This is a genomic window from Streptomyces sp. NPDC005722 (genome assembly GCF_040630935.1).
GTDB lineage: Bacteria > Actinomycetota > Actinomycetes > Streptomycetales > Streptomycetaceae > Actinacidiphila.
On record NZ_JBEXYN010000052.1, the window covers coordinates 1 to 55,250 of the forward strand.

At 73.7% G+C, this 55,250-nt stretch carries 50 protein-coding genes, 1 tRNA gene, 1 other RNA gene, 5 pseudogenes and 1 riboswitch (1 of these 58 running past the window's edge); of the genes and pseudogenes, 27 read left to right on the top strand and 30 right to left on the bottom strand.

What is annotated here, in order from left to right; translation table 11 throughout:
• Positions 1–484: 484 nt before the first annotated feature.
• The 4 genes and pseudogenes from ABZ479_RS35975 (at position 485) to ABZ479_RS35990 (ending at position 2,630) form a co-directional block, all read left to right on the top strand.
• A complete protein-coding gene (locus ABZ479_RS35975) occupies positions 485–712 on the top strand; it encodes a hypothetical protein (RefSeq protein WP_500465527.1) in 228 nt (75 codons plus the stop codon).
• Positions 713–770: 58 nt separating this feature from the next.
• Positions 771–1,288, top strand: a pseudogene (locus ABZ479_RS35980) (replication initiator); the annotation flags it as partial.
• A pseudogene (locus ABZ479_RS35985) lies at positions 1,285–1,495 on the top strand (helix-turn-helix domain-containing protein). The pseudogenes ABZ479_RS35980 and ABZ479_RS35985, both read left to right, overlap by 4 nt.
• Positions 1,495–2,630: pseudogene (locus tag ABZ479_RS35990) on the top strand (tyrosine-type recombinase/integrase). Before ABZ479_RS35985 ends, ABZ479_RS35990 begins: the two co-directional pseudogenes overlap by 1 nt.
• A gap of 1,180 nt (positions 2,631–3,810) precedes the next feature.
• Here ABZ479_RS35990 and ABZ479_RS35995 read toward each other — a convergent pair.
• The 3 genes from ABZ479_RS35995 to ABZ479_RS36005 form a co-directional block, all read right to left on the bottom strand.
• The gene (locus ABZ479_RS35995; RefSeq protein WP_500465479.1) at positions 3,811–4,161 is read right to left on the bottom strand and encodes a hypothetical protein; all 351 of its coding nucleotides are present in this window, start codon (positions 4,159–4,161) and stop codon (positions 3,811–3,813) included.
• A 401-nt stretch (positions 4,162–4,562) separates the two neighbouring features.
• Positions 4,563–4,934, bottom strand: a complete 372-nt coding sequence (locus tag ABZ479_RS36000) for a hypothetical protein (RefSeq protein ID WP_500465480.1) — start codon at positions 4,932–4,934, stop codon at positions 4,563–4,565.
• Positions 4,931–5,401 carry an NUDIX domain-containing protein gene (locus ABZ479_RS36005; protein ID WP_500465481.1) on the bottom strand — a complete coding sequence of 157 codons (471 nt, stop codon included), beginning with the start codon at positions 5,399–5,401 and terminating at the stop codon, positions 4,931–4,933. Before ABZ479_RS36005 ends, ABZ479_RS36000 begins: the two co-directional genes overlap by 4 nt.
• 87 nt (positions 5,402–5,488) lie before the next feature.
• On the opposite strand from ABZ479_RS36005, the gene ABZ479_RS36010 reads away from it, so the two are divergent.
• Complete coding sequence (locus tag ABZ479_RS36010) at positions 5,489–6,049, top strand: HD domain-containing protein (RefSeq protein WP_500465482.1); 561 nt, start codon at positions 5,489–5,491, stop codon at positions 6,047–6,049.
• Here ABZ479_RS36010 and ABZ479_RS36015 read toward each other — a convergent pair.
• From ABZ479_RS36015 to ABZ479_RS36040, 6 genes and pseudogenes are all read right to left on the bottom strand, one after another.
• Positions 6,037–6,506: pseudogene (locus tag ABZ479_RS36015) on the bottom strand (NUDIX hydrolase). The gene ABZ479_RS36010 and the pseudogene ABZ479_RS36015 overlap by 13 nt on opposite strands.
• 32 nt (positions 6,507–6,538) lie before the next feature.
• Complete coding sequence (locus ABZ479_RS36020; protein WP_500465483.1) at positions 6,539–7,012, bottom strand: YxiG-like protein; 474 nt, start codon at positions 7,010–7,012, stop codon at positions 6,539–6,541.
• Between the two features lie 36 nt (positions 7,013–7,048).
• Positions 7,049–7,375: a hypothetical protein gene (locus tag ABZ479_RS36025; RefSeq protein ID WP_500465484.1), complete on the bottom strand. Its 327-nt coding sequence runs from the start codon at positions 7,373–7,375 to the stop codon at positions 7,049–7,051.
• Positions 7,305–7,529: pseudogene (locus ABZ479_RS36030) on the bottom strand (hypothetical protein); the annotation flags it as partial. The gene ABZ479_RS36025 and the pseudogene ABZ479_RS36030, both read right to left, overlap by 71 nt.
• A gap of 188 nt (positions 7,530–7,717) precedes the next feature.
• Positions 7,718–7,792: transfer RNA gene (locus ABZ479_RS36035), tRNA-Val, on the bottom strand.
• A gap of 64 nt (positions 7,793–7,856) precedes the next feature.
• Positions 7,857–9,110: a cytochrome P450 gene (locus ABZ479_RS36040; protein WP_500465485.1), complete on the bottom strand. Its 1,254-nt coding sequence runs from the start codon at positions 9,108–9,110 to the stop codon at positions 7,857–7,859.
• A 383-nt stretch (positions 9,111–9,493) separates the two neighbouring features.
• Here ABZ479_RS36040 and ABZ479_RS36045 point away from each other — a divergent pair, with 383 nt between their 5' ends.
• Entirely contained in the window at positions 9,494–10,663 is a 1,170-nt protein-coding gene (locus ABZ479_RS36045) for a steroid 3-ketoacyl-CoA thiolase (RefSeq protein WP_500465486.1), read from the top strand.
• A 361-nt stretch (positions 10,664–11,024) separates the two neighbouring features.
• On the opposite strand, the gene ABZ479_RS36050 is transcribed toward ABZ479_RS36045, so the two are convergent.
• The 6 genes from ABZ479_RS36050 to ABZ479_RS36075 all read right to left on the bottom strand — a co-directional run bounded on the left by ABZ479_RS36050 (position 11,025) and on the right by ABZ479_RS36075 (position 18,185).
• The gene (locus ABZ479_RS36050) at positions 11,025–11,924 is read right to left on the bottom strand and encodes an ECF transporter S component (RefSeq protein WP_500465523.1); all 900 of its coding nucleotides are present in this window, start codon (positions 11,922–11,924) and stop codon (positions 11,025–11,027) included.
• Complete coding sequence (locus ABZ479_RS36055) at positions 11,876–13,489, bottom strand: ABC transporter ATP-binding protein (protein ID WP_500465487.1); 1,614 nt, start codon at positions 13,487–13,489, stop codon at positions 11,876–11,878. Before ABZ479_RS36055 ends, ABZ479_RS36050 begins: the two co-directional genes overlap by 49 nt.
• Positions 13,486–14,601, bottom strand: a complete 1,116-nt coding sequence (locus ABZ479_RS36060; RefSeq protein WP_500465524.1) for a CbiQ family ECF transporter T component — start codon at positions 14,599–14,601, stop codon at positions 13,486–13,488. Before ABZ479_RS36060 ends, ABZ479_RS36055 begins: the two co-directional genes overlap by 4 nt.
• A 521-nt stretch (positions 14,602–15,122) precedes the next feature.
• Positions 15,123–15,746 (bottom strand): SCO2322 family protein, encoded by a 624-nt coding sequence (locus ABZ479_RS36065; RefSeq protein ID WP_500465488.1) that lies wholly within the window; start codon positions 15,744–15,746, stop codon positions 15,123–15,125.
• A complete protein-coding gene (locus ABZ479_RS36070) occupies positions 15,743–16,879 on the bottom strand; it encodes an SCO2321 family membrane protein (protein WP_500465489.1) in 1,137 nt (378 codons plus the stop codon). The genes ABZ479_RS36065 and ABZ479_RS36070 overlap by 4 nt, the downstream gene beginning before the upstream one ends.
• A 108-nt stretch (positions 16,880–16,987) precedes the next feature.
• Positions 16,988–17,065, bottom strand: a riboswitch (cobalamin riboswitch).
• A 115-nt stretch (positions 17,066–17,180) separates the two neighbouring features.
• Positions 17,181–18,185: a Strvi_7410 family MBL fold metallo-hydrolase gene (locus ABZ479_RS36075; protein ID WP_500465525.1), complete on the bottom strand. Its 1,005-nt coding sequence runs from the start codon at positions 18,183–18,185 to the stop codon at positions 17,181–17,183.
• Between the two features lie 115 nt (positions 18,186–18,300).
• On the opposite strand from ABZ479_RS36075, the gene ABZ479_RS36080 reads away from it, so the two are divergent.
• Together ABZ479_RS36080 and ABZ479_RS36085 are read left to right on the top strand one after the other, a co-directional pair.
• Positions 18,301–19,764, top strand: a complete 1,464-nt coding sequence (locus tag ABZ479_RS36080; RefSeq protein WP_500465490.1) for an aldehyde dehydrogenase — start codon at positions 18,301–18,303, stop codon at positions 19,762–19,764.
• A 4-nt stretch (positions 19,765–19,768) separates the two neighbouring features.
• Complete coding sequence (locus tag ABZ479_RS36085; RefSeq protein WP_500465491.1) at positions 19,769–20,002, top strand: ferredoxin; 234 nt, start codon at positions 19,769–19,771, stop codon at positions 20,000–20,002.
• Between the two features lie 14 nt (positions 20,003–20,016).
• Here the strand turns inward: ABZ479_RS36085 and ABZ479_RS36090 are convergent, their stop codons facing one another.
• On the bottom strand, positions 20,017–20,634 hold the full coding sequence (locus ABZ479_RS36090) for a TetR family transcriptional regulator (protein WP_500465492.1): 618 nt from the start codon (positions 20,632–20,634) through the stop codon (positions 20,017–20,019).
• A gap of 1,238 nt (positions 20,635–21,872) precedes the next feature.
• Between ABZ479_RS36090 and ABZ479_RS36095 the strand changes: the two genes are divergently transcribed.
• The 3 genes from ABZ479_RS36095 to ABZ479_RS36105 are packed head-to-tail and all read left to right on the top strand — an operon-like array spanning position 21,873 to position 25,029.
• Positions 21,873–23,198 carry a glycosyltransferase family 4 protein gene (locus tag ABZ479_RS36095; protein ID WP_500465493.1) on the top strand — a complete coding sequence of 442 codons (1,326 nt, stop codon included), beginning with the start codon at positions 21,873–21,875 and terminating at the stop codon, positions 23,196–23,198.
• Positions 23,192–23,929 carry a class I SAM-dependent methyltransferase gene (locus ABZ479_RS36100; protein WP_500465494.1) on the top strand — a complete coding sequence of 246 codons (738 nt, stop codon included), beginning with the start codon at positions 23,192–23,194 and terminating at the stop codon, positions 23,927–23,929. Before ABZ479_RS36095 ends, ABZ479_RS36100 begins: the two co-directional genes overlap by 7 nt.
• Positions 23,926–25,029: a prenyltransferase/squalene oxidase repeat-containing protein gene (locus ABZ479_RS36105; RefSeq protein ID WP_500465495.1), complete on the top strand. Its 1,104-nt coding sequence runs from the start codon at positions 23,926–23,928 to the stop codon at positions 25,027–25,029. The genes ABZ479_RS36100 and ABZ479_RS36105 overlap by 4 nt, the downstream gene beginning before the upstream one ends.
• A gap of 7 nt (positions 25,030–25,036) precedes the next feature.
• Here ABZ479_RS36105 and ABZ479_RS36110 read toward each other — a convergent pair whose 3' ends face one another.
• On the bottom strand, positions 25,037–25,324 hold the full coding sequence (locus tag ABZ479_RS36110) for a hypothetical protein (RefSeq protein ID WP_499598499.1): 288 nt from the start codon (positions 25,322–25,324) through the stop codon (positions 25,037–25,039).
• A 144-nt stretch (positions 25,325–25,468) separates the two neighbouring features.
• Between ABZ479_RS36110 and ABZ479_RS36115 the strand changes: the two genes are divergently transcribed.
• A complete protein-coding gene (locus ABZ479_RS36115) occupies positions 25,469–26,005 on the top strand; it encodes a hypothetical protein (RefSeq protein WP_500465496.1) in 537 nt (178 codons plus the stop codon).
• Here the strand turns inward: ABZ479_RS36115 and ABZ479_RS36120 are convergent.
• The 4 genes from ABZ479_RS36120 to ABZ479_RS36135 all read right to left on the bottom strand — a co-directional run bounded on the left by ABZ479_RS36120 (position 25,992) and on the right by ABZ479_RS36135 (position 29,683).
• Positions 25,992–27,005: an LLM class F420-dependent oxidoreductase gene (locus tag ABZ479_RS36120; RefSeq protein WP_500465497.1), complete on the bottom strand. Its 1,014-nt coding sequence runs from the start codon at positions 27,003–27,005 to the stop codon at positions 25,992–25,994. The genes ABZ479_RS36115 and ABZ479_RS36120 overlap by 14 nt on opposite strands.
• 147 nt (positions 27,006–27,152) lie before the next feature.
• On the bottom strand, positions 27,153–27,983 hold the full coding sequence (locus ABZ479_RS36125; RefSeq protein WP_500465498.1) for a DUF5336 domain-containing protein: 831 nt from the start codon (positions 27,981–27,983) through the stop codon (positions 27,153–27,155).
• A 130-nt stretch (positions 27,984–28,113) separates the two neighbouring features.
• Positions 28,114–28,998: an N-acetylmuramoyl-L-alanine amidase gene (locus tag ABZ479_RS36130; protein ID WP_500465499.1), complete on the bottom strand. Its 885-nt coding sequence runs from the start codon at positions 28,996–28,998 to the stop codon at positions 28,114–28,116.
• A 10-nt stretch (positions 28,999–29,008) separates the two neighbouring features.
• On the bottom strand, positions 29,009–29,683 hold the full coding sequence (locus tag ABZ479_RS36135) for a class I SAM-dependent methyltransferase (RefSeq protein WP_500465500.1): 675 nt from the start codon (positions 29,681–29,683) through the stop codon (positions 29,009–29,011).
• Positions 29,684–29,796: 113 nt separating this feature from the next.
• Here ABZ479_RS36135 and ABZ479_RS36140 point away from each other — a divergent pair, with 113 nt between their 5' ends.
• Genes ABZ479_RS36140 through ABZ479_RS36150 form a run of 3 tightly spaced genes read left to right on the top strand, consistent with a single transcriptional unit; the run spans position 29,797 to position 32,560 of the window.
• Entirely contained in the window at positions 29,797–30,777 is a 981-nt protein-coding gene (locus ABZ479_RS36140; protein WP_500465501.1) for an RNA polymerase sigma factor, read from the top strand.
• 35 nt (positions 30,778–30,812) lie between these two features.
• Positions 30,813–31,727, top strand: a complete 915-nt coding sequence (locus tag ABZ479_RS36145; RefSeq protein ID WP_500465502.1) for an alpha/beta fold hydrolase — start codon at positions 30,813–30,815, stop codon at positions 31,725–31,727.
• Positions 31,724–32,560, top strand: coding sequence for a GNAT family N-acetyltransferase (locus ABZ479_RS36150; protein ID WP_500465503.1), 837 nt, complete (start codon positions 31,724–31,726; stop codon positions 32,558–32,560). The genes ABZ479_RS36145 and ABZ479_RS36150 overlap by 4 nt, the downstream gene beginning before the upstream one ends.
• Before the next feature lie 277 nt (positions 32,561–32,837).
• Here ABZ479_RS36150 and ABZ479_RS36155 read toward each other — a convergent pair whose 3' ends face one another.
• Genes ABZ479_RS36155 through ABZ479_RS36170 form a run of 4 tightly spaced genes read right to left on the bottom strand, consistent with a single transcriptional unit; the run spans position 32,838 to position 36,383 of the window.
• The gene (locus tag ABZ479_RS36155; RefSeq protein WP_500465504.1) at positions 32,838–33,452 is read right to left on the bottom strand and encodes a response regulator; all 615 of its coding nucleotides are present in this window, start codon (positions 33,450–33,452) and stop codon (positions 32,838–32,840) included.
• Positions 33,449–34,669: an ATP-binding protein gene (locus ABZ479_RS36160; RefSeq protein ID WP_500465505.1), complete on the bottom strand. Its 1,221-nt coding sequence runs from the start codon at positions 34,667–34,669 to the stop codon at positions 33,449–33,451. Before ABZ479_RS36160 ends, ABZ479_RS36155 begins: the two co-directional genes overlap by 4 nt.
• Before the next feature lie 38 nt (positions 34,670–34,707).
• On the bottom strand, positions 34,708–35,439 hold the full coding sequence (locus tag ABZ479_RS36165) for an ABC transporter permease (protein WP_499598471.1): 732 nt from the start codon (positions 35,437–35,439) through the stop codon (positions 34,708–34,710).
• A complete protein-coding gene (locus ABZ479_RS36170) occupies positions 35,439–36,383 on the bottom strand; it encodes an ABC transporter ATP-binding protein (RefSeq protein WP_500465506.1) in 945 nt (314 codons plus the stop codon). The genes ABZ479_RS36165 and ABZ479_RS36170 overlap by 1 nt, the downstream gene beginning before the upstream one ends.
• Before the next feature lie 232 nt (positions 36,384–36,615).
• On the opposite strand from ABZ479_RS36170, the gene ABZ479_RS36175 reads away from it, so the two are divergent.
• From ABZ479_RS36175 to ABZ479_RS36185, 3 genes are read left to right on the top strand one after another with little or no spacing between them, the layout of a single operon-like run.
• Positions 36,616–37,461 carry a MaoC/PaaZ C-terminal domain-containing protein gene (locus ABZ479_RS36175; RefSeq protein ID WP_500465507.1) on the top strand — a complete coding sequence of 282 codons (846 nt, stop codon included), beginning with the start codon at positions 36,616–36,618 and terminating at the stop codon, positions 37,459–37,461.
• 26 nt (positions 37,462–37,487) lie between these two features.
• A complete protein-coding gene (locus ABZ479_RS36180; RefSeq protein ID WP_500465508.1) occupies positions 37,488–38,564 on the top strand; it encodes a Zn-dependent alcohol dehydrogenase in 1,077 nt (358 codons plus the stop codon).
• Positions 38,565–38,583: 19 nt separating this feature from the next.
• Positions 38,584–39,522: a 3-oxoacyl-ACP reductase gene (locus tag ABZ479_RS36185; protein WP_500465509.1), complete on the top strand. Its 939-nt coding sequence runs from the start codon at positions 38,584–38,586 to the stop codon at positions 39,520–39,522.
• Positions 39,523–39,538: 16 nt separating this feature from the next.
• On the opposite strand, the gene ABZ479_RS36190 is transcribed toward ABZ479_RS36185, so the two are convergent.
• Positions 39,539–39,718, bottom strand: a complete 180-nt coding sequence (locus ABZ479_RS36190) for a hypothetical protein (protein WP_500465510.1) — start codon at positions 39,716–39,718, stop codon at positions 39,539–39,541.
• Positions 39,719–39,778: 60 nt separating this feature from the next.
• Positions 39,779–40,909 carry a hypothetical protein gene (locus tag ABZ479_RS36195; RefSeq protein ID WP_500465511.1) on the bottom strand — a complete coding sequence of 377 codons (1,131 nt, stop codon included), beginning with the start codon at positions 40,907–40,909 and terminating at the stop codon, positions 39,779–39,781.
• 180 nt (positions 40,910–41,089) lie between these two features.
• On the opposite strand from ABZ479_RS36195, the gene ABZ479_RS36200 reads away from it, so the two are divergent.
• The 3 genes from ABZ479_RS36200 to ABZ479_RS36210 are packed head-to-tail and all read left to right on the top strand — an operon-like array spanning position 41,090 to position 43,871.
• Complete coding sequence (locus ABZ479_RS36200; RefSeq protein WP_500465512.1) at positions 41,090–41,953, top strand: Nif3-like dinuclear metal center hexameric protein; 864 nt, start codon at positions 41,090–41,092, stop codon at positions 41,951–41,953.
• Positions 41,950–42,693 carry a zinc ribbon domain-containing protein gene (locus tag ABZ479_RS36205; protein WP_500465526.1) on the top strand — a complete coding sequence of 248 codons (744 nt, stop codon included), beginning with the start codon at positions 41,950–41,952 and terminating at the stop codon, positions 42,691–42,693. The genes ABZ479_RS36200 and ABZ479_RS36205 overlap by 4 nt, the downstream gene beginning before the upstream one ends.
• Positions 42,693–43,871, top strand: a complete 1,179-nt coding sequence (locus ABZ479_RS36210) for a bifunctional RNase H/acid phosphatase (RefSeq protein ID WP_500465513.1) — start codon at positions 42,693–42,695, stop codon at positions 43,869–43,871. The genes ABZ479_RS36205 and ABZ479_RS36210 overlap by 1 nt, the downstream gene beginning before the upstream one ends.
• Here the strand turns inward: ABZ479_RS36210 and eda are convergent.
• Positions 43,857–44,492 carry a bifunctional 4-hydroxy-2-oxoglutarate aldolase/2-dehydro-3-deoxy-phosphogluconate aldolase gene (eda, locus tag ABZ479_RS36215; protein ID WP_500465514.1) on the bottom strand — a complete coding sequence of 212 codons (636 nt, stop codon included), beginning with the start codon at positions 44,490–44,492 and terminating at the stop codon, positions 43,857–43,859. The genes ABZ479_RS36210 and eda overlap by 15 nt on opposite strands.
• A gap of 750 nt (positions 44,493–45,242) precedes the next feature.
• Positions 45,243–46,025 (bottom strand): peroxide stress protein YaaA, encoded by a 783-nt coding sequence (gene yaaA, locus ABZ479_RS36220; RefSeq protein ID WP_500465515.1) that lies wholly within the window; start codon positions 46,023–46,025, stop codon positions 45,243–45,245.
• 65 nt (positions 46,026–46,090) lie between these two features.
• Here yaaA and ABZ479_RS36225 point away from each other — a divergent pair, with 65 nt between their 5' ends.
• Positions 46,091–47,536, top strand: a complete 1,446-nt coding sequence (locus tag ABZ479_RS36225) for an RNB domain-containing ribonuclease (RefSeq protein WP_500465516.1) — start codon at positions 46,091–46,093, stop codon at positions 47,534–47,536.
• Positions 47,537–47,565: 29 nt separating this feature from the next.
• Positions 47,566–47,966, top strand: an RNA gene (rnpB, locus tag ABZ479_RS36230) — RNase P RNA component class A.
• A gap of 2 nt (positions 47,967–47,968) precedes the next feature.
• Here the strand turns inward: rnpB and ABZ479_RS36235 are convergent.
• Positions 47,969–49,798, bottom strand: coding sequence for a helix-turn-helix domain-containing protein (locus ABZ479_RS36235; protein WP_500465517.1), 1,830 nt, complete (start codon positions 49,796–49,798; stop codon positions 47,969–47,971).
• A 155-nt stretch (positions 49,799–49,953) separates the two neighbouring features.
• Here ABZ479_RS36235 and ABZ479_RS36240 point away from each other — a divergent pair, with 155 nt between their 5' ends.
• The 4 genes in view from ABZ479_RS36240 to ABZ479_RS36255 are tightly spaced (at most 12 nt apart) and all read left to right on the top strand, a layout consistent with a single transcriptional unit that may run on beyond the window.
• Entirely contained in the window at positions 49,954–51,783 is a 1,830-nt protein-coding gene (locus ABZ479_RS36240; RefSeq protein WP_500465518.1) for an Hsp70 family protein, read from the top strand.
• A gap of 12 nt (positions 51,784–51,795) precedes the next feature.
• Entirely contained in the window at positions 51,796–53,013 is a 1,218-nt protein-coding gene (locus tag ABZ479_RS36245) for a hypothetical protein (RefSeq protein ID WP_500465519.1), read from the top strand.
• A 6-nt stretch (positions 53,014–53,019) separates the two neighbouring features.
• Positions 53,020–54,282, top strand: coding sequence for a hypothetical protein (locus tag ABZ479_RS36250; RefSeq protein WP_499598434.1), 1,263 nt, complete (start codon positions 53,020–53,022; stop codon positions 54,280–54,282).
• Positions 54,275–55,250 carry the 5' portion of a patatin-like phospholipase family protein gene (locus tag ABZ479_RS36255; RefSeq protein ID WP_500465520.1) on the top strand. The gene runs 254 nt beyond the window's last position, so only the first 976 of its 1,230 coding nucleotides appear in the window; the start codon lies at positions 54,275–54,277; the stop codon falls past the right edge of the window. Before ABZ479_RS36250 ends, ABZ479_RS36255 begins: the two co-directional genes overlap by 8 nt.

The window sequence follows — 55,250 nt, forward strand, 5'->3', positions numbered from 1 at the left end:
GCGGGGCGAAGACTGGAGCGTCGGCCCGAGGCGCCGGGCCGCGCGCCGCCGCGCTCTGCGCGGCGGGAGCGCCTTGATGAGGTAGAGAAAGTCTTACCGCGCAGGGATCGTTTCATGATCGTTTAGGGCAGCGGCCAAGCATGCTTCCAGGCCGAAACACCAAGCCTCACGTGAGGCTCGGCAACGACTCGGACAGACCGTGCTGGACATGTGGATCACCTCGTGACAGGCGAGGACCAACGGCCTTAAGGTGAGGCGCGGTTGCTGCAGGTTGCGAAGGTCATTGCCGCTTGGCGGCCCCTGTGGCTGTCTCTGGGGGGATGCGGTGTTCGGTCCGGCGATTCCGGTGGCCGTTGTGTCGATTCCTGTCCTGTGGCTCTCGTGGCGCATTCGCCAGGGAAGCAATGCGTTGCGTAAGCGCGGGGTCCGGACTCGGGCGACGTGTGTGAACATTGGAGGGGGGCCGAACGGAAGCGTCATGCTCATGGTCCAGTTCACGACGGACAGCGGCGAGGGCGTACGTACGACGATCGGGCCGTTCAACTTCCCGCCTGCGCGCGTAGGCGGCGTAGTTGAGGTGGTCTACGATCCGCGGGAACCCGGCAACGTGCTGACCCCCGACAATGTGGGGAGCGGCAGAGTGGCCCTCTGTTTCGTGGTCGGCTCGGCAGCGACGCTTCTGCTCTCGCTCGCCCTGCTCGTCCTCGGCTAGCTGTACCGGCGGCACAGGCGCAGGCCTGTCGGCGGGGTCAGCGCTGGCGAGACCCGGGGCGTTCGGTGACGGCTCGGACATCACCGAGCAGGCTGTCGCCTCCTACGTCGCCAAGTACGCCACCAAAGCCGCCGAGAACACCGGCACCCTCGACCGCTGCATCGGCGAACTCGCTGAGCTTGACCGCCACCAGGTGCCCGACCACGCACGCCGCCTCCTCCAAGCCTGCCGCGACCTGGACGACCTCTACCCCGACCGGCGGCTCTGGGCGTGGGCACACATGCTCGGCTTCCGCGGCCACTTCGCCACCAAATCCCGCCGCTACTCCATCACCCTCGGCACGCTGCGCCAGGAACGCGCCGACTACCGCGCCGCCCAAGAGCACGCGGACCTCGGGCTGGAGGACATCGAGCCGGACACCGTTCTGGTCCTGGCCGACTGGCAGTACGCCGGCCACGGCCACACCCCGGCGAATCCGCGCTTGCCGCGTCGATCGCACGGGACCTCCAGCTCAACCGCGAAACCGCACGTGAAGCCCTGCACGACCAACTGGCCCTGGAAGGAGCCGCAGCATGAAGGACCGATACCTCAGCGTCGACCAGGTGGCCGAGATGCTCGGCACCTCAGTGCGCTTTCCGGCGCCTGATCGCCGAGCCCCGCATCACGTTCGTCAAGGTCGGCCGCCACGTCCGCATCCCTGAGAGCGCGGTCGAAGCCTTCATCGCGGACCACACGGTCCGGCCGGTTATGAGCGGCACTGCGCGGCTGAAGGCGGTGGCCTGATGGCGAATTCCAAGGGGCGACGTCGTCGCTTTGGGTCGGTGCGGAAGCTGCCTTCGGGACGTGTCCAGGCGCGCTACCGGGGCCCAGATGGGCTGATGCGGACCGCGGACAAGACCTTCGCCAGTCAGACGGACGCGGACCGCTGGCTGGTGAAACAAGAGGCCAAGATCCTCGACGGCGACTGGCAGAACCGCGACGTCAAGATCCCGTTCGGTGAGTACGCCGAGACCTGGTTCAAGGACCGCGACTATGCGGCCACCACCCGCGAACGGAACGAGAGCGCGCTGAACTTGCACATCTCTTGCCGACCTTCCGCGCGGTGCCGCTGAGGGACATCACCACCCCTCAGGTGCGGCGTTGGCGGACTACCCTCCTTGACCAGGGCGTCGGCGGGGCGACCGTCGCCAAGGCGTATCAGATCCTCCGCGCCATCATGAACACCGCCGTGGACGACGGCCTGGTCCAGCGCAATCCGTACCGGATCAAGGGCGGGGCCACCGCCCCGAGTGCCGAGCGACCGTTCCTGTCGGTGGTGGAGGTCTTCCGGCTCGCGGACGCCGTACCCGCGCGCTACCGCATGATGATCCTGCTGGCGTCCTTCACGGCGCTGCGCTTCGGGGAGCTGGCCGGTCTCCAGCGGTGGGACGTCGACCTGGAACGCCGCACGATCTCGGTCCGCCGGGCGGTCGCCGAGACCCGGTCGGACGGACTGACGGTCAAGGCTCCCAAGTCCGCGGCCGGCGTGCGCACCGTGGCGTTCCCCGCATCCCTCACGGTCGAGCTGGCGGGCCACCTGGCCGACTACGCCGAGCCCGGCCGCACGGGTCGGATCTTCGTCGGGCCGCGCGGGGGAGTGCTGCGGCGGAACAACTTCCGGCGGATCTGGCTGCGCGCCATCGCTACGGCCGGCCTCGGTGATGTTCACTTCCACGATCTGCGGCACACCGGCAACACCCTCGCCGCGACGGGCGGGGCCTCCACGCGAGAGCTGATGCATCGCATGGGGCACTCGTCGGTGCGGGCCGCGCTGATCTATCAGCACCTCGTCAACGGCCGCGACCACGAGATCGCCGGGCACGTGGACGACCAGATCCGGCGGGTCAAGGGGACCGACGCCGATCCATCTGGCACGTGAGTGGCACGGCGGCCCTCATAGGCGGCAAAAGATCAAGGCCCCAGGCTTCCGGACTCATGCCGGATGACCTGGGCCTTTGCCATGTGCTGGGGCTGGTGGGCGTGGACGGTTTCGAACCGCCGACATCTGCCTTGTAAGTTCGGGCCGGGGCGCGCGATAACGCCGGAAGACCTAGCCCTGAGGCTGTCCGGGAATGCTGGGGGTTACCGCTGTCCGTCGTCGTTGATGTCACGTGTAGACGTCAGAATCGGCGGTTCGGTGCCCTCTGAGATCTGCCTAGCGAACAGGTCGACGAGTTGTGGCTCCATCCGTCCGGCGTCTTCGTTCTCCAAGGCCTCCACGAGCGCCGGGCGGACCTGCCCATACGGTTGCCCGGCATGGGCGGTCCAGGTTTGACTCACGGCTCGCCGCACCCTGGCCAGATGGGCCCTGATGTGAGGCACTGCCGTCCGTGGTTGTGCGCCCGTGTTCGGGGTCGTTGTAGCGCAGTAAGACACTCAGTCGATGCTTGCGCCGTGCCTAACCCGTATTGCTGACTGGGTCGGGCTGAGCCCTGTCGTGGCAACATGCCAGCATGCCAAGTTTCGCAAGCAGTGGCGATCTTACTGAGGCGATCGAGGACGGTCTGTCGCCTTCGAGGTCCGTGCGGGCCGCTGCTGGCCCGCGACTCGCCCCGCACGCGGGAGCGGCGTCTGCTGCGGCCGTTCTGGAACGCCTTTTGCTGGATCCAGAGAACACGTTCGTGGCCAGGGTTACGGCAGAAGCCCTGCTGAGGCAGGGGTCGTTGGCTGTGGTGCGGCTTGTGGCCCGTGCTGTCGCTCGCGCTGATGACAACCATGGCGATTGGTTGCAGACTGCCGCGCACGATGTGGCCTGGCCGCCAGGTGAGGCGGGTCGTGGCGTTTCGGCTGCGTGTGCTGCTCTTGCCGGCGATCCGGATTGGGCCGTCCGCCGTGGTGCCGCGGAAGTCGCGGAATGGGTCCGCACGTAGCCGACAGTGCTCGCTCGCAGAAAGATCCCCAGTTTGGGGAAGACTGAGGCTGCGGACCACGCCTCAACTGGGCTGACGCTGACCTGCGGCAACGTGGCCTTATCGCCGCTGTTCCCCGCCCGGCACCGCCTCACCTGGCGCGGCTGTGGCACGCCCGTGCTCCCAGCAGTGCTGCTCCGGCCGCACCGTTTAGCCCGACGGCCTCACGACGGCGAATTTGGCACTCATGGGCGGACCGAGATGGCTCACGAGGCCGTATCCAGGCTGATCTGGCCACGGCAGGTAGTAGAGGAACCAGCCGATTGTCTCGGTTACTTCGGGGATGTCCCGTTGTAGCTGATCCTCCAAGAACCGCAGTGTGGCGCGCCAATCAGACTCGGTATCTCCTCCGAGGAACGACGTGACGGTTTCCTGAGCGACGTCCCAGAAGAACGCGATCGGAAGGACGCCGTCCTCATTGAACACGTGCGAGTCATATAGGTCTTCGAAGCCGGGTACGCCGGCCGCAAAGTCCTGCACCAACTGAACGTCTTGGTCCACGTCGTCCCGTCTCCTGGGTGCACAGCATCGGGCGGAACGGCTTGCACGCTGCCACACGGCCGGGGCGTAGAGGCTTTGGGCGGGAGCTGCCATGGGGCGAGAGATCGGAAGCCCGTAAGCTTCCCGCGACTCGGGCAGTCTCTGGAGCTGCCCGCAATAGCCCGATGTGGGCCCCGATCTTCGAGGCTCGCCCCATGGTGGCTGCCTAAAGCATCGGAGCGCCGGCCGCCCCAGCCACCGCGGCTTTGACCTCATGCCCTTCCGGCCTACCTTGTGGGCGCGCGGCGGCGGGCGGCTGCGCCGAGCGGGACGGAGGCCGGAGCGTGGGCGCGGCCGGACGCGGGCCGCGCGCCCGGCGGAGCGTGAGCGACGCCGGGTGCCTTGATGAAGTAGAGAAAGTCTTACCGCGCCGCGTCGCCGCGTTCGAGGCGGAACTCGTCCAAGAGGCTGAAGAACAGGTCCAGGGGCGGAGTGCCCGTGGCTTCTGCTGCCAGTTCGATCTCCCTCGACCAGCCCAGGGAGCTCTCGTAGCCCAAGCCGAGCCGCAGCCCGAGCCACTTGTTGAACGGTCCGCCGGGGTCGAAGTCTGTCGTCGACGGAATCCCGTTGATCTCGCATGCCACGCGGTACCCGTACAGGATCGAGGCGAGGTGATGGATGGAACTGCCTCGCACGTACATGTCTGGCCGTAGGCGCACGTCATCGAGGTAGTCGTGTACGTCCTTCAGCTCGTGCAAGGGTCTCGGCTTGGGGAGCTTGGGACTGCTGGTCATGCTGATGCCTCCAGGAGTTGCCGGCGGTCGTAACTCCGGACGTGTGGCCCTGCTCCGTCCAGTGCATCGAGCAGGCGGACCGCGTAGGACTCGCTCATCCGCTCGGAGGCTTCTTCTGGTGTGAGCCAGTCGACGGCTGTGGACTCTTCGGAGGTGCGCTCGATGCCACCGGAGGGCTTGCAGCGGAAGACCAGGGCGACGATGCCGCGGGTGGTGTTCTTGTAGACGTCGGTGAGTTGGTCGACCTCGACGTGGATGCCGGTCTCTTCCCAGACTTCGCGCTTGAGGCCGTCTTCGGGTGCCTCGTCCAGTTCCGTGACGCCTCCGGGGAGTTCCCAAGTGCCGTTGTCGGCACGGCGGATCGCCAGGAGCCGGCCGTCTTCGCGCACCACGGCTCCGGCCACGGATACCGAGTGCAGTGGTGTCGTTGACGCCGATGCCTGCGATGTACTCACCTGCTGAAGCATAGAGGGGCGAGGCTCTACTGCACCTTGATCAACTCATGAAGTGCCAGGACTGTCGGGTGTCCAAGGTCCTCGGCTACCGTGCGGTCCATGCCTTCTGCGCTGGACACGCCCCATGGAGCGGCCGAAGTGGCCGAGTCGGCGTTGCCGCCGCTTGGGAACCGATGGCTGCATACGCAGGCCGTTGCAGCGCGTGCCCGCGAGGTGTCCGCGGCCGTGCCGGCGGGTGAGCGTGATCTCCTCGTGGCTGCCGCGTGGCTGCACGACATTGGTTACGCCCCGGAGCTGAGGGACACCGGCTTTCATCCGGTCGACGGTGCTCGGCACCTGGAATCTCTCGGTGCACCCGACCGGCTCGTGCGCCTGGTCGCCCATCACTCGGGTGCCGTCTATGAAGCGGAGCAGCGGGGACTGTCGGTGGAGCTGGCCGTGTATGAGCGGGAGGACTCCCCGTTGCTCGATGCGCTCATCTGTGCCGACATGACGACGGGGCCCGCCGGCCAGGCCTTCGACTTCGAACAGCGCATGGACGAGATCCTGGTCCGGCACGAGCCGGGCAGCGAAGTGCACACGGCGATCAGCAACGCGCGCCCGTACCCGCGGGCAGCCGTAGAGAGAACGCAGGCCCGCCTCGTCGATCAGCCGATGTAGGGCTCGGCGCGAGTGGCCAATCCGTGGTCGATCCGCATCCGCATGGACGGGTGGATGCTCAGTCCATCCAGCTTGCTCGGGTGGACGAATACCACTTCCATGCTCTCGCTGCTGGCGCGGAGCTTGCCGCCGGTGATGCGGGCGTGGAAGCAGATGGAGAACTGCTGCCGTACCTCGCCGTCGTCGTAGGCCATGACGTGCGCCGGGTTGGTGTAGATGCCGATCAATCCGGTCACCTCTATATCGAACCCGGTCTCTTCCCTCGTCTCGCGTACGGCTGCGGCCGGCGCGGACTCCCCGACGTCGACGCCTCCGCCTGGCAGGGCCCACAGGTTGTTGCGGTCTTGTGGATGAGCAGGATCTCCCCGGACTCGTTGAGGGCCACCGCCGTGACTGAGGGGACGATGCTGTTTGCCTTCGGGGCGTTCGGGTCGTTGAAGTAGTCGACGCGGGCCATGCGTCCAGCCTTGCACACACGACCTGTCTCCTTCAGTCCGTCGTGAAGGGGGCGTATCCGGTCGGAACCTCGCTGACGCGCAGGTCAGAGAAGAGCAAGGTCAGCCGGTGCGCGTTCGTCTCGATGCAGACCTCATGAAAGTCGAGCCCGGTGGCACGGGACCAACGGCGAGCCGCTTCTGACTCAGGGAGAATCGACGCGCCCGGGTACATGCAATGCGACTTGACGCCCCAGACATAACCATCGAGGTCAGCACCCGTCTCGTGGTCGATGAGCCGGTCGTCCAAAGAGGCACGCCAAGTCTCGGGCGGCACAGAAGACTCGCACCGGGCCTCGACGCAGTACCTGAAGAGGTACCTCCGATGGGCCGGCTCGATGCCGGTTCGAGGATCCGCAGTCATGTAGACGATGACTTCGTAGTCGCGCATGTAGTCGGTGTATCCGTGGTACACGACAGCGTGATCGAAGGCCTCAGCCAGCAGTCGGTCCAGTTCAGCGACGTCCATGTCGCCGTTCTATCTCACGTGATCAGCTCTCCGCAGTCAGGTATCCGCCGGTGCTGGCTGGTAATGCGGCTCCAGCGATCTCCCGTCCAGGACCTCGATGTCGACGATGGCGGTTCCAGTCGGGTCGAGGTTGAGCCAGATCACCGCCTCGCCGTCCTCCTCCAGTTGGCAGATGTAGGGCTCGGGTGAACCTTGCGGTGACGTCCGAAGGTTGTGACACGTGGCCGAGCAGGTGCATACGCCGTAGTACCTCAGCGTCGGGACCTGCTCGCTGAGGACCCCACCGTCCGGCTCAAGCAGGCGCAAGATGTCGGCGGCCAGCTCCGGGAAAGCCTCGGCGAACAAGTGCAGGTCGGCGGTCATCGGACGGCGGGAGTCCCGCGCTCCCATGCGTAGTCGAAGCTGCGATCAGCGCGGCCCGCACCGACGAGTGCCCCATGCGGTGCATCAGCTCTCGCGTGGAGGCCCCGCCCGTCGCGGCGAGGGTATTGCCGGTGTGCCGAAGGTCGTGGAAGTGGGCGACGAGGAGGGTATCGGCGGGGACCTGGCCGGGCACGTGGACGACCAGATCCGGCGGGTGAAGGCGACCGACGCCGATCCATCTGGCACGTGAGTGGCACGGCGGCCTTCATAGGCGGCAAAAGATCAAGGCCCAGGCTTCCGGACTCATGCCGGATGACCTGGGCCTTTGCCATGTGCTGGGGCTGGTGGGCGTGGACGGTTTCGAACCGCCGACATCTGCCTTGTAAGGGCAGCGCTCTACCGCTGAGCTACACGCCCGCTGGACATGCGAAAGCACACCCTACCCTGCCATACCCGGTGGCCAGCAAACGCACGCCCGGGGTCAGGTGTAGGTCACGCGGAGTTCCTTCACGCCGTTGAGCCAGGGGGAGCGGAGGCGGCGGGGTTCGCCGGCGAGGCGGATGGCGGGGAGGGTGTCGGCGATGGCGTTGAAGATGAGGTCGATCTCGAGGCGGGCGAGGCTGGCGCCGAGGCAGAAGTGGGGGCCGCCGCCGCCGAAGCCGAGGTGGGGGTTGGGGTCGCGGGTGATGTCGAAGGCCTCGGGGGCGGTGAAGACCTCGGGGTCGTGGTTGGCGGAGGCGTAGAAGATGCCGACCCGGTCGCCCTCGCGGATCTTGGTGCCGCTCAGCTCCGTGTCGTGGGTGGCGGTGCGCTGGAAGGAGGTCACGGGGGTCGCCCAGCGGACGATCTCGTCGGCGGCGGTGCGCGGGCGCTCGGCGCGGAAGAGTTCCCACTGGTCGGGGTGGGTGAGGAGGGCGTGCATGCCGTGGGTGATGGCGTTGCGCGTGGTCTCGTTCCCCGCGACGGCCAGGACCAGGACGAAGAAGCCGAACTCGTCCGTCGTGAGGTTGCCCTCGTCCTCGGCGGCGACCAGCTTGGTGACGATGTCGTGGGCGGGGCAGGCCTTGCGCTCGGTGGCCATGTTCATCGCGTAGGAGATGAGCTCGATGGAGGACTCCGTGCCGACCTCCTCGGTGATGGCCAACTCGGGGTCGTCGTAGCCGATCATCTTGTTGGACCATTCGAAGATCTTGCTGCGGTCCTCCTGCGGGACGCCGATGAGTTCGGCGATGGCCTGGAGGGGCAGTTCGCACGCGATGTCGGTGACGAAGTCGCCGGTGCCGTGGGCGGCGGCCCCCGCGACGATGTGCTCGGCGCGGCGGCGGAGGGCGTCCTCGAGGGCGCGGATGGCGCGGGGGGTGAAGCCGCGCTGGACGATCTGCCGCAGGCGGGTGTGCTCGGGCGGGTCCATGTTGAGGATGATCAGCTGCTGGGCGTCGATCCGGTCCCGCTGCATGTGCTCGTTGAAGCGGATGATCGCCGTGTTGGTGCGCGAGGAGAAGGTCTCCGGCGTGGTGGAGACCGTCCTGACGTCGCTGTGCCGCGTCACCGCCCAGTAGCCGTCGTCCCCGAAGCCGGCGAGGCCATGGGGCTGGGGGATCCAGGAGACGGGTGCCGTGCGCCGGAGGGCGGCGAACTCCGGGAGCGGTATGCGCTCCTGGTTGACGTCCGGGTCGGTGAAGTCGAAGCCGTCGGGGAGGGCGGGGCAGGAGGGGGGCGGCGGCGAGGCGGACATCGGCGGCTCCTGGTCCGGTTGGCTCCTGGTCCGGTGTTGGTGTTGGTGCTGGTTCTGGTGCTGTGCTGGTTCCGGTCCGGTGGTGGTTCCGTTCTGGTGCCGGTCGGTGGTGGTCGCGTTCTGGTGCCGGTTCGGTGGTCTTCCGGTTCGTGGTCCGGTGCGTCCCCGCGTACCGTCTTCTGACGGGGCATCAGATGTGCCTGTGGACGGTAGCCCCGCCCCCTTCAAGTCGCAAGGCCCGTGGCGGTGCGGATCGGCCGGCTTGGTGCACGCCCCTTGCGCCCGCGTACCGCCGGTAATCAGACTGCTGGGCAGAACTAGAACGCGTACTAGTTCTGCCGTGGGCGCCGGGACGCCCCGCGGCCGAGGAGAGGACGAGGTACATGGCCGCTGAACCCGTCATCGTCGAAGCTGTACGCACCCCCATCGGCAAGCGCGGCGGCGCGCTCGCCAATCTGCACCCCGCCTACCTGCTGGGCGAGACGTACCGCGAACTGCTCGGCCGCACCGGCATCCAGCCCGACGCGGTGGAGCAGATCGTCGGCGGTACGGTCACCCACGCCGGGGAGCAGTCCATGAACCCGGCGCGCACCGCCTGGCTGGCCTGCGGGCTGCCGTACGAGACGGCGGCGACCACCGTGGACTGCCAGTGCGGCTCCTCGCAGCAGGCCAACCACATGGTCGCCAACATGATCGCGGCCGGGGTGATCGACATCGGCATCGGCTGCGGCGTCGAGGCCATGTCGCGGGTGCCGCTCGGCAGCGGTTCCAAGCACGGCCCCGGCAAGCCCTTCCCGGACGAGTGGAACGTGGACCTGCCCAACCAGTTCGAGGCCGCCGAGCGCATCGCCCGGCGCCGCGGGCTGACCCGCGAGGACGTCGACCGGTTCGGGCTGCTGTCCCAGGAGCGGGCGGCGCGGGCCTGGGCCGAGGAGCGCTTCAAGCGGGAGACCTTCGCCGTGCAGGTGCCCACGACCGAGGAGGAGCAGCTCGCCGGCCAGGGCATGTGGCGGCTGGTCGACCGTGACGAGGGGCTGCGCGACACTAGCATGGAGGCGCTGTCCGGGCTGAAGGCGATCATGCCGACGGCCGTGCACACCGCGGGCAACTCCTCGCAGATCTCGGACGGCGCGGCGGCCGTGATGTGGGCGTCCAAGCGGATGGCGCGGGCGCTGAAGCTGCGGCCGCGGGCCCGGATCGTCGCGCAGGCCCTGGTCGGCGCGGACACGCACTACCACCTGGACGGGCCGGTCGACGCGACCCGCACGGTGCTGGGCAAGGCCGGCATGACGCTGGACGACATCGACCTCGTCGAGGTCAACGAGGCCTTCGCCTCCGTGGTGCTGTCCTGGGCCCGGGTCTTCGACCAGGACCTGGAGAAGGTCAACGTCAACGGCGGCGCGATCGCCCTCGGCCACCCCGTGGGCGCCACCGGGGCCCGGCTGATCACCACGGCGCTGCACGAACTGGAGCGCGCGGACAAGGAGTTCGCGCTGATCGTGATGTGCGCCGGCGGAGCCCTCGCCACCGGCACGATCATCCAGCGGATCTGACCCGGAGGGTGCGGCCGGCCCCCGGGTACGCCCGGGGGACCACCGCATTCCGGGCGGAGGCCGTCGCGGCGGGCGGCGGCGCCGGGCACGGGCGCATGCCTTCCCACCCCACGGACCGGCGTCCTCCGCGAGCGCGGCGGAGGGCGCTCACGAGCGCCGCCACCGGCCTCGCGACGGCTATGCGATCGGCGCGGTCGCGGGGCCGGTGGCGGCCGTGACCGCCCCGCGTCCACCCGCCGCGACGGCCCCCGCCGGCCGCGGCCGGCTGCTCTCTGTGACCCGCCGGCGACGTACGACCGCGCCGCGTTGGTGCGCCTGCCCGGCGACACCGGCCGTTTCGGCGCGTTCCCGCGCCGGCCCGTCAGCGCGGCTGAGCCGGCCCGTCCGGTGCGCGCGGTCCCCCGTCCCCGAAGGCCACCGGGGCGCCGAAGGCGGCGCGCCGGGTGGCCCGGCGCAGCGCGCGCAGCACGAACGGGCCCAGGGTGAGGGCCAGCACGGCGGTCAGCACGGCACGCGGGAGGTCCCAGCCGAGGGAGGTGGCCAGGCAGTACGCGACGAAGCGGGCGAGGTTGTCCGGGAGCGGGTCGCCCGGCACGAAGGAGACCCCGGAGGACAGGCCACCCAGGTACGGCCAGCCCTGCAGGTTCATGACCGTCCCGTACGCGATCGAGGACACCGCCCCGTACCCGGCGAGCAGGACGAGCTCGCCCCGGCCGCGCAGCCGCGCGGCGCCCGGGAGCAGGCCCGCGCCGAGCGCCACCCAGCCCATCGAGAGCATCTGGAACGGCATCCACGGCCCGACCCCGCCGGTGAGCAGGGCCGAGGCGAACATCGTCAACGCGCCCAGCGAGAAGCCGAAGCCGGGGCCGAGCACCCGGCCGGACAGCACGACGAGGAAGAACATCGGCTCGATGCCCGCCGTGCCGCCGCCGAGTGGCCGCAGGGCCGCGCCCGCCGCGGCCAGCACACCCAGCATGGCGACGGACTTGGCGCTCAGGCCCTCCTCGTCGTCCGCGATCGTCGCCATGACGACGGCGAGCAGCAGCGGCAGCAGCAGCGCGAACAGCCAGGGGGCGTCCGCGCTGTGGGCGAGCCCGGAGCCCGGGTCGGCGAGCAGCGGCCAGCCGAACGCGGCGACGCCGATCACCGAGACGAGGGTCAGCGCGACGACGGCCCGGCGGCCCAGCCGGACCGCGCGCGGCCGACGCGCGCTCACGTCGTCCCCGTCAGGGCCGCCTCGACCTGGCCGACGGTCAGCCAGGGCAGGGGACCGAGCACCTTGGCGACCTGCGGCGCGAAGGCCGGGGAGGAGACGACGACGTCGGCGGTGGGCCCGTCCGCGACGAGGTCGCCGTCGGCGAGGACGACCACGCGGTGGGCGAGTTCGGCGGCCAGTTCGACGTCGTGGGTGGCGAGGACGACGGCGTGGCCGTCCGCGCCGAGCGCGCGCAGGTGCGCGGCGAGACGGGCCTTGGCGGCGTAGTCCAGGCCTCGGGTCGGCTCGTCGAGCAGGATCAGCGGGGGCCGGGCGGTCAGCACGACGGCGAGGGCGAGCGCCAGGCGCTGGCCCTCGGACAGGTCGCGCGGGTGGGCGCCGTCGGCGACGCCCGGCAGCAGTTCGCCGACCAGGGCGCGGCAGGTGCCGGGCGTCGCGCGGGCGTCGGCGTCGGCGGCGGCGCACTCGGCGGCGACGGTGTCGGCGTACAGCAGGTCCCGGGGGTCCTGCGGGACGAGGCCCACGTGGCGGATCAGCTCGGCCGGCCTGGTGCGCGACGGCTCCAGGCCGCCGACGCGCACGCCGCCCGAGGTGGGCGCCCGCATCCCGGCGAGCGCGGACAGCAGCGTGGACTTGCCCGCGCCGTTGCGGCCCATGAGGGCCACGGTCTCGCCCGGCCGTACGGTCAGGTCCACCGAGCGCAGCGCCTCCACGCGGCCGCGGCGCACGGTCAGTCCCGTCACGACCGCGACGGGCTCGCCCGTGGCGGGCGCGGGCGGCGCGGGCGGGGTGCGGCCGGCGAGGCGCTCGCGCAGCGGGGCGGCGGCACGGCGGGCGTCGCGCACCGACAGCGGCAGCGGGGACCAGCCCGCGAGGCGCCCGAGCGCGACCACCGGCGGACGGACCGGCGAGACCGCCATGACCTCGGCGGGCGGCCCGTGGACCGGGGCGGCGCCCCCGCCGGGGAGGAGGACGACCTGGTCGGCGTAGTGCACGACCCGCTCCAGGCGGTGCTCGGCCAGCAGCACCGTCGTCCCCAGGTCGTGGACGAGCCGCTGCAGCACGGCGAGCACCTCCTCGGCGGCGGCGGGGTCGAGCGCGGACGTCGGCTCGTCCAGCACCAGCACCCGCGGGTGGACGGTGAGGACGGAGCCGATGGCCACGCGCTGCTGCTGCCCGCCGGAGAGGGTGCCGATCGGGCGGTCGCGCAGCTCGGCGAGGCCCAGGAGGTCGAGGGTCTCCTCGACGCGGCGGCGCATCACGTCGGGGGGCAGGCCGATCGACTCCATGCCGTAGGCGAGTTCGTCCTCGACGGTGTCGGTGACGAAGTGCGCGAGCGGGTCCTGGCCCACGGTGCCGACGACATGGGCCAGTTCGCGCGGCCGGTGGGTGCGCGTGTCGTGCCCGGCGACGGTGACCCGGCCGGTGAGGACGCCGCCGGTGAAGTGCGGCACGAGACCGGAGACGGCGCCCAGGAGCGTGGACTTGCCGGTGCCGGAGGGCCCGACGACCAGGCAGAGTTCGCCCTCGGGGACGGTCAGGTCGACACCGGCGACGGCGGGTTCCGCGGCGCCGTCGTACGTGACGGAGACCTGCTCGAAGCGGATCACGGGCGGGCTCCCTTCAGATGGGCGGGCAGCAGGCCCAGCAGGACGGCGGCCGCGGGCCACAGCGGCAGCGTCGGCGCGGTCAGCGGCACCACGGGCGGGTCCAGGTCGGCGGGCGAGGCGCCGGCGGCCCAGATCGTCAGCGCGGCGACGGCCACGCCCGATGCGGTGATCAGCCACGCGGTCGCGTCCCAGCGGTCGGGGCGGTAGCGGGTGCGTACGGAGCGGCGCCCGCCGAGCCGCAGCCCCGCGACGGCGGCCGCCGCACCGGCCAGCAGCAGGGGCAGGCCGTACGCGGCGCCCTCGGCGGACAGCAGCGCGTAGGTGCCCGCGCACAGCCCGAGCAGCCCGCCGAGGGTGAGCGCGACGGTCGCCCGGCGCACGGCCGGCGGCACCGCGGCGGTGCGGCCGTAACCGCGGGCGTCCATCGCGGCCGCGAGGGCCACCGAACGCTCCAGGGCGCCCTCGAGCACGGGCAGGCCGACCTGGAGCAGCGCCCGTACGCCCTTGTCCGCGCGGCCCCGCAGCCTGCGGGCCGTCCGCAGCCGGCGGACGTCGGCGACCAGGTGCGGCGCGAACGTCATCGCGACGACCACGGCGACGCCCGCCTCGTACAGGGCACCGGGCAGCGACTTCAGCAGCCGGGCCGGGTTGGCCAGGGCGTTCGCGGCGCCCAGGCAGGCCAGGAGGGTGGCCAGCCGCAGGCCCTCCCGGAACGCGAACCACAGCCCCTCGGCGGTCACCCGCCCGCCGAGGCGGACCCCCTGAGCCCAGTCGGGCAGGGGCACTTCGGGGAGGGTCAGCACGGTGTGCGTGCCGGGCACCGGGGAGCCCAGCACGACGGCGAACGCGAGCCGGATGGCGACGACCACCAGGCCCAGGCGGAGGAAGGCGGCGTACGACCGTGACCAGGGCGCGTCCGGCACCCGGCACACGGCGACGACGTAACCGGCGACGGCCGCGAGCAGCGCGAGCAGTGCGGGGTTCGACGTCCGCGACGCGGCCGTGGCGAGCCCCAGCGCCCACAGCCACCACGCCCCGGCGTGCGGTCCCCGCGCCCGCCCCCCGGGTGCGCCTTCCGCGCCCCCGTCCTCCGCACGGTCCGGCCGCCGCATCAGCGCCCGCAGGCGGCCGGGGTGACCGTCGCCGCCCGCGGTGGCCGAGCCGCCCCGGGTGCGCGGCCGCGGCCGGCCGGGTAGGGCGCGGGCCGTCGAATCGTCCGGGCCCTCGGCGACGGCCGGGCTCCAGCGGGGGCCGGGGGCGGCTGCCCGGTGGTCGCGCGGGCGCGGCCGGGCGGGCCCGGACGAGGGGGGTGATGCCGTGGCCCGTGTGGGGGTTGCGCCGAAGGTGCCGGGTCCGGTGGGGGAGTCGCCGAGGGGGATGCCCGTGCGCCGGGGCCGGGTGGCCGGGGTGGTCGAGCCGCCCCCGGCGGGCGTGCCCGGCGGTTCGGGCCGGGCGGCGGTCGTGCTGCCCGGTGTCGCCCGCGCGGTCGGGCCCGCCAGGCTGTCGCCATCGCCATCGCCGTCACCGTCGCGTGGGCGCAGAAGCCGCAGCAGCCGAAGCAGGCCGAGGCCCCGCAGGGCCCGCGGGCCGGGGAGCGGAGTGCCGCCGGTCCACGGCAGGGGTGTGCCGGCGGTCACGGGCGGTCGTTCCGGCGGCGGCGGATCTGCCAGGCGGCGGCCGCGGCGACGAGGAGGACGACGCCGGCGGCGCTGTACGTGCCGAGCGCGGGGCCGGGGGAGGAGGTGGGCGCGGGGGGTGCGGCGTCGTCGGTGACCTGCTCGCCGCAGCCCTTGGCGGGGTAGCCGGTGATGGCGCACACCAGGCCCGCGGAGTTGTAGCGGAGCGGGGGCGCGACCGCGGCGAGGGCTTCGGCGGAGGTGGCGTCGACGGGGACGCGGGCGCAGGCGGCGCGGGCGGCCGGGGCGTCGGCGGCGGTGCCGAAGTCGAGCAGCAGGGCGACGCGCTTGGTGCCGGGGCGGGCCGGGGTGCCGTCGCAGACGGCGGCGAACCGGGCCGTGCCGCGGGGGCGGGCGGCCGAGTCGGCGTCGGGGCTGACGCCGAAGCGCCAGCCCTCGACGGCACCGTCGTCGGGGCGGCTGAGGGCGGGCCCGGTCGTGGCGAACGTCCAGGCCTGGCCGGCCGCGTCACGCTGCCAGAAGGACCAGTAGCGGTAGGCGGCCGCGTGCGCGGGCGTCGCGACGAGGGCGGCCACCAGGGCCAGGAGGAGTGCCGCCGCCGTGAGGGGCGGCCGCCTCACAGCCGGTGCTTCCGGCCGGCGAGCAGCACACCGATGCCGATGCCGGCGACCAGGCAGGCGCCGACGAACCACCACACCGAACTGCCGCCCGAGGAGTCGGGCTTCTGCTCCGCGACCGGGCCGAGGGCGCTGAGCCGCGTGATGTGGTCGCGCATCGGGTTGCCGGTGGCGTACGCGGCGAGGGCGAGCTGCGCGAGGGCGGTGGGGTTGTCCTTCGCCCAGGCGCCGGAGTTGGCGGCGAGCCAGTTGTACGCGCCCTTGGCGGCGTCGAGGTGGCCGCCCGAGGCGAGGGCGACGACGGCGTCGGCGGTCGTGCCGAAGTCCGGGGTCTTCTGGTCGGAGCCCGGGGTGACGGCCTCGAAGTGGCTGCCGCCGGCGGTGAGCCGGGCCGCGAGCCAGGCGGCGCCCGCGTCGGAGGCGCTGCCGCCGCACTCGGTGCGCACGGCGAGGTCGCGGTCGGGGGCCTCGACGACGAAGCCCGCGCCCTCGGCGCCGCGCACGGCGTCGGCGGTGGCCTTGGCGTTGGCCGCGAGCGCCCCGGACTTCGCGTCGGGCTGGTAGGCGAACGCGCCGCCGTCCTCCTTGCCGCAGGCCAGCTGGAGGGAGCGCAGCGCGTCGTAGGGCGACCGGCCGTCGGTGGTCACGGACTTGACGTCGGTTCCGGCGGCCTTGAGGCCGCCGATGACGACGCCGGTGGAGTCGGCGTCGGAGGCGCCGCCGGGGTTGTAGGACCAGCCGCCGTCGCGGTTCTGCACCTTGGCCAGCCACTCGGCGGCGCGCTTGACGGCGAAGTCCTGGCCGTGGACGGCGAGCGCCTGCACGGCTATGGCGGTGGCGTTGGTGTCCTCGGTCCTCGGGTCGCAGGGCGCCGTCGGGTCGGGACGGTACGAGGCGAAGCCGCCGTCCGCGCACTGCTGCTTGGCGAGCCACTCCACCGCGTTCCCGGCCGGCTCCGTGTCGGCCGCGTGCAGCGCCAGGAGCGCGTACGACTGGCGCCACACGCCGTCGTACGTCGGGTCGGCCTCCCCGTACAGCGCGGCGGGCGCGGTCGCCGACGACGGTGAGGGCGACGCGGCTATGAGGAGCGTGCTGACGGCGGCCAGGGCGGCCGCGGCGGTGCGGCGCAGGTGCATCGGGTGGTGCCTTTCGGTGAGCGGTCGCGCAGACGGATGCGGGCGCGCGGTCACGGCACCGGGCTCCGGCTCCGTGTACCTCGACGGAAGAGCCGCTCCCGTCCGCGCGGGTGCTCCGGCTGGGCCCTCCCCGGACGGGGACGGCTCACGGTTGCGGGTCAGCGCCGGATTCGCACCGGCTTCCCCCGCTCGGACGTGATGGGACTTGGTTGTGTCGTGCACACCTTAGCCGGGACCGCGTGCCGTGCCGCCCCCGGCCGTGTGCGGTCTGCCTCACACCGGCGCCTTCACACCGGCGCCCTCACACCGCGGTGTACGCGACCGGGTCGGACCCGGGCACCGGCTCGGCGTGGCCGAGCTTGACCAGGCGGCGCAGGTGCGCCTCGGCCTCGGCGACGGCGATGTTCCGGGAGGGGAAGGGGATCTGCTCCCAGGGCCGGTTCCACTGCATGGCCACGGCGAGCTGCCACGGGGTGCGGGGGGCCTCGGCGATCAGGGCGCGCAGCGAGGAGAGGCGGGCGGTGTGGTGGTCCAGCAGTTCGCGCACGCGAGTGGCGGCGCCGGTGAAGGCGTGCTCGTGGGCGGGCAGTACCTCGGCGGGGGCGAGCCGGGCGACGCGTTCGAGGGAGTCGAGGTAGTCGCCCAGGGGGTCGCCGGCGGTCGCGTCGTCGGGGTCCTCGTACAGGCCGATGTGCGGGGAGATGCCGGGCAGCAGGTGGTCGCCGGAGAACAGGCGGCGGCCGTCCTCCTCGAAGAGGCAGACGTGGCCGGGGGTGTGGCCGGGGGTCCACACGGCGCGGACGGCGCGGCCGGCCAGCGGTACCCGCTCGCCGGGGACGATCTCGCGGTCGGGGAGGGCGGGCCGCAGTCCGGGGACGTCGGCGGCGCGGCGCTCGGCGCGCACCGCCCGCAGCGGGGCGAGGTGTTCCTCGGGGGCGCCGGCGGCGGCGAGCTTGACGGCGAGGTAGTCCAGCCACACGCCGGGCCGGGCGCCGCGGGCGCGGCGGACGACGGCGGTGTCGGCGGGGTGCATGGCGATCCAGGCGCCGGAGGCCTCGCGGACCTGGCCGGACAGGCCGTGGTGGTCGGGGTGGTGGTGGGTGACGAGGACGCCGTGGACGTCGGCGACCCGGGTGCCGAGCGCGCCGAGGCCGTCCGCGAGGGCGTCGTAGGAGGCGGGGTCGTCCCAGCCGGTGTCGACCAGGACGGGGCCGCGGTCGGTGTCGACGACGTAGACGAGCGTGTGGCCCAGGGGGTTGTCGGGGATCGGGACCGGGATGCTCCAGATGCCGTCACCGTGCTCCATGAGGTCCCCTCTCCGATCCGTCACGCGCATTGCCCACCATAACTAGAACTGGTATCAGTTCTGAAGCAGGGTCACCTTCTGGCGAGGCATCAGCCGTGGGCGGGACGGGACAGGCATGGACGGGAACGGGATCGTCGAACACGGACAGCTCTACATCGGCGGGCAGTTGGCGGACCCGCTCGGCACCGGCACCATCGAGGTCGTCTCGCCCCACACCGAGCAGGTCTTCGCGCGGGTGCCGCACGCCTCCCGCGAGGACGTCGACCGGGCCGTCGCCGCGGCCCGCCGGGCCTTCGACGAGGGCCCGTGGCCGCGGGCGAGCCTCGACGAACGCATCGAGGTCGTCACCCGGATCAAGGACGCGATCGCCGTACGCCACGAGGAGTTCGCCCGCGTCATCAGCGCGCAGAACGGCTCGCCCTACTCCTGGAGCGTGCTCGCCCAGGCGCTCGGCGCGATGATGGTCTGGGACGCCGCGATCACCGTCGCGCGCGGCTTCACCTGGGAGGAACGACGGGCCGGTGCGCTCGGCCCGATCCTGGTGCGCCGCGAGCCGGCCGGCGTCGTCGCCGCCGTCGTGCCCTGGAACGTCCCGCAGTTCACCGCCGCCGCCAAGCTCGCCCCCGCGCTGCTCGCCGGGTGCACGGTGGTCCTCAAGCCGTCGCCGGAGTCACCGCTCGACGCGTACCTGCTCGGCGAGATCGCCGCCGAGGCGGGGCTGCCCGAGGGCGTGCTGTCGATCCTGCCCGCCGACCGCGAGGTCAGCGAGTACCTGGTGGGCCACCCCGGCGTCGACAAGGTCTCCTTCACCGGCTCGGTCGCGGCCGGCAAGCGCGTCATGGAGGTCGCCTCCCGCAACCTCACCCGCGTGACGCTGGAACTCGGCGGCAAGTCCGCCGCGCTGGTCCTGCCCGACGCCGACCTGGACACCGCCGTCCCCGGCATCGTCTCGGCCGCCTGGATGAACAACGGCCAGGCCTGCGTCGCCCAGACCCGCATCCTCGCGCCCCGCTCCCGCTACGACGAGACCGCCGAGCGCCTGGCCGCGGCCGCCTCCGCCCTCGTCGTCGGCGACCCCCTCGACCCCGCGACCCAGGTCGGCCCGCTGGTCGCCCGCCGCCAGCAGCGGCGTTCCCTGGACTACATCGCCCTCGGCCAGCAGGAGGGCGCCAAGGTCCTCACCGGCGGCGGCCGCCCGCAGGCCCAGCCCACCGGCTGGTACGTCGAGCCCACCCTCTTCGGCGACGTCTCCAACTCCATGCGGATCGCCCGCGAGGAGATCTTCGGCCCGGTCGTCTGCCTGCTGCCGTACGAGGACGAGGCCGAGGCCGTCCGCATCGCCAACGACTCCGAGTACGGCCTGTCCGGCAGCGTGTGGACGGCGGACGTCGAGCACGGCATCGACGTCGCCCGCCGGGTGCGCACGGGCACGTTCAACGTCAACACCTTCAGCCTCGACATGCTCGGGCCCTTCGGCGGCTACAAGAACTCCGGGCTCGGGCGCGAGTTCGGCCCCGAGGGGCTGGGCGAGTACCTGGAGCACAAGATGGTCCACCTGCCCGCCGGCTGGGAGGGCTGACCCCGTGGGGGACCGCTGGCACATCGAGGTCGACCGGGGGGTGTGCATCGGCTCGGGCATGTGCGTGAACTCCGCCCCGGACGGCTTCACCCTCGACTCCGCCCGGCAGTCCCACGCGGCGGCCCCGGACGCCGACGCGGCCGAGGCGCTGCTCGCGGCGGCGGAGGGCTGCCCGGTGGAGGCGATCAGCATCACGCTGGCCGCCTCCGGCGAGGCGGTCTTCCCGCCCGAGGAGTGAACGGTCCGCAGGGGTCAGGGCTGCGCGCGGCGCGGATCGGTGAGGTCGATCAGCCGGCACACCGTCTCGATGTCGATCTTCACCTGGGCGATCGAGGCGCGCCCGGACAGCCAGGTCACCAGGGCGGAGTGCCAGGTGTGCTCGATGACGCGCACCGCCGACAGCAGCTCGGGCCCGGGCGGCTCGTCCAGCCGCATCGCGTCCAGGACGATCGAGGTCGTCAGCCGCGACACGGCGTCCACCTCCGGGCTCACCGAACGGTCGGCGAACGTCAGCGCCCGCACCATGGCGTCCGCGAGGTGCGGCTCGCGCTGCATCGCGCGGAACGCGCGCATCAACGTCTCCGCCACGCGGTCCGCGGGCGCGGAGGCGGTGGGCGGGCGCTTGCGCAGGGCCTCGTGGAGGTGCTCCAGCTGGTCGCGCATCGTGGCGACGAGCAGATGGATCTTGGACGGGAAGTAGCGGTAGAGGGTGCCGAGCGCGACGTTCGACTGCTCGGCGACCTCGCGCATCTGGACGGCGTCGAAGCCACCCCGGACGGCGAGTTCGGCGCTGGTGCGCAGGATGCGGCGGCGGCGGGCTTCCTGACGCTCGGTCAGCGGCACCGGGGACGGCTGAGGAGCTGCGGTCATCTGTCCCTATCCGAATCTGTGCGCCGAGCGGAACCGTCCCCCAGGGTAAGGGCTGCGCCGCCGGCCGGTGCGGTGTGCGTGACCCTTCGTGCCTCGGCGCGGGTGCGTCGTGGTTTCTGTTGGGGGTTCGCCCACCCGCCCTCCCTCCCTCCCCCAGCCTTCGGCCAGGGGGACCCCCACCTCCCCCACCCCCTCCGTCTCGACAGCGACCGCCGTCTCGCGCCCTGCGGGCGCAAAGATGCTGGCTGCGGGTGGGAGGGTGGGGGGCCTGCTTTGCCTGCGGTGTGCGGGTCGGTGGGCGGCTGGGGTTCAGGCGCCGGAGCGGGGCTGGTTGTTCGTCTGGCTCGGGTCTCGTTGCCGTCCGCGGGTATAGATGGCCGGTGACCACGCCCACCCTCCGTGGGTGGCGCGCCCGCCGTAACCGGCGTCTGCGGGTGCTTCCCCGATCGGACATCGGGCCCTCTTCCGACGGCTATACCGCTGAAAGCGAGCCCGATCCCCCGCCGACCGCCCCCAGCAGCACCCCGAAGCACCCGCAGTCGTGGCGGCCGGGTGGTCAGAAGTCAGTCCGGGGTACCGCACGTGTCCGATGCATCCCTCACCGGCTGTCATCGCCCACGCGAGAACGGCGCCGCCCAACGGAATGGACGGCGCCCGACGCAGACGTGGGCGGCAACCCCGGACTGCCTACTTTCCCCCCACCGGCCGTAATGCGGCTACACCGGCCGGAGGGGGAACGGCGGTGGAATTCGGTGCCGAATGATGCGGGCTTGAACCGCGGGGCCGTGGGGGTCAGTGAGCGGTTCGGTGCGCCTCGGACTGCCTCCGCACCCCCCACCGGCCGTTGTGCGCCCATACCGGCCGGAGGGGGTGTGTCGGGGTGGGCCCATGGGGGTCCCCCCGGCCGAAGGCTGGGGGAGACGAGCGGTTAAGCGCGGTGCCCAAGGATGTTGACGTAAACCGCGAGCGTTCTGGGGGTTCCCCCGGCCGAAGGCTGGGGGAGGGCGGGAGGGTGGGGGAAACCCAACAGCAACCACAACGGCGCCGCACACGAACACCGGCCAGCCCGCCGCAGGCGCGGCGTGGCGGGAATCACCCGCACCAGCCAGGGCACCCCGCACGGGCCCAGGTATCTTCGTGCTCTCGGGCCAACTCCTGAGTAACCGATTCTGAAACTTGTTCTACCCGGGCACGGGCGGCTACGCTCCCGCTGAAGTGCAGTGAGAAGGGGGCCGTGAGTGACCGCAGAGGCCAGGCCGCTCCGGATCGCGCTGCTCACCTACAAGGGGAACCCGTTCTGCGGGGGCCAGGGCGTGTACGTGCGCCATCTGTCGAGGGAACTCGCCCGGCTCGGCCACAGCGTCGAAGTGATCGGTGCCCAGCCCTACCCCGTGCTCGACGCGGTCGGTGACGGGGTGCGCCTCACCGAGCTGCCGAGCCTGGACCTCTACCGCTCGCCGGACCCGTTCCGCACCCCGAAGCGCGGCGAGTACCGCGACTGGGTGGACGCGCTGGAGGTCGGCACGATGTGGACCGGCGGCTTCCCGGAGCCGCTGACGTTCAGTCTGCGGGCCCGCCGTCACCTGGCCGCCCGGCGGGGCGCCTTCGACGTCATCCACGACAACCAGACCCTCGGCTACGGCCTCCTCGGCGGCCCGGACGCCCTCGGCGCGCCGCTGGTGACGACCATCCACCACCCGATCACCGTGGACCGGCGGCTCGAACTCGACGCCGCGCAGGGGTGGAAGCGCCGGGCGTCGGTCCGCCGCTGGTACGGCTTCACGCGGATGCAGCGGCGGGTCTCGCGGCGGCTGCCGTCCGTGCTCACCGTCTCGGGCAGCTCCCGTCAGGAGATCGTCGACCACCTCGGGGTGCGTGAGGACCGGGTGCACGTGGTGCACATCGGCGCCGACACGCGGCTGTTCTCGCCGGACCCGTCCGTGCCCGAGGTGCCGGGCCGGATCGTGACGACGTCCAGCGCCGACGTGCCGCTCAAGGGCCTGGTCCACCTCGTGGAGGCCCTCGCGAAGCTGCGCACCGAGCACCCCGACGCGCACCTCGTCGTCGTCGGCAAGCGGGCCGACGACGGCCCGGTGGCCGCCGCCATCGAGCGGTACGGGCTCGGCGGCGCCGTCGACTTCGTCAAGGGCATCAGCGACGAGGAGCTGGTCGACCTGGTGCGCGGCGCCCAGGTGGCGTGCGTGCCGTCGCTGTACGAGGGGTTCTCGCTGCCGGCCGCCGAGGCCATGGCCACCGGGACGCCGCTGGTCGCCAGCACCGGCGGCGCCATCCCCGAGGTCGCCGGGCCCGACGGGGAGACGTGCCTGGCCGTGGCGCCGGGGGACCCGGGCGCGCTGGCCGCGGCGCTGGGCCGGCTGCTGCGCGACTCGGAGCTGCGCCGCCGTCTCGGCCGGGCCGGCCGGGAACGCGTACTGGCCCGCTTCACCTGGGAGCGGGCCGCCATCGGCACCGCCGAGCAGTACCGTGCGGCGATCGAGGCCGCCGCGGGGCCGCGGCCCACCATCCAGTCACCGTCCCGGACGAAAGCAGACTCCACGTGCTGACCGTCGACTTCTCCCGCTTCCCGCTCGCCCCGGGCGACCGCGTGCTCGACCTGGGCTGCGGCGCGGGCCGGCACGCCTTCGAGTGCTACCGGCGCGGCGCGGACGTGGTGGCCCTGGACCGGAACGGCGACGAGATCCGCGAGGTCGCCAAGTGGTTCGCCGCGATGAGGGAGGCCGGGGAGGCCCCGGCCGGGGCGACCGCCACGGCGATGGAGGGCGACGCGCTGAGCCTGCCGTTCCCCGACGACACCTTCGACCGCGTCATCATCTCCGAGGTCATGGAGCACATCCCGGACGACAAGGGCGTGCTCGCCGAGATGGTGCGCGTCCTCAAGCCGGGCGGGCTGATCGCCGTCACCGTGCCGCGCTACGGGCCGGAGAGGATCTGCTGGGCGCTGTCCGACGCCTACCACGAGGTCGAGGGCGGCCACATCCGCATCTACCGGGCCGACGAACTGCTCGGCAGGATCCGCGAGGCGGGGCTGCGCCCGTACGGCAGCCACCACGCGCACGCGCTGCACTCCCCGTACTGGTGGATCAAGTGCGCGGTCGGCGTGGACAACGACAAGGCCCTGCCGGTGAAGCTGTACCACAAGCTGCTGGTCTGGGACATCATGAAGAAGCCGCTGGCCACCCGGCTCGCCGAGAACGCGCTCAACCCGCTGATCGGCAAGAGCTTCGTCGCCTACGCCACCAAGCCGCACACCCCGAAGGCGGGCGTCGACGCGTGAGGCGGACCGAACACCTCGTCCTGCCCGGCGTCCTGACCTCGGAGCAGGCCGCGCAGACCGTCGCCGGGATCCTCGCCGTGCAGCGGCCGGACGGCGCCGTACCGTGGTTCGAGGGCGGCCACCTCGACCCGTGGGACCACGTCGAGGCCGCCATGGCGATGGACGCCGCGGGCGAGCACGAGCACGCCGAGGCCGCCTACACCTGGCTCGCCCGCCGGCAGAACCCGGACGGTTCCTGGTACGCCGCCTACGGCTTCGCCGACGGCGCCGAGGGCGAGCCCACCGACCTGGGCCGGGAGAGCAACTTCTGCGCCTACGTCGCCGTCGGGGTGTGGCACCACTACCTCTCCACCGGCGACGACGCGTTCCTGGAGCGCATGTGGCCGGTGCTGTACGCGGCCGTCGAGTACGTCCTGGAACTCCAGCTGCCCGGCGGCCAGATCGCCTGGAAGCGCGAGGACGACGGGACGTACCCGCAGGAGGCGCTGCTGACCGGCTGCTCGTCGATGTACCAGGCGCTGCGCTGCGCGCTGGCCGTCGCCGAGCACCGCGAGGACCCGCAGCCGGACTGGGAGCTGGCCGCCGGCGCCCTCGGGCACGCCGTCGCCCACCACCCCGAGCGGTTCCTGGACAAGGACCGCTACTCCATGGACTGGTACTACCCGATCCTCGGCGGGGTGCTGCGGGGGGAGGCCGCCCGGGAGCGCTTGCTGGCCCGCTGGGACGAGTTCGTCGTGCCCGGCCTCGGGGTCCGCTGCGTGGTGCCCAACCCGTGGGTGACCGGCGGGGAGAGCGCCGAACTCGCCCTCGCGCTGTGGGCGATGGGCGAGTCCGACCGCGCTGTGGACATCCTGGCCGAGATCCAGCACCTGCGTGCCGAGGACGGCATGTACTGGACCGGGTACGTCTTCGAGCCGGACGAGGAGGCCGGTACCGGCCCCGCCGTGTGGCCCCGGGAACGGACCACGTGGACGGCCGGGGCCCTGCTGCTCGCCGTCGCCGCCCTGGGAGGGGACGAGGCGACGACGGCGGTCTTCGGGGGTGAGAGGCTGCCGCTCGGGCTGGTGCCCGGGGCGGCGGGGTGCTGCGCGGGTCGGTGAGCGGGCGTCAGGCCCGGTTGACGCGACCCGCCACGGCGTGGCCGACGACCAGGTAGACCGCCGCCGGCAGGCCGTAGTTCAGCAGGGTGCGCGCCCACGCTGAGTCGGTGTCGAAGATGTCGTGGGCCCAGCCGCCGAGCCAGGACGCGACGTCGTGGATCCACTCCACGAGGTCGTTCGCCCGGTTGGCGTCGAGCATCCACAGCACGATCCACAGGACCAGGATGAAGGCCGCCACGTCCGCGGCCACCATGATGACCGTGGCGGCCAGATTGCCGCGATATCGTCTGGACATACCTGCCGTCTTGCCCCGATCGGCGGACTGAAACGTGGCGGGCCGGCCCTCGCCTGACGCCCCGTACGGCCCTGTGCGGTGGCCGGTGCCGGGGGCCCGGGCGAGGATGCGATCACGCACCGCATCCCCCCCGGGAGAACCGTCATGCCCTTGCGCCGTGCCCTGACCGCCCTCCTGCTCTCCGGCGTGCTGATGCTCGTCCCCGCCTGCGGTGGCGACTCGCCGCAGACCGCGAGCGTCGGCACCGCGAGCCCCACCTCCTCCGTGCAGAAGCAGAAGCTCGCCAAGACGCGCTTCGTCGCCAACGCCGGACTGGCCGCCGGCGCGACCTACCAGTGGATCGTCAAGCCCTACCGCGAGGGCAAGTTCAAGAAGGACGCCGAGGGCCGCAAGCTGGCCCTGGTGAAGGCGGGCCTGGCCGGGGCCTTCGCCTACAACCGGCTCAAGGCCGCCTCGGAGAACGCCAAGGGCGACCCGACCCTGGCCAAGCTGGTGGCCCCGCTGAACGCGGGCATCGAGTCGCTCAAGGACCTGCCGGCCAAGCTGCGCAGCGGCCAGGGCACGGACGACATCGTCGGGACCTTCCAGGACACCATCACCGGCGTCAAGTCGGCCGGCGAGGGCGCCGGCGCCAAGGTCACCGACAAGGTGCCCTCGCTGTCCGAGCTCAGCGGCGGATGAGCTCGGCCAGCACCCGCAGGGTGGCCGGGTCGGGCGCGGTGACCAGCAGGTCGGTCACCGGGCCCGACCGCCACACCGCCAGCCGTTCCGCGATCCGCTCCCGCGGGCCGACGAGCGAGATCTCGTCGGCGAAGGCGTCCGGCACCGCCGCGACCGCCTCCTCGCGCCGCCCGGCCAGGAACAGTTCCTGGATGCGCCGGGCCTCCTGCTCGTAGCCCATCCTGGCCATCAGGTCGGCGTGGAAGTTGCGGGTGGCCGCGCCCATCCCGCCGATGTAGAAGCCGAGCATCGCCTTGACCGGCAGCAGGCCCTCCGCCGGGTCGTCGCAGAGCTGGGCCCGCGCCATCGGGGCGATCATGAAGTCCTTCGGCGCGTCCGTCAGTGGCACCTCGTACACGTCCGTGCGGAACGGCGACCAGTACAGCGGCAGCCAGCCGTCGGCGATGCGGGTGGTCTGCGCGATGTTCTTCGGGCCCTCGGCGCCCAGCAGGACCGGCAGGGCGGCCCGCAGCGGATGGGTGATCGGCTTGAGCGGCCGGCCGAGGCCGGTCGCGTCGGGCCCCGCGTACGGCAGCGGGTGGAAGCGCCCGTCCAGCGCCACCGGGCCCTCGCGGCGCAGCACCTGGCGCACGACGTCCACGTACTCCCGGGTCGCGGTCAGCGGACTGCGCGGGAACGGCCTGCCGTACCAGCCCTCCACCACCTGCGGCCCCGACAGGCCGAGCCCCAGCATGACCCGGCCGCCGGAGAGGTGGTCCAGGGTCAGCGCGTGCATGGCGGTGGCGGTGGGGGAACGGGCGGCCATCTGGGCGATGCCGGTGCCGAGCCGGATCCGGCTGGTGTGCGCGGCGATCCAGGTGAGCGGGGTGAACGCGTCCGAGCCCCAGGCCTCCGCCGTCCACACGGAGTCGTAGCCGAGCCGTTCGGCCTCCTGCGCCAGGGCCAGGTGGCCGGGGGAGGGGCCGCGCCCCCAGTAGCCGAGGGCCAGTCCGAGCCGCATGCGCACGCCTCCCACCGGAGCTGACGGTACGTCAGCCGTACGGTACGGCAAGCGCCCCCGCCCCGGAAGAGCGGACAGCCGTGCCCCGGGCCGGACGGCCCGGGGCACGGCTGTCGCGTGTGTGCGCGGGTGGCGCTTCGGCGGGGATCAGCCGCGCTGGATGCCGCCGGCGTCCTGGAGGACGCCGCGGCGGCCGTCCTGGGTCTGCGCGACCAGGGCGGAACCCCGCTGCTCCACCGCCAGGTACCAGGTGCCGGGGGCCAGCTCGGCGATCTGCCGGCCCGAACCGTCCTCCGCGTACAGCGGACGCGCCACGGGCACCGCGAACCAGAAGGCCGCGAACTCCGCGGAGGGCTGCGCCTGCGGCTGCTGCTGGGCCTGCGGGTAGCCGTACTGGCCACCGCCGAAGGACGGGTCGGCCTGCGCGCCCTGACCGCCGGTCTGCCCCGGGTACCCGTAGCCGCCCTGCTGCACGCCCGGGTAGGGCTGGCCCTGCTGGCCGCCGTACGGCTGCGCCTGCTGGGGCTGCTGCGGCCGCGGAGCGGGCAGCAGCGGCGCCTTCAGCACGGGCAGGCCCTGCAGGGTGAGCAGCATGGCGGCCGCGAGGGCCGCGGCGGCGACGAAGGAGAGGTACGCGCCGGCGGCCAGCTCGAAGGCCTCGCTGCCGTGGAACAGCGACCACAGCGCGTCCCAGGCGGCGGCCACGGAGAGGACCGCGCCCCAGTGCGCCGGCCCGATGCCGAGCAGCTTGCGCCCCTCGGGCTGGAAGCGCGAGGCGACGAACAGGCCCGCGGCGATCAGGCCCAGGAGGTGCACCGAGGGCAGCAGCGGGAACAGCTCGCTCTTCCACGCGCTGGCTCCGCACTCGTCGGAGCTGCATCCCTTGAACGTGTAGAAGTTCAGGAACGAGGCGATCAGCAGCAGCAGCGCCGCGCCGATCACCGCGCCGTCTCCTCGGGTGAGGGAGCGGTTATTCACTAGGAGTCCTTGTCAGTCGTCTCGTTGTCGCTGTCGCCGGGCGGTTCCCCATCGTATGAGGGCCGTTGCCGCCGGGTGGGACCGGTCCGCCCCTCGGTGACACGATCGGGACCCAATGCTCACCGGCCGATCACCCGCGGTCCTCCAAGAACGCGGTGATGCCGTCCGCGATGCCCTCCGCGGCCCGCTGCCGCCAGGCCGGGCTGGTCATCAGCGCGGCGTCCCTGGGGTCGCGCATGTTGCCGCACTCGATCAACACCTTCGGCCGGCTGCTGAGGTTGAGTCCGCCGAGGTCGCTGCGGACGTCCAGGCCGGTGCCGCCGCCGATGTAGTTGGACGGCCGGGTGCCCGTCTCCTCGGCGAAGTGCCGCTTGAGGGCGGTGCCGAGCAGTTTCGACGGCCCGCTGATCTTCCGGGTGTCCGCGATGCCGCGGTGCACCGGGGCCGGCATGATCACGTGGAAGCCGCGGTTGCCGGCCGCCGAGCCGTCGCCGTGCACCGACACCACCGCGTCGGCCTTCGCCTTGTTGCCGGTACGGGCCCGCTCGTCGATGCAGGGGCCGTAGGCGCGGTCGCCGTCGTGCGTGAACGTCACCTTCGCCCCCCGCGCTTCGAGCAGCGCCCGGGCGCGCCGGGACACGTCCAGGGTGAACGCGGCCTCGGCGTACCCCGCGTTGGTCGCGGTGCCCGTGGTGTCGCACTCCTTGCGGGCGGTGCCGATGTCGACCAGGCGGTTGATCTCGGCCGTGTGACGGCTGTTGCGCGTGTTGTGGCCCGGGTCCAGCACCACGACCTTCCCCGCGAGCGGCCTCGCGGACCCGGCGGACGGTGCCGCCGAGGACGGTCCGGAGGACGCCGCCGCCGAGCGGTGCGGACGCACGCTCTGCGGGAGGTCCCCGTTGCGTCCGGGGTCGTCCGGTCCGCCCGTGGCGTCCCACACCAGCCACGCGGCCGCGCACGCCGGGACCAGCGCGGCCACGACGACCACGGTGGGGCGGCCTTTGCTCTTGAACACGTCAGCGATGCTATCCGCCGTCCCGGATCCCGGCGCACGTACGCCGGAGGACGTGCAGTGAACCGGTCACGGACAGTTCCGTGAACGCGCCCGACTCCAGCGCCCGCCGGTAGATCCGCCAGGGCGCCTGGCCGCCGTCGGCGGGGTCCGCGAAGACGTCGTGGATGACCAGGAGGCCGTCCTGCGCGAGGTGCGGCACCCAGCCCTCGTAGTCGTTGCCCGCGTGCTCGTCGGTGTGCCCGCCGTCGATGAAGACCAGGGCCAGCGGCTTCCCCCACACCGCCGCGACCTGCGGGGAACGGCCGACGACCGCGACCACGTGCTCCTCCAGCCCGGCGGCGTGCAGGGTGCGCCGGAAGGTGGGCAGGGTGTCCATCAGGCCGACCTCGGGGTCGACCAGGGTGGTGTCGTGGTACTCCCAGCCGGGCTGCTGCTCCTCGCTGCCGCGGTGGTGGTCGACGGTGACGGCGACGGTGCCGGCCTCGCGGGCGGCGGCGGCCAGCAGGATCGTGGAGCGGCCGCAGTACGTGCCGACCTCCAGCAGCGGCAGGCCCGGGAGGCGGGCGGCGGCGTCGGCGGCGGCCGCGTGCAGGGCGAGGCCCTCATCGGTGGGCATGAAGCCCTTGGCCGCCTCGAACGCGGCCAGCGCGTCCGCGGGGACCGCTGCGGGGGGTGGCGTGCTCATGCCCCCATCGTCCCGTACGGCCGCGGTGCCCTTCGGCGGGGGTGCTCCGGCGTCGCGCCCGGCGGGTGCGAGGCCGGTCCCGGATCCGGACGTTCTGGTTCAATGGTCACGTCATGACTGATCCGCTGTGGGCCGGGGCACCGCTCGACACCGAGCTGGTGCGGGCCGCGCGGTGCGGTGACGCGGGTTCCCTGGGGCTGCTGCTCGCCAGGCACCGGGCGGCCATGCACGCGGTCGCCCTCGCCGTGCTGGGCCACGGCCCGGACGCCGAGGACGCCGTGCAGGAGGCGGCGCTCATAGCGCTGCGGCGCATCGGCGACCTCCGCGACCCGGACGCCGCCGGCCCCTGGCTGCGGATGGTGGTCCGCAACGTCTGCCGAGCCCAGTTGCGCAGGAAGTCGGCGGTCCCCGTGGCCGAGATCGAGGGATTCGTCGCCATGGACCGCTCGGGCGGCCCGCCCGACCCGGCGGACGTGCTCGACGGGCACGTGCTGCGGGACTGGATCTGGGGCGCGCTGGAGGGCCTGTCGCCCGGGCTGCGGCTGGTGACGATGCTGCGCTACTTCACCGACGTCACCTCCTACGAGGAGATCGCGCTGCTGTGCGGCATCCCCGTCGGCACCGTGCGCAGCAGGCTGAGCCAGGCACGCGCCAACCTGTCCGCCGCGCTGGTGGCCGCGGGCGACCGGGTCCACGACGACTCCGCCTCCCTCACCGCGCGCCACCGCCGGCTGGCCGAGGAGACCATGCTGGCGGCGCACCGCGGCGAACTCGCCTCGGCGTGGGCCGGCTGGCGGTCCCCCGAGCTGGAGGTGACGTGGCCGACCGGCAAGCGCACCGACCTCGACTACCTGGGGTTCTCCTTCCGCCGCGACGTCTCCGAAGGCGTCCGCCAGAAGCTGCTGAACGTGGTGGCCAGCCGCGAGGTCGTCATCTGGGAGGCGGCCATCGTCAGCCCGCCGGAGGACCCGTTCCACTGCCCGCCCGGTGTGGTCTGGGTGCACTTCCTCGACGGCGGGGGCGAGGACAGGCTGCGCCTGTACCACCCGCGCCGCCGCCGGGAAGAAGCCCGCGCGAACGACCACGGGAACTGACCGAACCTTTTCGCCGCCCGCCGCATCGTGTGGGCATGAACGTCATCCCTCACGAGGCGGAGCACCCCATACGTGCCGCCGCCGAGGTGCGGACCGTCCTCGTCGACGGCGTGCGCCAGGTCTACCGGGTCAGGGGTGCCGGGCCGGTGTGCCTCGTGCACTCCGGAGGCCCCGGTGTGCACCCGGAGTACCTGCGCGTACCCGCACTGGAAAAGCACCTGACCATGGTCCACGTGGACCCCGTCGGCTCGGGCGACAGCGATCCGCTGCCGGACGGGGACTACTCCACGTCCCGCTACGCGCGCTTCGCCGCGGCCGTGCTGGACGACCTCGGGGCGCCCACCGCCTACTTCCTCGGCCACTCGCACGGCGGCTTCGTCGCGCTGCAGTTCGCCCTCGACCACCCCGGCCGCCTCGACGGGCTGATCCTCTACGACACCGCGCCCGTGTACGGGCCGGAACTGATGCAGACGGCGACCGAGGAGATGGCCGCCTTCGTCGAGCGCTGGCCCGACCGGCCCGAGGCGGCCGCGGCGGGACGGGCGTGGCGGGCCCGGGTGGCGGGGACGGCGGCGATCACCGACGACGCGTCCATGGAGCGCTACCTCGAGGCCGTGCTGCCGGCCTACTTCGCCGACCACCGCAGGACGGCGATGCGGACCGGGTCCGTTGCCGCCCTCCGGGCCACCCACGACCCGAACCGGCGCCCCTCCGCATGGGACGTCCGCGACCGGCTCGGCACGATCGTGGCGCCGGTCCTGGTGATCGTCGGCACCCACGACTTCATCTGCCCGCCGGGCTTCGCGTACGAGCTGCAGGTCGGGATACCGCAGGCGCGGCTGTGCGAGCTGACCGCGAGCGGCCACTTCGGGCACATCGAGGAGACGGAGAGGTTCGTGGCTGCGGTCCGCGACTTCGTCACCACCCAGGACAAGGAGAACGCAGCATGACGACCACGGTGCCGACCGGCCTGGCCGAGGAGACAGAGATCGCGGCGTACGCCGACTTCGTGACCGGAGCGCCGGCCGGCGTGCACGGGGCACTGGGCATCGGCACGCGGCGGTTCGGCGCGGTGCGCGCGCTGGCCGTCCGCGAGGACCCGAGCCGCTTCTTCAACCGGGCCGGGGGATTCGGCTCCGCCGGACCGGTCACGGCCGACGCCGTGGACGAGGTGTGCGGCTTCTTCCGGGCCCAGGGCGTGCCCGTCGGCTCGCTCATGATCGCGCCGTCGCTGCTGCCGTCCGACTGGGCCTCGATCGCCGGGAAGCGGGACCTCACCGAGGGCACCCGCTTCGCCAAGCTCGGCTGCGACGTCCCGGCGGCCCTGGCCGCGGTCGACGGTGCCACCGCGCTCGACCCGGGGCTGCGCGTCGGCCTCGTCGAGCCCCACCAGGCGCACGAGTGGGCGACCGTGATGATGACGACCTTCGGCTTCACCACGCCGGCCATGACCGACATGGCCGCGGCGTGCGTCGGCAGGCCGGACTGGCGGCAGTACGCGGTCTGGGAGGGCGAACGGATCGTCGCGGTGGGCAGCGTCTTCCTCAACGGCGACTGCGCCGGCATGTTCGGCGGGGCGACGCTTGCGGGATGGCGGGGCCGCGGCGCCCAGTCGGCCCTGCTCACGGCCCGCGTCCGGGCCGCCCACGACGCGGGCTGCCGCTGGCTCGTCGCCGAGACCGGCGCGGAGGGCCCGGGCGAGCACAACAGCTCCCTGCACAACATGCTGCGCGCCGGCTTCGAGCCGCTGTACGAGCGGGTCGCCTGGGTCTGGCGCGGATAGCCGTACGGCGCCGCCGGGCCGGCTCGCTTCGTGCGCCGGCCCGGCGGGGGGTGTTCCGGCGGCGGTTGGGGGCGCGGGCACAGGTGGGGTCCTTCGTCCGGTGCGGGGATGTGGGTCTTGCCGGAGATCCAGGCACCGCGACGGCTGCCGGGCACGGACGGGCTGCATCCGCCCGGAGGGGGCCTGAGCGGGCCCGGAACTGCCCGGTGCTGTGGGCCGGGTCCGCCGGGAGGGGGGCCGGCGGGGGCGTACGCAGACGGGGGCCGCGGGCCCCGGGTCAGAGCCAGCCGTTGTGGCGGGCGGTGCGGACGGCTTCCGTGCGGTTGCGGGTGCCGGTCTTGCCGATGGCGGACGACAGGTAGTTCCGCACCGTCGACTCCGACAGGTGCACCCGTGCCGCGATGTCCGCCACCGTCGCCCCGTCCGCCGCCGCGTTGAGCACGTCCTGCTCGCGCGGCGTCAGCGGGCTGGGTCCGGTGCTGAGGGCGGCCGCGGCCAGGGCGGGGTCGATCACGCGGTGACCGGCGAGGACGCGCCGGATCGCGGCGGCGAGGTCCTCGACGGGGCCGTCCTTGACCAGGAAGCCTGACGCCCCGGCCTCCATCGCGCGGCGCAGGTAGCCGGGGCGGCCGAACGTGGTGAGGATGAGCACCTTGCAGGCCGGGAGGCGCTCGCGCAGTTCCGCCGCCGCGTCGAGCCCGCTGCGGCCGGGGAGTTCGATGTCGAGCAGCGCGACGTCGGGCCGCGCCGCCAGCGCCGCGGTGACGATCCCGTCGCCCGCGGCGACCTGTGCGACGACGTCGATGTCGTCCTCCAGGTTCAGCAGCAGGGACAGCGCCCCGCGCATCATGCCCTGGTCCTCGGCCAGCAGGACCCTGATGACGCCGCTCATGCGGTCTGCTCCTCCTCCACCGGCAGTTCGGCGACGACGCGGAACCCGCCCCCGGGGCCCGGGCCCGTGCCGAGGGAGCCACCCGCCGTGGCGAGCCGTTCGGTGAGCCCCTTCAGCCCCGAGCCGGAACCCGAGCCGGAGCCCGGGCCGGATCCGGGGGCCGAGCCTACGCCGCGGCCGTCGTCGGTGATCCGCAGACGTACCCGGCCGCCGGTGCCGGCGAGCTCGATGACGCAGGTGGCGGCCCCGCTGTGCCGTACGACGTTGGTCACCCCCTCCCGCACCACCCACCCGAGCAGGGCCTCGGTCTGCGAGGGCAGCGGCGGGCCGGACTCCTTGACGACGGCCTCGATGCCCGCGGCCGCCAGGGCCGAGCGGGCGCGGTCCAGTTCGGTGGAGAGGCTGCCTTCGCGATAGCCGGTGACGGCCTCGCGGATCTCGGTGAGCGCCTGGCGTCCCACCGCCTCGATGTCGGCGACCTGGGCGAGGGCGGCCTCCAGGTCGCGCGGGGCGAGCCGGCGGGCGGCCTCCGCCTTGACGACGACCACGGAGAGCGTGTGCCCGAGCAGGTCGTGCAGGTCGCGGGAGAAGCGCAGCCGTTCCTCGGCGACGGCGTTGCGGGCCAGTTCCTGGCGGGTGGCGCGCAGTTGGGTCACCGCGTCGAAGAGGGTGAGCATGGCAGCGGTGACCAGGCCGGAGATGAGGCTGCCGTACCCGATGGAGACGCCCTCCCAGATGTCGCCGCTGCGCATCCCGGAGACGATCCCCGCGGACACCGCGAGGGCGACCAGCACGGGACCCATCCGCCGGCCGCGCACCACGATCCCGACGGCCAGCGACAGCAGCGGGAAGAACACCAGCCAGCTGCCGCCGTAGCCGATGGCGAGGGCGTAGGTGACGGCGGCCAGCGCCAGGAGGTAGCGCCGGGGCACCTTGCCGCGGGCGGTGCGCGGGTCGAAGGAGGTGAAGACGACGCCGATGTAGAGGGAGTTGAAGGCCAGCAGGCCGAGGCCGCCGAGCCAGGGGTTGGCGGCCTTGCCCTGCAGGAGGTGGGACAGGGCGCCCACGCCCATCAGCAGCCAGGGCAGGAAGGTGAACCGGGTCGGGGGCTTGAGGTCCTCGATCTCCTCGGCGAAGGGCCGGGTCACCCGCAGCTGCCGCCAGTGGTGGAGGATCCGTGCCGGCAGCGGGCGCCGGGGTTCCGTGGTGATGGCCATGGCCGTCGCCACCTCCTCTTCCACGGTGCCGGTGGGGTTCACGGGGTGCGGGCCGAGCGGCGGTAGGCGTACACGGCGTACGCGCCGAAGACGGCCGTCCACGCGGCGAGCACGGCGACGGTTCCCGTCCGCGGGACCGCGCCGTCCGCGATGCTCCAGCCGAGCTGCCCGAAGCGCTGGGACGGGGTCCACTCGGAGACCGCCCGCAGCCAGTCCGGGAAGACCGACGAGGGGATCCACAGCCCGCCGACCACGGACAGGCCCAGGTTGCAGGCCATGTTCACCACGCCTGTGGTCTGCCCGGACAGGCGGTAGCCGTTGCCGAGCCCGAGCAGGGTGAAGGGGGCGGTGCCCACCCACAGCAGCCCGCCGACGGCGGCCCACTGCCAGGGCCGCAGTTCGACGCCGTTGACGAGCCCGCCGGCCAGCAAGACGGCCAGGATGGCGGGCAGCACGGTGACGGAGCCGCTGATGCAGCGGCCGGTGACGACCAGCAGCGGCGACATGGGGGTGATCCGCAGCTGGCGCAGCCAGCCGAGGCCCTTGTCCTCGGCGACGCTCGACCCGGTGGACACCGCCGAGCCCAGCGCGCCGTACGCGGCCATGCCGATCATGGCGGCCAGCGAGGCGGCCTTGTCGTCCTCCGAGCCGGAGACGCCGAGGTTGGTGAAGAGCAGGTACATCATGACGGGCATGCCGACGCCGAAGATCACGAATCCGGCGTCGCGCAGGGTGCGGCGGATCTCCAGCGAGACGTAGGCGAGCAGCATCAGACCTTCTCCTCGGTGAGGGCGGCGGTGTCCTTGGCGGTGGTGGGCGCGTCGTCCGCGGCGGGGGACTGCGCGGTGAGGGAGAGGAACGCGTCCTCCAGGCTGGCGGCGGTCACCGTCAGGCCGCGGACCATGCCGCGGTCGGCGAGGGCGACGACGGTGGCGTCGGAGTCGGCGGAACGCAGCAGGGCGCGGTCGCCGCGGACCTCGACGGACACCACCCCGGGCAGCTGCCGCAGGCCCTCGGTGGGGGCCCCGGCCAGGTCGAAGGAGACGAGGTTGCCGCCGACGGCGCGCTTGATGCGCTCGCCGCTGTCGTCGGCGACGACCCGGCCGCGGTCGATGACCACGATGCGGTCGGCGTTCTCGTCCGCCTCCTCCAGGTAGTGGGTGGAGAACAGCACGGTGTTGCCGCGGGCCGCGTACGCGCGCATCGAGTCCCAGAAGGCGCGCCGGGCCTCGACGTCGAGGGCGGCGGTGGGCTCGTCCAGCACGATGAGCTCGGGGTTGCCGGCCAGGGCCACGGCGAAGCGGACCCGCTGCGCCTGGCCGCCGGAGAGCCGGTCGGCGCGGCGGCCGGCGACCTCGCTGAGGCCGGCCAGCTCCAGGGCCTCGGCCACGGGCAGCGGGTCGGGGTAGGTGCGCGCCACGAAGGTGATCAGCTCCCGGACGGTCACCCGGGGGATCGGCCTGCCGTCCTGCAGCATCGCGCCGACCCGGCCCGCGCGGACCGCGGTGTGCGGGGTGCCGCCGAAGAGCCGGACCTCGCCGTCGTCGGGCTCGTTGAGCCCGAGCAGCAGGCTGATCGCGGTGGACTTGCCCGCGCCGTTGCGGCCGAGCAGGGCGACGGACTCCCCCCGCCGGATCTCCAGGTCGACGCCGTCCACCGCGCGTACCGCGCCGAACGTCTTGACGGCCCTGGTGAAACTCACTGTCGTCGTCATGTCACCGACACTACGGCCAGGGTGCGCCGCGGGGTCAGTGGGGAATGTACGGACCCTGGCAGGACAAATGTCACTGGTGCGAAGGCACTCTGACGATGTGTCAGCTATTCCCAGGGCCCGGGCGATGCGTTATACATGGGCTGGCTAGAACGCGTTCTAGTACGCGCCCTGGCGGGGCCGACGGTGCGGACGGCCGCGCCAGGGCCCCCGCGCAGCGAAGGAGCCGCCGGACATGCCGATCGACGTCGCCGCCGCCACCTCGGCCGAAGCCCGCAGCGCCGAACTCGTCTGGGACCACCGGGACGTCATCCTCTACCACCTGGGCCTCGGCGCGAACGCCCTCGGCTACGCACTCGAAGGCCCCGGCCTGCAGGTCCTGCCCAGCTTCGCCACCGTCGCCGGCGGCTCCGCCGTCGCAGGGGAACCGCGGGGCGGGCTCTCCCTGCCCGGCATCGAGATCGACCTCGCCGCCGTCCTGCACGGCGCCCAGCGCATCGAGGTGCACCGCCCGGTCCCCGTCCGGGGCCGGGCGCGGCAGACCACGCGCGTCGCCGACGTGTACGACAAGGGCAAGGCCGCCGTCATCGTGCTGCGCCGCGAGGTCGCCGACGAGCAGGGCCCGCTGTGGACCTCCGACGCGCAGATCTTCGTCCGCGGCGAGGGCGGCTTCGGCGGCGACCGCGGCCCCTCCGCCCGCACAACGCCGCCCGGCACGGCCCCCGACCGCACCGTGCTGCGCGCCACCCGCGAGGACCAGGCCCTGCTCTACCGGCTCTCCGGCGACTGGAACCCGCTGCACGCCGACCCCGGGTTCGCGAAGCAGGCCGGCTTCGACCGGCCGATCCTGCACGGCCTGTGCTCCTACGGCATCACGCTCAAGGCCGTCGTCGACACCCTGCTCGGTGACGACGCGAGCCGTGTGACGTCCTGCTCCACCCGCTTCGCCGGGGTCTTCTTCCCCGGCGAGACCCTGCGCATCCGGATGTGGTCGCAGCAGGGCCGCGTCCTGGCGTCGGCCACCGCCGTCGAACGCGACGACGCGCCGGTCCTCGCCGACACCGTCGTCGAGCACTCGTAAGTCCCGGAGGGGAGAGGGGAACACGCATGCGCGCAGCACTCCTGCAGGAGATCGGCCAGGACAAGCTCGAGGTCGTCGACGACGTCGAGACGGTGGGCTTCGGCCCCGGCAAGGTACGCATCCGGCTGCGGGCGACCGGGCTGTGCCACTCCGACCTGTCCGCCATGAGCGGCGTCCTGCCGCAGCCCGCGCCCTTCGTCCCCGGCCACGAGGGCGCAGGCGAGATCACCGAGACCGGCGAGGGCGTCAGCGGCCTCACGGCCGGCGACCGCGTCCTGGTCTGCTGGCTCCCGGCCTGCGGCGCCTGCCCGGCCTGCCGGCGCGGCCAGTCCCACCTGTGCCTGGCCGGGTTCATGAACGCCGGCACCCCCAACTTCCGCCGCCCCGCCGGGGACGTGTTCGGCTTCGCCGGCACCGGGACCTTCGCCGAGGAGGTCGTGGTCCCCGCCTCCTGCGCCGTGCCCATCCCCGACGACCTGCCGTACGAGATCGCCGCCCTCATCGGCTGCGGCGTCACGACCGGCATCGGCGCCGCGCTCAACACCGCGCGGGTCACCCCCGGTTCCTCCGTCGCCGTCATCGGCTGCGGCGGCGTCGGCATCAGCGTCATCCAGGGCGCCCGCGCCTCCGGCGCCGCGGAGATCATCGCCGTCGACCCCGTGCAGACCCGCCGCGACGCGGCCCTGCGCCTCGGCGCCACCGACGCGGTCGCCCCCGGGGAACTGGCCGACGCCAAGGCCCGGATCACCGGCGGCGAGGGCTTCGACTACGTCTTCGAGGTCGTCGGCCGCAGCGCGACCGCCCGCACGGCCTACGACACCACCCGCCGCGGCGGCACCCTCTGCGTCGTCGGCGCCGGCGCGATGGACGACCTCCTGCAGGTCAACATGTTCGAGCTCTTCTTCGACGAGAAGCGCATCCTGCCCTCCCTGTACGGCGGCGGCGACGTCCTGCGCTCCTACGACCGCGTCATCCGCCTCTGGCGCGCGGGGCGCGTGGACCTGGAGGGCCTCATCACCCACCGCGTACGGCTCGACCAGATCAACGAGGCCGTCGACCAGATGCGCAGCGGCGAGGCCCTGCGCACCTGCATCGCGGTCTGACACCGGGACGGGAGGACGCATGGGCGTGCTGGACGGCAGGACCGCCGTCGTCACGGGGGCGGGACGCGGCCTCGGCCGGGCCGAGGCGCTGGAACTGGCGCGGCTGGGCGCCAACGTGGTCGTCAACGACTACGGGCAGTCCGGCCGCGACGGCTCCGGCGAGGCGTCGGCGAGCCCCGCCGACGAGGTCGTCGCCGAGATCACCGCCGCCGGCGGCCACGCGGTGGCGCACCACGGCGACGTCGCCGACCTCGACCAGGCGCGGGACCTGGTGCGGCTGGCGGTCGGCACGTACGGCGCGCTCGACGTCCTGGTCAACAACGCCGGGATCCTGCGGGACCGGATGGTGTTCTCGATGACCGAGGACGAGTGGGACTCGGTCGTCCGGGTCCACCTCAAGGGCCACTTCGCCACCACCCGGTTCGCCGCCGCCCACTGGCGCGAGCGCGCCAAGGCGACGGGCTCCCCGGTCTACGGCCGGATCGTCAACACCTCGTCCGAGGCGTTCCTCGCCGGCTCGGCCGGCCAGCCCAACTACGCGGCCGCCAAGGGCGGCATCGTCGGCCTCACCTCGTCGACGGCCGCCGCCCTCGGCAGGTACGGCGTCCGCGTCAACGCCATCTGCCCGCGGGCGCGGACCCGGATGACCGAGGACGTCTTCGCGGGCCTCGGCCGTCCCGCGGACGGGCCCGACCCGCTCGGGGTGGAGCACGTCGCCCCGCTCGTCGGCTACTTGGCCTCACCGGCGGCCGACCGGATCACCGGCCAGCTGTTCGTCGTGCACGGCGGGATGGTGGCGGTGATGGACCGCCCCCGCGTCGCGGCGAAGTTCGACACCGCCAAGGACGCGTTCACCCACGACGAGCTGGACGACCTGCTCACCCCCTACTGGGCGGGCCGTGACCCCGGTGACGGGTTCGCCGCCACCGACGTCCTGGCCCTGCGCCACGAGGGCTGAGACGGGCCCGGGCCCGTCAGATCTCCATGGCGGGGGGCCCGGAGGGGCGGCGGTGGCGGCCGTGCGGCGCCTCGACCACCTGGGTGTTGTCGTCTTGGGCGGAAGCCGTACCGCGGTGGCGGCCGGCGTGCAGGCCCTCGGCGTAACCGTCCTCGAGGCGGGCCTCGGCGGCGGTGTCGTGTCGGGCATCGGACATGAGGAGACTCTCCGTCGACTAGCTTGCAGGGTGCGCGGAACGCCGCAGGAGTTTACCCATTCAAGATCCCGTGGCCATCGGCGCCTTCTGCAACGGGAGCACGGGACTGGTCCGCGCGGCCTCCGGCAGCTCCGGGGGAGCGCCCTCCGCCGCGCTCCCCGGCGGGACCGGCACGGGCAGCGCGGGCGGCGCCTCGTACTCCACCGTGCCGCACGGACAGTGGGCGCAGGCGTACGGCAGGCGCAGCACCCCGCGGGCCGACCACAGGCCCGCCCCGGGCAGCCATCCCTCCGGCGCCGACAGCCAGGTGGCGCGGCGCTCCCCGGGCCGCCAGACCGCCAGCGACGTGCCGTGCGGGCCGTCCGCGCGGAGCGCCACCGCGCACGCCTCGGGCATCAGCACCTGCCCGGGCTGGGCCGCGAACGGGGTCAGCACCGCGTCCGGCACGCGCAGGCACTCCGCGAACCGCATGGGCCGGCGGCTGCCCAGCACGCCCCAGCCGATCCGGTCCTCGCCGGTGGCGTCGCTGCGCACTATCAGCAGCCCGCTGTCCGGTTCCGCCAGCAGCAGCCGGTCGTTGCTGTCGTCGGTGATCTGCAGCAGCGGGCTCACCGCCCCGGCGCGCTCCAGGTCGACGGCGACCGTCTTGACCGTCCCGTCCGCCTCGCGGTCCAGCGCCAGCAGCCGCCCCGCCCGGTCCAGCCACGCGCCGCCCCCGCAGCGGCCCGGGACCTCCGCTAGCCGGCGCGGCCGCAGGTCCCGGTCGTCGTGCACGAGCCACACCGCCGACACCTCCCGCGCCGGGTCGTAGGTGAGCGCGTACACCTCGCCGGAGGCGACCGGAGGCAGCAGCCGCGCCCGCGCGTCCCCGCCCGGGAGCGATCCGACGAGCAGTTCGCCGGTGCCGGGGCCGGTCGGGTAGAGCAGGGCGAGGTCGTGCCGGTCGGCGACCCGGCGGAGGATCAGCACGCGGCCGTCGGGCAGCGGCAGGACCTCGGAGCACTGTTCCTCGGGCTGGTTGCCGGGCAGCGGCACGGTGTACGGCTCCGGCCCGCCGAGCGTCCAGCGCTCGGGGTACCAGCCGTCGTCCCCGTCGGGTCCCTGGGCCAGGCAGGCGGCGTAGGAGCCGTCCGCGGCGATCGTGAACCCGGCCCGTCGCACGGTGGTGGTCTCGGTGGCGCAGGCTGTCATGGTGTGGCTCACCTCCGGGCCACGACGCTAGTTTTCGCACGCCCGGCCGCCCGACACGAGTCGGTGGTCTTCACACGTAAGGGTGGCTCTCGTCCCGTTCCGTCGGACTTCGGATGCTCGGTGTGCTCATGACCAGGCCGGGATTCCGGCCGTCCGCCACGGGCGCGGTAACCTCGACCCGTGCCGAAACTGTCCGACGTCATCGCCGCCCTCGAAGCCCTCTGGCCCCCGGCGTGGGCCGAGCAGTGGGACGCCGTCGGCCTCGTCTGCGGCGACCCGGACGCCGAGGTCGGCCGGGTGCTGTTCGCCGTCGACCCGGTCCGGGAGGTCGTCGAGGAGGCGATCACCACCGGCGCCGACCTGCTCGTCACGCACCACCCGCTCTACCTGCGCGGGACGACGACGGTCGCGGCCACCGGCTTCAAGGGCCGCGTCGTGCACACCCTGATCAGACACGACATCGCGCTGCACGTGGCGCACACCAACGCCGACCGGGCCGACCCCGGGGTCTCCGACGCCCTCGCCGAGGCCGTCGGCCTGCGCGTCACCGGACCCCTGGTGCCCGACCCCGCCGACCCGGCCGGCCGCCGCGGCCTCGGCCGGATCGGCGAGCTGCCCGAACCGCTGACGCTGGCGGAGTTCGCCCGCCGGGCGGCGGCCGGCCTGCCGGCCACCGCGACCGGGCTGCGCGTCGCCGGCGACCCCGAGCGGCCGGTCCGTACCGTCGCGGTGTGCGGCGGCTCCGGCGACGGCCTCTTCGACGACGTGCGCAGGGCCGGGGTGGACGTCTACCTCACCGCCGACCTGCGCCACCACCCGGCGTCCGAGGCGCAGCAGGCGGGACCGCCGGCGCTCGTCGACGCCGCCCACTGGGCCACCGAGTGGCCCTGGTGCGAGCAGGCCGCGCGCCGCCTCGACGAGGTCTCCGAACGGCACGGCTGGACGCTGCGCACGTACGTGTCGCGTACCGTCACCGACCCGTGGACGGCCCACGCCCCGGCACTTCCCCTCGACGAACCCACGACCTCAGGAGCCCCCCGCTGAAAGCCGCGCCCGCAGACCAGATCCGACTGCTCGAGGTCCAGTCCCTCGACTCGCGCCTCGCGCAGCTGGACCACAAGCGCAAGAACCTTCCCGAGCACGCGGAGATCGAGCGCCTGAACTCCGACGTGACCCAGCTGCGCGACCTGCTGGTCGCCGCCCAGACCGAGGAGAGCGACACCGCCCGCGAGCAGACCAAGGCCGAGCAGGACGTGGACCAGGTGCGCAAGCGCGCCGTCCGTGACCAGGAGCGGCTGGACTCCGGTGCGGTCTCCTCCCCGAAGGACCTGGAGAACCTGCAGCGCGAGCTCACCTCCCTCGCCAAGCGGCAGAGCGACCTCGAGGACGTCGTCCTGGAGGTCATGGAACGCCGCGAGGGCCTGCAGGAACGGGTCCAGGAGCTCACCGGGCGCCTGGAGTCCGTGCAGGCCAAGGCCGGCGAGTCCGGGGAGCGCCGCAACGCGGCGCTGCAGGAGATCGACGCCGAGGGCTCCACGGTCGTCAAGGAGCGCGAGATCATCGCCGGTTCGGTCCCCGCCGACCTGCTGAAGCTCTACGACAAGCTGCGCGCCCAGTCCGGCGGCGTCGGCGCCGCCCGGCTCTACCAGAAGCGCTGCGAGGGCTGCCGGCTGGAGCTGAACATCACCGAGCTCAACGAGGTGCGGGCGGCCGCCGCCGACGAGGTCGTGCGCTGCGAGAACTGCCGGCGCATCCTCGTCCGCACCCCCGAGTCGGGCCTGTAATGGCCCGTACGTTCGTGGTGGAGGCCGACGGGGGGTCCCGGGGCAACCCGGGACCGGCCGGCTACGGCGCCGTCGTCAGCGACGCCGCCACGGGCGAAGTGCTCGCCGAGGCCGCCGAGTTCATCGGCACGCACACCAACAACGTCGCCGAGTACCGGGGCCTGATCGCCGGGCTGCGCGCCGCCCACGCGATCGACCCGCAGGCCCGGGTGCGGGTGCGGATGGACTCCAAGCTGGTCGTCGAGCAGATGTCCGGCCGCTGGAAGATCAAGCACCCGGACATGCGGCCGCTGGCCGCCGAGGCGAAGACGGTCCTGCCCGCGGAGCAGGTCAGCTACGAGTGGATCCCGCGCGAGAAGAACAAGCACGCCGACCGGCTCGCCAACGAGGCGATGGACGCGGGCAAGCGCGGCAAGCAGTGGGAGCCCGGCCGTTCCGCCGCCGCGCTCGCCTCCGCGCCGGCCGCGGCCGCCGCACTGGCGGCCGAGCCGGTGGACGAGCCGGTGGACGAGGCCCCCAAGGCCCCGCCCGTCGGCTGGGCGGCGGCGGCCGACCTCGGCACGCCCACCACCTTCGTCCTGCTGCGGCACGGGGAGACCCCGCTCACCGCGGAGAAGCGCTTCTCCGGCAGCGGCGGCGACGACCCGGAACTCTCGGAGAAGGGCCGCTGGCAGGCCCAGCGCGTGGCCGACGCCCTCGCCGCCCGCGGCACCGTCCAGGCCGTCGTCACCTCGCCGCTGGCCCGCTGCCGGCAGACCGCGCAGACCGTCGCGGACCGGCTCGGGCTCGACGTACGCGTCGACGAGGGGCTGCGCGAGACCGACTTCGGCGCTTGGGAGGGGCTGACCTTCGCCGAGGTGAAGGAACGCCATCCGGCCGAACTCGACGCCTGGCTCGGCTCCGCCAAGACCGCCCCGCCCGGCGGGGAGAGCTTCGCCGCCGTCGCCCGCCGGGTCTCCCTCGCCCGGGACAAGCTCATCGCCCGCTACGCCGGCCGCACCGTGCTGGTGGTCACCCACGTCACGCCCATCAAGACCCTCGTCCGGCTCGCCCTCGGGGCCCCGCCGGAGTCGCTGTTCCGGATGGAGCTGTCGGCGGCGGCGCTGTCGGCGGTGGCGTACTACGGGGACGGGAACGCGTCGCTGAGGCTGCTCAACGACACGTCACACCTGCGCTGACGGCGCGGTGAGCGCGGCCGCCTCGCGGGCGAGCCGCTCCACCCGGTCCCAGTCACGGTCCCGCAGGGCGTCCTGCGGGACCATCCAACTGCCGCCCACGCAGGCGACGTTCGGCAGGGCGAGGTAGGCCGGCGCGCGGGCCGCGTCGATGCCGCCGGTCGGGCAGAACCGGACGTGCGGCAGCGGGGCGGCCAGCGCCTTCAGGTACGCCGGGCCGCCGGCCGCCTCCGCGGGGAAGAACTTCAGCTCCGTCACGCCGCGTTCGGCCAGGGCGAGCACCTCGGAGGCGGTCGACACCCCGGGCAGGAACGGCAGCCCCGAGTCGGCCATGGCGTCGACCAGGCCGTCCGTCCACCCCGGGCTCACCAGGAACCGTGCCCCGGCCCGCACCGCCGCCCCCACCTGCTCCGCCCGCAGCACGGTCCCGGCCCCCACGACCGCCTCCGGCACGGCCCGCACGGCCGCGGCGACGGCGTCCAGCGCGGCGGGGGTCCGCAGCGTGATCTCCACCGCGGTCAACCCGCCGCGGGCCAGGGCCCGGACGAGCGGGGGCGCGTCCGCGGGGTCCTCCAGCGTCACGACCGGGATCACGGGGGCGAGGTTCAGCACCATGCGCCGCATCGTGCCGGTCCCTTGTGCCCTCCGCAACGTGCGTTGCACGCTGCGCAACGGCTGCGCCGTGCTGCCCGGTTGTTGTTGCGTGCGGGTTGTTTGCGCCTGCGGCGGGCTGTCTCCCGCCCTCCCGCCCGATTGCCCGGCGCGGTTGGTGCGGGGCTCGCTCTGTGGGTTGGTGGGCCGGGGGCGGGGCCTCCGGGGTGGGCATTCTGTACCGCATATTTATGTGCATGGCGGGCAGCACTCGTCGGTGCCGTCGCTGCCGCACATCAAATACACGTCAGCGTCCAGAACGCCCACCCCTACGACCCCACCCCCTCCGAATCGACAGAGACCAACGGCCGGTGGGAGGTAACAAGGCGGTCCGGGGCAACCCAGATTGCCCAGCTGACCCCCACCGGGGAGGCGAGCAACGGAGCTGTGGCGGTCACAGGGCGGTCCGGGGGCACCCCGGTTGCCTCACTGACCCCCCACCGGCCGTTGTGCGCCCATACGACAGGAGGGGGTGTGTCGGGGTGCGCCCGGAAACGACGAGCGGTCAAGTGCGATGCCCAAGGATGTGGACGTAAACCGCGAGCGTTGAGGACGTGCGCCGGCGCGGCCCCGACCCCAACACGAGGTGCGAGACCCGCACCAATCGTGCCGGGCAATCGGGAGGGAGGGTGGGCGGACGCCCGCCGCAGGCGCAAACAGCCCGCACCCGACAACCGAGCCGCACCCAACAACCCGGGCACCCAACAACCCCGGGCACACAACTCAGTGGACGTCGGTGACCAGCACGTCGAGCCGCCCCGGCGCAGCCACCTCCACCGTGAAGCCCAGATCACGCAGCGCCACGACCAGCGCGCCGGGGTCCTCGGGGCGCGCCCCGGACTCGAGCAGGGCCCGCACGATCCGCCCCTTCGTCGCCTTGTTGAAGTGGCTGACGACCTTCCGCGTCTCCGCCTGCACCACCCGCACCGTCGCCGTCCGCCCCGCCAGCGCACTGCGCGGCGCCGGCTTCCACGCCGCCCCGTACGCCGACGACCGCAGGTCGAGCAGCAGGCCGCCGCCCGCGGCGTCCGCGGCGTCCGGGAGGGCCTCGGCGAGGTGCGTGCGCCAGTACGTCGCGAGGGCCCCGAGCGCCGGCAGCCGCACGCCCATCGAGCAGCGGTACGCCGGGATCGCGTCCCGGATGCCGACCGCGCCCCACAGCCCGGAGAAGACCAGCAGGGACCGGGCGGCGCGACGCCGGGCGGCGGCGCCCAGGGTGTCCAGGCCGAGCGCGTCGTAGAGCACGCCGGTGTAGATCTCGCCGGCCGGCCGGGTCCGTGCGTCGCGCAGCCCCGCGTTGCGGGCGATCTCGCCGCGCAGCCCGGGGCTGAGCCCGAGGACTTCCGCCGCCTTGTCCTCGTCGCCGCCCGCGCAGAGGCCGACCAGTTCGTCCAGCACCGTCGCGCGGGCCGTGGTGAGGCCGGGCAGGGAGAGGGAGCCCAGGTCGACGGCGGGGCCGGTGCCGTCGGTGGCCTTGCCCTCGGACGGCGGTAGCAGGACGAGCACAGTTGTTCTCCTTCACGTTTCCCCGGTGCAGTGCAGCCTACGACCGTGCGACTTAGGCTCGCCCCATGCCTCGTCGTCCCCTGCGCGTCACCACCGCCGACGGAGTCCAGCTGCGGTCCGCGCTGGACGCGCTCCGCGCCGACCTGCACGTGCGGCGGGACTTCCCGGCGGCGGTGCTCTCGGAGGCCGCGGAGGCCGCGCGCGATCCGCGGCTGCCCGCGTACGACGCCACCGATGTGCCGTTCTTCACCGTCGACCCGCCCGGGTCCCTCGACCTGGACCAGGCGATGCACATCGCCGCGCGGGAGGGCGGTCGCGGCTACCGGGTGTCGTACGCGATCGCGGACGCCGCCGCCTTCGTCGCGCCCGGCGGGGCGCTGGACGCCGAGGCGCACCGGCGGGTGCAGACCCTCTACTTCCCCGACGTCCGGGTGCCGCTGCACCCGGACGTGCTCGGTGAGGGGGCGGCCAGTCTGCTGGCCGGGCAGGACCGGCCCGCCGTGCTGTGGCGGATCGACCTCGACGCCGACGGCACGGTGACCGACGTCGACGTGCGCCGCGCGCTCGTCCGCAGTCGCGCCCGGCTCGACTACGCGGGTGTGCAGCACGCGATCGACGCCGGCATCGCGGAGGAGCCCGTGGCGCTGCTGCGCACCGTGGGGCGGCTGCGCGAGGAGCAGGAGCGGGCCCGCGGCGGCATCTCCCTCAACGTGCCCGAGCAGGAGGTCGTGGAGCTCGACGGGGGCTATGCGCTGCGGTACCGGGCGCCGCTGCCCGTCGACGCCTGGAACGCCCAGATCTCGCTGCTGACGGGCATGGTCGCGGCCGGCGTGATGCTGCGCTCCGGCACGGGCATCCTCCGTACGCTCCCGGTCGCCCCGCAGGGGGAGGTGGCGCGGCTGCGCAGGGTCGCGGCGGCGCTGCGCATCGACTGGCCGCACATGACCTCGTACGCGGAGCTCGTCCGCACCCTGGACCCGGAGCGCACCACCCACGCGGCCTTCCTGCACGAGGCCACCAGCCTGTTCCGCGGCGCCGACTACACGCCCTTCTGGCCCGGCCACCCCGCCGAGCCGGCCGTGCACGCCGCCGTCGCGGACGCGTACACGCACTGCACCGCGCCCCTGCGGCGGCTCGTCGACCGCTACGCCGCCGAGTTCTGCCTCGCCGCGGTGGCCGGCCAGGAACCGCCGGAGTGGGTCGAGGCGGCCTTCCGCGACCTGCCCCGCGACATGCGCGGCGGCTCGCACCTCGCGGGCACCCTCGAGAGCGCCTCCGTCGACCTGGTCGAGGCCGCCCTGCTCAAGGACCGGGTCGGCGAGGTCTTCGACGCCTACGTCATCGACGTCAAGGATGCCGACCCGACCGCCGGCACCGTGCACCTGCGCGACCCGGCCGTCGTCGGCCGCGTCCGCGGCGGCACCGCCCCCCTCCCGCTCGGCGAACCGCTCCCCGTCCGCCTCACCCAGGCCGACCCGGGCCGCCACACCGTGCTTTTCACCCCGGCATGATCGACCGGTAGCATGGTCGGCACGGCAGACGAGCCGAGCGGGCGGCCGCGTCAGGACCCTGGTCCTGCCGAGGAACGTCCGGGCTCCACAGGGCAGGGTGGTGGGTAACGCCCACCCGGGGTGACCCGCGGGACAGTGCCACAGAAAACAGACCGCCGGGGCCGCGAGGCTCCCGGTAAGGGTGAAACGGTGGTGTAAGAGACCACCAGTGCCCAGGGTGACCTGGGCAGCTAGGTAAACCCCACCCGGAGCAAGGTCAAGAGGGGCCGTCGCGAGACGGTCCTGCGCGGACGTTCGAGGGCTGCCCGCCCGAGTCCGCGGGTAGACCGCACGAGGCCGGCGGCAACGCCGGCCCTAGATGGATGGCCGTCGCCCGGCCGGCCGCGAGGCCGACCGGGGACAGAACCCGGCGTACAGCTCGACTCGTCTGCCTCACCCCACCGCGCCGGCCCCGCCGGCCTCCGCCAGGAGGGCCGCGCACTCCCCGGCCAGCCGGGCCATCCCGTACTCCTCCGCGACCGCGTGGGCCGGGCGCAGCACGCGCCGGGCCTCGGCGGCGGCCTCCGGGCGGCCGGAGGCGCGCAGGGCGCGGGCCTGCCAGAGGCGGAGGCGGGCGAGCTGCGGGGCGGAGGTACGGGCCGGGGTGGCCGCCAGGCGGAAGTGCGCGAGGGCGGCGTCCGGTTCCCCGGCGGTCAGGGCGAGCACACCGCAGGCCTGGGCCGTGGGCGTCACCAGCACCGTGGGCCAGCCGGCGAGGGCGATGCCGGTGCCGTTGTGCGGGGCCAGCCGTTCGCGCAGCCGGGTCACGAGGGGCCGCAGTCCGGCGTGGTCGCCGATCGCGGCGCAGGCCTCGGCGAGCAGGGCGAGCGTGGGCACCGCCCAGCCGTGCGGCGGCAGGGCGCGGAAGCCGTCGGTGTCGTCGGCGAAGGCCTGCAGCTGGTCGGCGGCCTGGTCCAGGGCGCCGGTCTCGCACAGCGCGAGGACGAGCCCGGCCCGCCAGACCGGGAAGTAGCCGTGCTCCTGGACGTCGTCGGCGAGGCCGCCCGCGAACAGCTCGTGCATCCGGCCCTGCTCGCGCAGCAGCCAGTACGCCTGTCCCATGCGGGTCTGCCGGAAGTTGCCGGCCGGTACGTCGAGGTCGGCGGCGAGCCGGTCGGCGTACTCGGCGGACTCCCGCAGGATCCAGTTGGCCGCGGCCGCGAACCGGCCGCGCCACAGGTCGAGCGTGGTGTCGAGGGTGCGCTGCTGCCAGCGGGCCAGTTCGCTGCGGCTCGCGGCGGCGTGCCGGCGCTGCTCCTGCGCCGTGGACAGCGCCGGGTAGACCCGGCCCATGCGCAGTTGGTCGACGGCCAGCGCCATCAGCGCCTCGCCCCGGAAGTGTGCGGAGCCCTGGCGCACGGCGGCGTCGCGCAGCCGCTCCGACAGCGTCAGCGAGGCGGCGGCGGGCGCGAAGTCGTACAGGCCCCAGCGGCACTCGGTCAGCACCTCGCAGCGCACCTCCTCACCGACACCGCCGGCGGCCGCGGAGTCCGCCCGGTCCAGGCCGTGCAGAGTGTGCCGGGCCAGGGCCGCGCCGCTGTCCGGGCCCGCCTGGGCCACCGCGGTGTCGGCGCTGACCGCCATCGACAGCTTCTTCGCCCGGTGGGCGTTGAGCTGCAGGCGCAGTGCCCCGGCCTCGGGAGCGGGGTCGTCGCGCAGGGCGGCCAGGCTGTCGCCGATCAGGTGCAGCAGCTCCCGGTCGACCTGGCCCGGGTCGGACCAGCGGCGGCAGATCCGCACCACGGCCAGGGCCTGGGCGCGCGGCTGCCCGCCGGCCAGCCGGTGCGCCTCCCGGTAGCAGCGGTCCGCCTCGCGCATCCGGCCCGCGGCGTGCCGCAGGTCGCCGCGCCGGACCAGCCGGTCGAACTCCTCGCCGTACCCGGAGGCCGGGGCGGGGGCGTCGGGTGGCGCGGCGGCGGTGCGGTCGACCAGCTTGGACGCCGTACGGGCCGGACCGCGGACGCCGTCCCGCTCCTTGCTGCCGCCCCGGGGCCCGCGGGCCGGCCGCGGCAGCGGGGCGAGGCTGAGGAGTTCGCCCCCGGCCTGGAGGAAGTCGTCGCACCTCTCGGCCAGTTCGTACGTCGGGCGGCGCTGGCCGTTCTCGACCCGGCTCAGGAAGCTGCGGCTGCACGGCACGCGTTCCGCCAGATCGCCCAGCGACCTCCCGGCCGCCTGGCGCCTGCGGCGCAACTCCTGCCCGAAGCCGTTCTGTTGCGCCTGCAAGGGCCGCCTCCGTCTTCCGTCGCCCGGTGCCTGCCCGGCCACTGTTGCCAAATATGCCCTGGCAACACCCGAGCGCTCCGGATAACTACGGAATTGGGGGAGCCTGTCAGGTGCGGGGCGGGTACGGACGCCCCTCGACCGGGGGGAGTTGACCGATGAGCGGTTTCGGGACGCCAGGGGCGGCGGCCAGGCCGAAGGTGGTGGCGGCCGTCGACTTCGGCACGCACGGCACCGGCTTCGCCTGGTCGGTGGTGACCCCGCTGAACGACGATCCGCAGTCCCGGCGGATCACCTTCTACAGCCGGTTCCCCGAGCACCGTGTGGACTACCCGAAGAACCTGACCGCGCTGCTGGTCGACGCGGAGGGCACCACGGTGGCCTGGGGCCACAAGGCCCGCAAGCAGTGGTCGGAGGCCTCCGACGCGGGCCGCACGGACGGCCTGGGCTACGCCTACGCGTTCAAGATGGCGCTCAAGGACGACGGCGGCCCGGTGGACATGCCGACCACCGGCGGCATCGTCGACCTCGGCGACCGCGGCCGGGTGCGCGAGCTGATCACGGCCTACCTGCGGGAGATCAGGGAACTGGCCGTCGCCCAGGTCAAGGACGCGGGCTACGCCGAGCGGGAGATCCGCTGGTGCATCACCGTCCCGGCGATCTGGGACGACGAGGACCGGGCCGCGATGCGGCGCGCCGCGGTGGAGGCCGGCTTCCCCGACGACCCGGAGCGGCTGCTGCCGTCCATCGAGCCGGAGGCCGCGGCGCTCTACTGCTACCTGCGGATGGCCGACCTGACCGACGGCACGGGCCTGCGCGACCGGCTGCAGCTGAACGTGGACGGCTTCCGCTTCATGGTCGTCGACTGCGGCGGCGGCACCGTGGACATCACGGCGTACGAGACCTCCAGCGACGCGGCGGAGCTCATCGCGCTCCGCGAGATCGGGGTGGCCACCGGCGGCCGGCTGGGCTCGGAGTACGTCAACCAGGCCTTCCGCGAGCAGGCCCTCGGCAAGCGGCTGGGTCCCGAGCTGCTCAAGCGGCTGGAGCGGGAGCACTCGGGGGACCTGCTGGAGCTGTCCGAGCAGTGGGAGCGGGCCAAGACCACCGCGGAGGTGGAGTGGGACGAGGACGGCACCCCGCACATCATGGACACCGTCCGGATCGACCTGCCCGTCACCGTGTGGCAGTTGCTGGACGAGGGGACCAGGGCCCGGCTGACGGAGGAGGCGGGCGGCCGTCCGCAGCGGCTGGTGCTGGCGCCGGAGGAGGTGGAGGTCCTCCTGGACAGCGTGGTCGAGGGCATCCTGGACAAGGTGGAGGAGCAGCTCGCCGCCATCCGCCGCACCAGCGGGGAGGCCGCGGGGGCGGGCGCCACGGGGTCGGAGACGCTGGTCCTGGTCGGCGGGTTCGCCAAGTCCCAGTGGCTGCGGGAGCGCATGCACCGGCACTTCGGGTCCCGGCACCGCATCCTGGTGCCGCCGGACCCGGCGCTGGCGGTGCTGGAGGGCGCCACGCACTTCGCCTACAACCCGCGGGTGTTCCTGTCGCGGCAGGCCAAGTACACCTACGGCTTCGAGACCTCGAAGCTGTTCGAGGAGAGCGTCGACTCGCCGATGCGGATGTTCCGCGACGACGACGGCGACATCCTCTGCGTGGGCCGCTTCGCGGTGGCCGTGCGGCGGCTGGACAGCGTGCGGGTGAAGGACGCGTTCCCGTTCACCATCCTCCCCACCCGGGAGGACCAGACCCAGATCGAGCTGCGGATCCACCGCACCGTCAAGGCCGAGCCCCGTTACGTGGACGAGGACGGCTGCGAGGAGATCGGCCGGCTCACCGTCGACATCGGGGAGACCGTGGGGCGGCCGCTGCGGGAGCGGCCGATCCGGCTGCTGTTCTACTTCGGCCGCTCCGAGATCGAGGTGGAGGCCTTCGACCCGGCGACCGGCGGCAGCCACAAGGTCCGTGTCGACTTCGACCGTATGTAGGGACGACGGCAGATGAGCGGTGCGGACGACAGCGAGGAACGCGCCGAGGAGGAGGGGGACAGCATGCGCGGTTGGTTCCGGAAGCCGGAGCCGGCGACACCCGCCGGCGACCGTGGGGACGGCGAGGGCACCGGCGCCGGGCACGGTGGTGGTGGCCGTGACGGCGGTGCCGGTACGGCGGAGCGGCGGACCCCGCCGAGGACGCCACCACGGCAGGACCAGGGGCCGGACCACGAACAGGACCGGAGGCAGGGGCAGGGGCAGGGACAGGGGCCGGGACAGGGACAGCGGCAGCCGCTGCCGCAGCGGCAGGGGGCGGGCTCCGGCACGGCACCCGCCAGGACCCCCGCGACGGTGGCGGTGCCGCGCGCCGACTGGGAGCGGCTGTCCGCACTGCTGGACCGGATCGCCGAACTGGACAAGCTGGAGGTCCGGCTGACCGCGCTGGAGCAGGACACCGCCCGCCGCGAGGCCCGCCTCGGGGCCCGGATCGGCGCCCTGACGGGGCTCCCCGCCCGCGCCGAGGCCGCCGAGGCCGCACTGGAGGAGCTGGCCGGGCGCGTGGAGTCGGCGCTCAGCCGGATCGACGGGCTGTCGCGCCTGCACGACTCCCTCTCCGCACGCATCGGGGCCGGCGAGGCGGCGGCCGAGGCAGCGGCGCGCAGGCTCGCCGAGCACGACGAGGTGCTGGACCTCATGCGGGCCGGCCAGGTCAGCGAGCGCACCGACCTGACCGACGAACGGGCCCTGAGCCACTACGCGTTCGCCGACCGGCTCAAGGCGCTGTTCACCCAGCGCCTCCCCGAGGTGATCGGCCCGCGCACCGCCGCCGACGGCGGCGGCGACGTGGTGCTGCGGGAGGCCGAACTGGTACGGCAGATGTGCGGCGCGCTCTTCGGCACCGGCACGGGCGAGCCGGACCTGGCGGAGCTGAACCGGATCGTCACCGACGGCGGCCGGATCGAGCCGGACCGGCGCGGCCGCAGGCTGCTGGACCGGGTCGGGCAGGAGGCGGGCGACCTGCTGCGGGCCATGGCCGCCACCGGCCACCCCGTCGAGTTCGTCTTCGACCTCCCCGCCGGCACCACGGCCGACCCCGACCACCACATCCTGTGGCCCACCTGCGAGCCGGGGCGGCCCGTCGCGTTCGTGGTGTGCCCCGCGTACCGGGCGGCCGGACTGCGCGTCCTGGAGCCCACGGTGTTCGCCCTGCGCGGCGGGAAGGGCTGATCCGCCGTGCGCGACGTCGACCTGCGGGAACTGCGCAGGCGCATCCCGATCGCGGGCAACCGGGCACTGGCCGAGATCGTCGACGGCCTGGAGACGGCCGAGAACCTGACCGCGGCCCGGGTCGAGCACGGCTTCTTCAGCCGGGTCATCCTGGGCTGGAACCGCAAGGACCGGCAGCGCGCCCTGGAGTCGCAGGCCGCGCTCGCCCTCACCCAGCGCCGGATGGTGGCCTGGGCCCAGGAGACCGCCCGGCACCTCGCGTTCACCGACCTCACGGTGGGCCTGCTCGCCATGGAGGTCGAGCAGTTGCAGGACAGCGTGCTGGAACTGCGCGAGGCCAACCGTCAGGCGTTCCGGGAGATCCGGGAACTGGCGGCCGTGCTGGCCGAGTTCATCGACGCCGTGGACCGCAGGTTCGCCGAGATCGACGAACGCCTCGACGGCCACGAGCGGATCCTGGACACCCACGCCCGCGCCCTGCTGGAGCTGGACCGGCGGGTGCTCGCCACCGAACTGTGGCAGTCCGCCTGGGCCGACGGCGACACGGCGGTACGGCGCTGGCGCCACCAGGGCGCCTACGCCGGGCTGCCGTGGCCGTGCCAGGTGCTGCTGCTGGCCCGGGAGTGCGCGACCGGGCGGCAGGGGCTGCACGAGTTCGTCACGGGCGACGAGGGCTGGCGCGAGCGCCTGGCCGACGACATCCTCGCCGACCCCCGCGCGGCGGCGGGGGCGGAGGCGTACTGGCCGGCCAGGCCCGTGGCCGAACCCGGGCCGCCCACGCCCCCGGCGCCGGCCTACCGGGTGGCGGAGGAGACCGCACGCGGCGCCCGGGGCCCACGGCCGGCCCCGGGCGGCCGCACCCCGGCCGCCGATCCGCTCCCCGTGCCGCACCGCAGGCCGGTGCGGTCCCTGCTGGAGCGGATCATCGCCGACATGCCGGACCCCGACGAGCGGCGGATGGTCGCCGAGGTCGCCGGCATCGGCCTGTCCGCCCGGCTCCGGCCGCCGCACCGGCCGATCGGCTACGCCGTCGCCCGCGCGCTGGACCTGTCCACCCGGCCGCCCGCGCGCCGTCCGGACGACCCGGCCCGGGCTGCCGTCGAGGACGCCCGGCGCGACTGCGGCCACGTACCGGCGGTGACCCACGAGGAGTTCGTCCGCGGCGTCGTCCACGAACAGGCCGACGCCGCCCGCCAGGCGCGCGCCGCGCTGCGCACCGAGACCGAGAAGCGACGGGGGACGGGGGAAGGGGGAGGGCCCGATGCCTGAGCACCAGGGGGAGGTCCGGGGGGCGGGGGGCACGGGGCCCGCCGGACCCGGTCCGGGCATCGGGCCCCACGACGGGGGCGGTCCGCGGCCGGACCGCTTCGGGGACCTGCGGCGCCGCGCCGCGGGCATCGGGTCGGCGCCGCTGCCGGAGTACGGCACGGCGGCGGGCCCGGGCACGGGGGTGGTACCGGCGCCGGACCGGTGGGAGACCGCACAGGGGACGGCCTCGCACCGGTTCGGGCTGGTACTGGCGGGCGGCGCCGCCAAGGGCGCCTACCAGGTGGGCGCGGTCGAGTGCCTGGCCCACCACGGCGCACGGATCACCGCCATCGCCGGGACCAGCATCGGCGCGCTCAACGGGGTCGCGCTGGCCGGCGCGCCGTCCCTGCGGGAGGGGGCGGCGCGGCTGGCGGCACTCTGGCGGGACTTCACCTCCCGCATGGGCGACGCCCCGTTCGGTTCCGGCGCCGGCCCGGACGGGCCCGTCCCCGAGTCGCTGCTGCAGAGGTTCGGCAACCTCGCGCCCCGGGTGGCCCGCCTCCTCGGCGCCCACGGCGACCTGGAACGGCTCGCCGACGACGCCATCGACGCGGCCGCGCTGCGGCACCCCGCGGCCGTCACGATGCGGGTCGCGGCGTACCCCGTCCTGGCCCCGCACCCGCTGCCGCACCTGCGGGCCGGCCAGATGGCCGCCGAGTGGCTGGCCGGCCTCCTCGGCAGCCGTTCGCGCATCCTGCACCTCAACGGCCTGGAGCACGCGCAGATCAAGGAGGCCGTGCTGGGCAGCGCCGCGCTGCCGTTCCTGTTCGCGCCGCGCCAGGTCGCGGGGGAGTACTACCGCGACGGCATGCTCGGCCGGGACAACACGCCGATCCGGGCGCTGGCCGACCTCGACCACTGCGACATCGTCATCGTCGTGCAGCTCGCCCCGGGCGAGACGGTCCGGCAGATCGAGCACCCCGGGCTGA

Bases quoted from the DNA above. Each gene is read 5' to 3' on its own strand.
- ABZ479_RS35975 (WP_500465527.1), top strand. From the start codon at position 485: ATGGTCCAGTTCACGACGGACAGCGGCGAGGGCGTACGTACGACGATC.
- ABZ479_RS36000 (WP_500465480.1), bottom strand. From the start codon at position 4,934: ATGACCAGCAGTCCCAAGCTCCCCAAGCCGAGACCCTTGCACGAGCTG.
- ABZ479_RS36005 (WP_500465481.1), bottom strand. From the start codon at position 5,401: ATGCTTCAGCAGGTGAGTACATCGCAGGCATCGGCGTCAACGACACCA.
- ABZ479_RS36010 (WP_500465482.1), top strand. From the start codon at position 5,489: ATGCCTTCTGCGCTGGACACGCCCCATGGAGCGGCCGAAGTGGCCGAG.
- ABZ479_RS36020 (WP_500465483.1), bottom strand. From the start codon at position 7,012: ATGGACGTCGCTGAACTGGACCGACTGCTGGCTGAGGCCTTCGATCAC.
- ABZ479_RS36025 (WP_500465484.1), bottom strand. From the start codon at position 7,375: ATGACCGCCGACCTGCACTTGTTCGCCGAGGCTTTCCCGGAGCTGGCC.
- ABZ479_RS36040 (WP_500465485.1), bottom strand. From the start codon at position 9,110: ATGTCCGCCTCGCCGCCGCCCCCCTCCTGCCCCGCCCTCCCCGACGGC.
- ABZ479_RS36045 (WP_500465486.1), top strand. From the start codon at position 9,494: ATGGCCGCTGAACCCGTCATCGTCGAAGCTGTACGCACCCCCATCGGC.
- ABZ479_RS36060 (WP_500465524.1), bottom strand. From the start codon at position 14,601: ATGCGGCGGCCGGACCGTGCGGAGGACGGGGGCGCGGAAGGCGCACCC.
- ABZ479_RS36070 (WP_500465489.1), bottom strand. From the start codon at position 16,879: ATGCACCTGCGCCGCACCGCCGCGGCCGCCCTGGCCGCCGTCAGCACG.
- ABZ479_RS36075 (WP_500465525.1), bottom strand. From the start codon at position 18,185: ATGGAGCACGGTGACGGCATCTGGAGCATCCCGGTCCCGATCCCCGAC.
- ABZ479_RS36080 (WP_500465490.1), top strand. From the start codon at position 18,301: ATGGACGGGAACGGGATCGTCGAACACGGACAGCTCTACATCGGCGGG.
- ABZ479_RS36090 (WP_500465492.1), bottom strand. From the start codon at position 20,634: ATGACCGCAGCTCCTCAGCCGTCCCCGGTGCCGCTGACCGAGCGTCAG.
- ABZ479_RS36110 (WP_499598499.1), bottom strand. From the start codon at position 25,324: ATGTCCAGACGATATCGCGGCAATCTGGCCGCCACGGTCATCATGGTG.
- ABZ479_RS36115 (WP_500465496.1), top strand. From the start codon at position 25,469: ATGCCCTTGCGCCGTGCCCTGACCGCCCTCCTGCTCTCCGGCGTGCTG.
- ABZ479_RS36120 (WP_500465497.1), bottom strand. From the start codon at position 27,005: ATGCGGCTCGGACTGGCCCTCGGCTACTGGGGGCGCGGCCCCTCCCCC.
- ABZ479_RS36135 (WP_500465500.1), bottom strand. From the start codon at position 29,683: ATGAGCACGCCACCCCCCGCAGCGGTCCCCGCGGACGCGCTGGCCGCG.
- ABZ479_RS36140 (WP_500465501.1), top strand. From the start codon at position 29,797: ATGACTGATCCGCTGTGGGCCGGGGCACCGCTCGACACCGAGCTGGTG.
- ABZ479_RS36145 (WP_500465502.1), top strand. From the start codon at position 30,813: ATGAACGTCATCCCTCACGAGGCGGAGCACCCCATACGTGCCGCCGCC.
- ABZ479_RS36150 (WP_500465503.1), top strand. From the start codon at position 31,724: ATGACGACCACGGTGCCGACCGGCCTGGCCGAGGAGACAGAGATCGCG.
- ABZ479_RS36155 (WP_500465504.1), bottom strand. From the start codon at position 33,452: ATGAGCGGCGTCATCAGGGTCCTGCTGGCCGAGGACCAGGGCATGATG.
- ABZ479_RS36160 (WP_500465505.1), bottom strand. From the start codon at position 34,669: ATGGCCATCACCACGGAACCCCGGCGCCCGCTGCCGGCACGGATCCTC.
- ABZ479_RS36165 (WP_499598471.1), bottom strand. From the start codon at position 35,439: ATGCTGCTCGCCTACGTCTCGCTGGAGATCCGCCGCACCCTGCGCGAC.
- ABZ479_RS36170 (WP_500465506.1), bottom strand. From the start codon at position 36,383: ATGACGACGACAGTGAGTTTCACCAGGGCCGTCAAGACGTTCGGCGCG.
- ABZ479_RS36175 (WP_500465507.1), top strand. From the start codon at position 36,616: ATGCCGATCGACGTCGCCGCCGCCACCTCGGCCGAAGCCCGCAGCGCC.
- ABZ479_RS36180 (WP_500465508.1), top strand. From the start codon at position 37,488: ATGCGCGCAGCACTCCTGCAGGAGATCGGCCAGGACAAGCTCGAGGTC.
- ABZ479_RS36185 (WP_500465509.1), top strand. From the start codon at position 38,584: ATGGGCGTGCTGGACGGCAGGACCGCCGTCGTCACGGGGGCGGGACGC.
- ABZ479_RS36190 (WP_500465510.1), bottom strand. From the start codon at position 39,718: ATGTCCGATGCCCGACACGACACCGCCGCCGAGGCCCGCCTCGAGGAC.
- ABZ479_RS36195 (WP_500465511.1), bottom strand. From the start codon at position 40,909: ATGACAGCCTGCGCCACCGAGACCACCACCGTGCGACGGGCCGGGTTC.
- ABZ479_RS36210 (WP_500465513.1), top strand. From the start codon at position 42,693: ATGGCCCGTACGTTCGTGGTGGAGGCCGACGGGGGGTCCCGGGGCAAC.
- eda (WP_500465514.1), bottom strand. From the start codon at position 44,492: ATGCGGCGCATGGTGCTGAACCTCGCCCCCGTGATCCCGGTCGTGACG.
- ABZ479_RS36225 (WP_500465516.1), top strand. From the start codon at position 46,091: ATGCCTCGTCGTCCCCTGCGCGTCACCACCGCCGACGGAGTCCAGCTG.
- ABZ479_RS36240 (WP_500465518.1), top strand. From the start codon at position 49,954: ATGAGCGGTTTCGGGACGCCAGGGGCGGCGGCCAGGCCGAAGGTGGTG.
- ABZ479_RS36245 (WP_500465519.1), top strand. From the start codon at position 51,796: ATGAGCGGTGCGGACGACAGCGAGGAACGCGCCGAGGAGGAGGGGGAC.